The following is a 56,929-nucleotide window of genomic DNA, read 5'->3' on the forward strand; positions in this document are numbered from 1 at the left end:
CACTTGTTCATCCAGGGTCAGGCTCGGCTGCCCCATGGAGATCTGTGGCCAGAAGGCGAAAGTCTTGATCAACCCGTGCATTTGCTGGGCAGCGAATTGCGGCTCCACGGGCTTCAGCCGGCCATCGACCTGGGCTTGGCGAATCCAGGTGGTGAGGCCTTCTTCACGTTGGCCCATACGTGAAACCATGTCCTGGGCCCGTTCGGGAGAATGTATGGTCGCGGCGATGGCGATACGCGCCAGATCGAGGAAGTTCTCGTCCGACATCATCCGCAGCTTGGCTTGCAGCAACCGACCCAACTGCTCACGCAAAGGCTCCAACGGGTTGTAGGCCATTTCTTGTTCAGCAGTGATGCTGTTCCATAGCCGATTCAGGATTTCAGCGAACAACTCCTCCTTGCTGGGAAAGTGGTTGTACACCGTACGCTTCGACACACCGGCGGTCGCTGCGATCTTGTCCATGCTGGTGATCTCGAAACCGCTGCTGCGGAACTCGGCAATCGCGGCCTGGAGAATGGCTTCGCGTTTCCGTTCGGTGAGGCGCTGCGGTACGGTCATGGGCATCCGTCGGTTGAGGAAAGGGGAGTTACACTTGGTAGTTTACTTGCTCCCGGGATTCATGCAATCTAGAAACTACACCGAGTGGTGTAGATTTAGCGTGAGGGCTGAGCGTAAACGTCGCAGCCACAAATGTCCCGCAACGGCGAAGCACAATGCCGGCGACGCCCTTGGAGTTATCGCATATGAGTAATTCTGCTTCCTCGACCGACAGCGCAGCTGCCAATGCTGCCTCCCGACACGAACAAGGGAAGTATCGCAATCACGCCCATACCCCGCGAGAAGGGTTCGGCCAGATACTGCGTATCATCTGGAACATGCTGCTCCACAAACCGCGCACCACCCGTCCGGCGGGCGCCATCACCGTCCAACCGCTGACACGCGCCGAGCTGCTGGCAGCACCGAACCACAGTGTGTTCCGTCTCGGCCATTCTACGGTTCTACTCAAGCTGCGCGACAAATTCTGGATCACCGACCCGGTTTTCTCCGACCGTGCGTCGCCGGTGCAATGGGCCGGTCCCAAGCGTTTCCATCAGCCACCCATCAGTCTGGAAGACCTGCCGCCGATCGAAGCGGTGATTCTTTCCCATGACCATTACGATCACCTTGATTACCAGGCCATCCTCAAGCTTGCCGCCAAGACCCGGCACTTCCTGACACCCCTTGGCGTGGGCGACACCCTGGTCAAATGGGGCATCGAAGCCAGCAAGGTACGTCAGCTGGATTGGTGGCAGGGTACCGAAGTGGATGGTATCGAGTTCATTGCCACCCCATCGCAGCATTTTTCCGGTCGCGGTGTGTTCGATGGCAACAGCACGCTATGGGCGTCATGGGTAATGATCAATGGCGGCACGCGGATCTTCTTCAGCGGTGACACCGGTTATTTCGACGGTTTCAAGCGCATCGGCGAGCGATACGGCCCCTTTGATCTCACGCTGATGGAAACCGGCGCCTATAACGTCGATTGGCCCCACGTCCACATGCAGCCGGAGCAGACTCTCCAGGCGCATATCGACCTCAGGGGCCGTTGGCTGCTGCCGATTCACAATGGCACGTTCGACCTGGCGATGCATGCCTGGTTTGAACCCTTCGACCGCATCCTGGACTTGGCCTGGGAGCGCAATGTGTCCATCACCACGCCGCAAATGGGCGAAGCCTTCACCCTGACCCATCCGAATCGCGGCTATGCCTGGTGGTTGGATGTAGAGACCTCTATCTATCAGAACCAGACTGGCGCGGCCTGATACCTGATGCAACGATCCGGTTATTCGATCATCGCGTAGTCGGGCCGTCCCGCCGGATCCGGCGTGGCGCCCTTGATGTTCATGCCACGCCCCGGTGCAAAGCCGGGGAAGAACACCAGGCCTTCGGCTTCAAGGCAGAACGCGAGCGCCAGGCGTGTCACATCGAGCAACTCGCCTCCCGCTTCGAAGCGCCGGATAGCCTTGACCGAAACCCCGGACTGCCGGGACAGTTCCTCGACGCTCCAGCCGAGCATGGCTCGGGCCTGTGCGCTGTGGGCAGGAGTGAATTGATAGACAGCGATGCGTTCCAGGGTGGTTTTGATTGCGAGAGAGGCCATGGGATACTCCAAAGCAGTGGATTCAAAAATACTGTGTTTTTGTACAGTTGTTTTGAGGCCGGATCAATCTCATTTTTTTGATGGGTGACCAGTGGCCTGCTCCAGCCAAGCGCTCGGTGTACCCTGGTGTCTAGCGAAGGAGGGTGGTATGTCGATTCCCGACAGTGACTGGAAAAATTACAATGAGCTTTACAAGCTGGCACTGGACCGCTTCTGCCAAGGGGTTCTTGCTGATGCCCAGACGATCGCTCAGAACGAAACTCTATCGGCCCACGCTCGATACGCAACGCTGTATGGCCTCATACGCAATCGAGACAAGGACCTGGCGATGGCCTTCAACGGACGTCGACGCAAAGAAGTTTCGCTATCTTTGAGGCTGATGGTCGCCTATGACCTGCTGAGCGATCAGGAGCTGATGGTTCTGAGCGACGAGTTACGAGAACGGATTTCCGACGCTGTTCGTCAGCCCTATGAAATCGAATGGGTCACAGACGCTTAGTCCTTTTCAAGCAGAGAACAGCATGTTGATCTTCAATTGCACCGAAGCGGCTTGTAACTTCTTTAGCCGCGTGCACAAAGGCAAGAAAATCACTCCCATGGAGAAGCCACCGTCACCCGTTATCGAGGACGATGAGGTGGTTGAATTCGCCGAACAGTGGCTGGTCCATGCCATCACTGTGCAACGCAAGCACGTATTGTTCGTCATCCACGTGCATACACGTTATTGCATGATCTTCGCTGACGCCAAAAAAGCTGACGTGGAAGGTTTTATTCATCGGTTTTCCGAGCGTTGGATCAATGGCTTGATGCGCCACGCCGGGCAATATGACCTTTTGCACTGGATCGATGACGAGCCAATGATGGCCCGCTTCCAGGAAAGTTGTCATGAGTACGTTTTTTACAAGCGCGGCCATCGCGGTGCGCAAAAGCACATCAACGAAATCTCCTGGGTTTTCGAGGACTGCGCCGCAGAGTGGGGAACGTTGCCTTCTGATGAATTCTCCGCAGGCCGCTTTGATGGTGATATGAACAACACGCCGAGAAGCAGCAAGGGGCACAAGGACTATTACTTCCCCGATGAGGAAATGATCATTCACTGGTTGCGGCGTTATGGTGGCCTGGATGAGCCCAGCCTCCAGAAAGCCCGTGAACGACGTATGGAAGTGAAACGGGAAATGTGGGCATTCGAGCGGCAACTTGCCCAAGGTGCACTATGAACAGAAATACCGACGCGTGCAGGGTTGCTGTCAGCCCAAGGCGAGATCAACTATCGGCCAACCCCGGCGCTTCACGAATGATGAAGTGATCCAGGTTCTCGATCTGGGCACTGAACACCCCGAACGTCTGTTCGGGGTTTTTCTTGCTCGGTACCTGCTTCAGCTCCGGCGTCACGCCATAGAAGAAGCAGTACAGATCCCGCTCGCTCTCGGCGGCATGCTTGATCTCTTCCAGAAACGCTTTGCGCTTACGGTACTGATCGATCAGCTTCTTGCTCAGGTAAACGTTGACCGAATAGGGCCGTTTCTTCGCCTCGCCCGGTAACTTGACCCAGACCTTTTGCTCGAAGTCGACGCGAAAGCTGGCGCTGTGATAATCCTCGATCTTCTTGATCTTGCCCCAGTAGATCAGCCCCTTGTTGTCCAGCAGGTATTCGATCTTCTTGAAGAACGACGCATAGGGCGCCGTGTGCTCGCCAATCTTCAGCGGCATGCGCTTGAGCAGGTCCTTGTCCGCGTAATTCGACACAAAGCATTCCACCGGATGAGCGAAGACACTGGTCTTGTCCGGTGCCGAGTCGCGGCTCGTATGCTCGACATGACGGGCAGTTGAAGGCGCTCGCTCTTCGCCCATCACGTCCGCCGCCACCGCCGGGCTGGAAGGCTTGCGCACATACTCACGCCGGGTCAGTAACAGCTCTGAAGGAAAGTTTTCCTCCCGGCCGTCATCCGCTTCCGCAGCGTCCACCTCCAGGCCGGTTATCGGAGTTTTCAGGCTGGCATAAGGACAACCCTCGACATGCCGCGTGCTGGGAATGTTCTTGAAATGCGGCGTGCGCACGTAATTCACATTCTTGGCGTTGAACGTGCCCAGCACATTCGTCGTATCGAACGCCGCCCGACAGGCATCGTTGGGGCATTGGAATTGTTCCTTCGCCGAATCGAAATCCACCGTCTCGTCGAAGTTCAAATCGCGCACGTCATAGATCGACAGCTTGTCGTCGAGGCTGCGGCAGTAGGCGAGGTCGAATTTCATGGCGGGCTCGGGTCCTTGAGTGGGGGAGGGTATTAATAGCGGGAGACGGGGCGGGTTGCACTGAATGTTTTCAATGCATTACAAAATCGCAGCTATGGATCAGTCAATGCAGGGCATGTTTGATAGACAGTCTGCTTAACGCAGGCCCTGTGGCGAGGGGATTCATCCCCGCTGGGCTGCGAAGCAGCCCCAACACAGACAATTACAATCTGTCTGATACACCGAAATGCCTGGGTTTGGGGCCGCTTCGCAGCCCAGCGGGGATGAATCCCCTCGCCACAGAGTTCGATGGTGTGCTGACTGTTACGTTGGGCTTGAGACATCCCTTGGGCCCGATGCTCAGCTCTGAGCAGGCGGGATTTCAGCAGGCTCCTCGCCAATGCAGACCTCGTCGAACTCGCCCATGGTGGCCTCGTCGATAGCGCCGATTTTCAGCAGTGCTTCAGCCGAGCTGTGGATCGACTCGAAGGCCTCACTTTTAAACTCGTTAGCCATTAAATATCTCCAGTAGAAGTGGGACTGAAGCCCTGTCCTATCCCCGCTTTAACTAAATGTCGTCACTCAATGATCAGCCGCCCAACCCTCTCATACAACGACAGAGTAAACGCCTCTCGATCACTGGCAAGATGACACCGCCGATGGCAGTTCGGACACAACGCAACGGCGTTAGTAATACTGTCCGACCCTTGCTGCGCCAAATGCTTCACATGATGTACTTCAAGAAACGGTAACCCATCCACCTCGAACGGTGCCTTCTGGCCGCAACCTTCGCAGACACCTTTCGCCAACCCAGCAACCCACGCCCGAACCTTCGGATCCCGAACATAGGCCGTCGTAGTCGTGCTGACCTGCGGCGGATTGGGGTTCCCTGATGGCTCGACCTTGAGTCCTTTTTTTTGAAGCTTCGAGGCTCGGCTGATCAAAGTTCGTTGATCAAATGTCGGAGCAACTTCATCGGCGCCAGGTACTACCTTATTGGCGAGCACCTTGCGGATCCGTTGAGCCACACCCGCCCCGATGTTCTTGGCAGGCATGTAGCCGCTGATGCGCCGCAACCCCATCTGTTCCAACACCGCCGAGATATTTTGCATGCGGTATTCCACCGATGAGGCACTGCGCTTACTCAGCGGTCCATCACGTAAAAGCTGGTTCTCAACCGACTTCTTGAATGTCTGACCGCTTAACTCGCGGGCGAGCATCATCAGGTACGCATCGACCGACGCCTCAAGCTCGTCATCGCTCCAGCCACTTTTTTCAGTTGGTGTGTCCATGCAGCCGCCGAGGGTTGAAAACCCTCGGACGATACTGACTGGCCATTACCCTTGTCTATGAAAAATCCTACAGAAAAGGCGGAGACATTCCTTCGGAATGTTCCTAGGAAACTGAATGCCCAGACACATGAAATACCTCAAGCAATCTACGCCACCACGGCTTGATCGACCTCGCCCGGCCACGCGTTCGGTTGAGCAACAGACATGGCATGTCCCTAAGCCGAATCCAGCCGTCGTTTTGCCAATGGAGCAGACTCATGGACATTTCCGGCCAGTCCAAAACACTCAGCATTGGTCGGTTCGTATCGCTTGGCGCCTGCGCGTCTCGCAGTGCCGGCACCACCTGATGCGTCAGCCACTCCCGCAACAAGCGATTCCCCGGTGCGTAGTGGTAAACCAGCAGGGCATAGACACCAGATTCGCTTAGCATCAGTCGTTTTTCAGGCTGGCCGTGGTAGCGGATTAACAGAACGTGTCGTTGGTCTTCGTCCAGTTTGCTGACCATGCGGTCGTTCAGATGCACACCCATCAATCGCCCAAGGTCGCGAGCGCAGAACCAAGGTTGGTTTTCCAGGAGGAGGGCGTGAAGGTGGCGGTTGTGGCGGGTGAAAACCGACGGGATGTAGGCTTCATGCATAATCGATCTCCGAGGCATGTGGAGAACGAGATGGTTTCTTTTTGAGCATAACGACCTCTACGTATGGAGTTAGCGGCGTGAGCCCGACGTAGAGGATGTAAGAAGAAAAATCCCAACAAGCTTTTGCTTTGCAAAGAATGCATAGGTCCTTAGACCATACGCGGTTCTCTGTTCGGCGGTCAGCTACTACGTTGGGCGTTTCTTAGGCACCTGCGACTACGATAGGTAACGAGGTGACAAGGTGTCAATGCGGAACGATTCTGAGTTTTTCGTAGGGTAAAGGCAGTGTGTCTGTTCTAGCGTTAAACACGGTTGAATCTGCAAATGCAAAAAACCCCGTTTTCACGGGGTTTTTAGTTAAGCGTCAGCTGATAGGCCAGCTTGGGATTTTTCTCTCGACATCAATCCCAGCTAAGCGCACCACCGGTCTGATACTCAATCACCCGCGTCTCAAAGAAATTCTTCTCTTTCTTCAAGTCCATGATCTCGCTCATCCAAGGGAACGGGTTGGTGGTCCCTGGGTACTCTTCCTTCAACCCAATCTGCGACAGACGACGGTTCGCGATGAACTTCAGATAGTCCTCCATCATCGCCGCGTTCATGCCCAATACGCCGCGAGGCATGGTGTCACGGGCGTATTCGATCTCCAACTGAGTCCCTTGCAGGATCATCTGGGTCGCTTCTTCCTTCATCTCGGCATCCCACAGGTGCGGGTTTTCGATTTTGATCTGGTTGATCACGTCGATGCCGAAGTTCAGGTGCATGGATTCGTCGCGCAGGATGTACTGGAACTGCTCGGCGACGCCGGTCATCTTGTTGCGGCGGCCCATGGAGAGGATCTGGGTGAAGCCGCAATAGAAGAAGATGCCTTCCAGGACGCAGTAGTAGGCGATCAGGTTGCGCAGCAACTCTTTGTCGGTTTCCGGGGTGCCGGTTTCGAATTTCGGATCGGAGATCGAACGGGTGTACTTCAGGCCCCAGGCGGCTTTCTTCGCGACCGATGGGATCTCGTGGTACATGTTGAAGATTTCGCCTTCATCCATGGCCAGCGATTCGATGCAGTACTGGTAGGCGTGGGTATGGATCGCCTCTTCGAAGGCCTGGCGCAGGATGTACTGGCGGCATTCCGGGTTGGTGATCAGGCGGTATACGGCCAGGACCAGGTTGTTGGCGACCAGGGAGTCGGCGGTGGAGAAGAAGCCCAGGTTGCGCATTACGATGCGGCGCTCGTCGTCGGTCAGGCCTTCCGGGTTTTTCCAGAGGGCGATGTCGGCGGTCATGTTGACTTCTTGCGGCATCCAGTGGTTTGCGCAACCGTCCAGGTACTTCTGCCAGGCCCAGTCGTATTTGAATGGCACGAGCTGGTTGAGGTCGGCGCGGCAGTTGATCATGCGCTTTTCATCGACGGCGACACGGGCAGAGGCGCCTTCGAGTTCGGCGAGGCCTTCGGCGACGTCGAGTTTGTCGAGGGCGGCCTTGGCGCGAATGATCGCGGCCGAGTCGCTGGCCGTCACGGCGCGGGCTTCGAGCGCGGCGGCGCCGCCAGCGCTGTCGAGGCGGTCCATGTTGGCTTCAGAAGCGTGGCCGGCATTGGCGCCTTTTACAGCGACTTCGCCGTCTTCTTTGTCGAATTCGTCCCAGCTCAGCATGACGTGTCGTCTCCTGCGTGAGGGCCAGAAGCCTGGTGAAGGCCTGCTGGCGGCGGTGGATCTTGGAAAATCGTTTCTTGCAGCTGACGCAGGCAATAAACAGAAAAATGTACGGGTCATGCTGAAGCGGCTGTGAACGCGAAGAGGCGATGGGCCTTTGCGTGGGCTTCAGGCTGGCTTGATCCCCTGTAAGGGAATATTGCAGGCCCGTTTAAGGCGGCATTATAAGGACTTTTTTGCCTACGTGGTGCGGCGAAATCGCCCACGGAGGGCGCGGTGGGGGGCGTATCCGCGCTGGAGCGAGAGTTTACAAGGCTTTGGCGGTTACAGATTTTTTTTGCATGAATCGGATGAGGTGATTTTTTGATCAAAAAACAACCGGTTTTTGCGAATTTACACTACATGTTGTGTTTGTGGAGGGTTTTCATTGGTTCCAGACACAACCAGGCCCGACCGGAGTCGGGCCATGGAAACTGCCAATAATGATCAATCGGTATGGGCCGAGCCGGAGCGGTCGCTGCCATCGGCGGCGACGGTCCTCGGATCGGTAGGGGCGTGGTGGTCGGTATCGACCGTGGCGGCGTTGGTGAGGTCGTGACGGTTCATTGCGGCGGCGGAACCGGTGCGATCGAAGCCGTCGGCGGCGAAGCTATTGGCGGCCAGTACGGACAGGGCCAAGGCGCAGAAGAGTTTGTATTTCAAAGTGGATGACTCCTGGTTCGTTCAAGTTGGTTAGCCGTTGGAGCAACCATTGCCCATGACGCTGTAGCGCAGGATGTGCCGTTGGCCTTTGGAGTCTTCGTATTCCATCTTTGCCGGGACCACTTCGCAGACGTTCGGGACGGTGCTCATGAAAATGACTTTGGCGATGTCCAGATGGGTGGAATAGGTGTACTCCTCAATGGCAGGTTTTTGCTGAGCGACATCGGTCGGGGCCTCGTCTGCCATCGCCGTTGCGCAGAGGCTGCCGAGGACCAGAACCCATAAAGCTTTCATCTGATTTCACCTTTTTTGAGGTCGAGTGGGGTCACGCAACCTTTTTGGGGTTGCGTGTGGAGCAGGTTTGGGAAGTTTGATTAACGGCCTTCGTGGGGGCTGTGTTGCGTCAATCGTATTTGCCGGTTGGCGAGGTGGATTCTAGGGAGTGGGGGTGGATGCAAACAGACCGGGTTTTGATAAAGACTTTTGGTTGATTTGGTAATAATCGCCAGGAGTCGAAGACTTCCTGTTGGATCTGTTTTGGATTGGCTGGCGTCATCGCGAGCAGGCTCGCTCCCACGGGGGATCTATGTTGGTGACAAAAACAGGTATTCACTGAAATTCAGGTGTGGATGGGTCTTGCACGTTTGTACCGACATTTTGTAGGGACTTGTTACTACCATCGTCGAATGGTTCTATAGGCCCGCCCCGGGCTACAACGGGACCATACAAAAACAACTATGTCACCGAGGTAAGAAACATGAGTGCGGCTTCTCTGTATCCCGTTCGTCCCGAGGTAGCAGCCAATACGCTGACTGACGAGGCGACCTACAAGGCCATGTACCAGCAGTCGGTGGTCAACCCGGATGGTTTCTGGCGCGAACAGGCCAAGCGCCTCGACTGGATCAAGCCGTTCACCACGGTGAAGCAGACCTCCTTCGACGATCACCATGTCGATATCAAGTGGTTTGCCGACGGCACCTTGAACGTTTCCTACAATTGCCTCGACCGTCACCTGGTCGAGCGTGGCGATCAGGTTGCGATTATCTGGGAGGGCGATGACCCTGCCGAGAGTCGCAAGATCACTTACCGTGAACTGCACGAAGAAGTCTGCAAGTTCGCCAACGCTCTGCGCGGCCAGGACGTGCATCGCGGCGACGTGGTGACCATCTACATGCCGATGATCCCAGAGGCTGTGGTCGCCATGCTGGCCTGTGCCCGGATCGGCGCGATTCACTCGGTGGTGTTCGGTGGTTTCTCCCCTGAAGCACTGGCCGGTCGCATCATCGACTGCAAATCCAAAGTGGTGATCACCGCCGACGAAGGCGTTCGCGCCGGCAAGAAGATCCCGCTCAAGGCCAACGTCGACGACGCGCTGACCAACCCGGAAACCAGCAGCATCCAGAAAGTCATCGTGTGCAAGCGCACCGCGGGCAACATCAAGTGGAACCAGCACCGCGACATCTGGTACGAAGACCTGATGAAAGTCGCCGGTACCGTTTGCGCGCCAAAGGAAATGGGCGCTGAAGAAGCGCTGTTCATCCTCTACACCTCCGGTTCCACCGGCAAGCCCAAGGGCGTGCAGCACACCACGGCGGGCTACCTGCTGTATGCGGCCCTGACCCATGAGCGCGTATTCGACTACAAGCCGGGCGAGGTCTACTGGTGCACCGCCGACGTCGGCTGGGTCACCGGCCACAGCTACATCGTCTACGGCCCGCTGGCGAACGGCGCGACCACGCTGCTGTTCGAAGGCGTGCCGAACTATCCGGACATCACCCGGGTGGCCCAGGTCATCGACAAGCACAAGGTCAATATCCTTTACACCGCGCCTACCGCCATCCGCGCGATGATGGCCTCGGGCACCGCCGCCGTCGAAGGCGCCGATGGCAGCAGTCTGCGCCTGCTGGGGTCGGTGGGTGAGCCGATCAACCCGGAAGCCTGGGACTGGTACTACAAGAACGTCGGCAAGGAACGTTGCCCGATCGTCGACACCTGGTGGCAGACCGAAACCGGTGGCGTGCTGATCAGCCCGCTGCCAGGTGCCACGGCGTTGAAGCCGGGTTCGGCCACGCGTCCGTTCTTCGGCGTGGTGCCGGCACTGGTGGATAACCTCGGCAACCTGATCGAAGGTGCAGCCGAAGGTAACCTGGTGATCCTCGATTCGTGGCCAGGCCAGGCGCGGACGCTGTACGGCGACCATGACCGTTTCGTCGACACCTACTTCAAGACCTTCAGCGGCATGTATTTCACCGGTGACGGTGCGCGTCGCGATGCCGATGGTTACTACTGGATCACCGGCCGCGTGGATGACGTGCTCAACGTGTCCGGCCACCGCATGGGTACCGCCGAGATCGAAAGTGCCATGGTCGCCCACCCGAAAGTCGCCGAAGCGGCGGTGGTCGGTGTGCCGCACGACATCAAGGGGCAGGGCATCTATGTCTATGTCACCCTCAATGCCGGCGAAGAAACCAGCGAAGCCCTGCGCCTGGAACTGAAGAACTGGGTGCGCAAGGAGATCGGTCCGATTGCATCGCCGGATGTCATCCAGTGGGCACCCGGTTTGCCGAAGACCCGCTCCGGCAAGATCATGCGCCGCATCCTGCGCAAGATCGCCACGGCGGAATATGACGGGTTGGGTGATATCTCCACGTTGGCCGATCCGGGTGTGGTGGCGCATTTGATCGAGACGCACAAGACCATGAACGTCGCCTGACGACGGTTTGTGATCCCTGAAAGCCCCGCCCGGTAATTGCCCGGCGGGGCTTTTTCTTGGGAGCTGACTGATCGTTCCCACGCTCCGCGTGGGAATGCAGCCATGGACGCTCTGCGTCCCTGGGAGCCGAACGCGGAGCGTCCGTAGAGGCATTCCCACGCGGAGCGTGGGAACGATCAGTGTGGAAAGGTCTGCGAATAAATATCGACGTTCCGCGTCAGCTCTTTCGAAGCGTTACCGATGTTTCTAAATGTGTAACCAAAGGCACCCTACCGAGGCGATGGGAAACGCCAGGCCCCGTTTCAGAGCGTCCGCAGCTTCTCGTTAAAATAAGCCGACACGCTGTGCTTGCCGGATTAGAAGGGTTTGCGAATAATGGGCCCGCAATTTGCAATGTGTATTGGTTTCCTTTCTTTTGTCCTTGCATGAATTTGCCAGGCTGTCAATGTGCTCGAACTGCTTTCTCGGTGCTTCTGTAATTTGTTGTCGCATTGAAGAAATATCGGCTTCGGGCCTGTCGTTAGAATGCCGATCACTCGCTCGTCGTGGCCTGCGTTGAAAAAAACGCCCGATTCCTAGGACGCAGCACCTACGTTTGTTTCACCCATTCGCATATTGGGCTGTTGCTCACTCTGCCGTTTTGCCCTTTACCGATGGAGTCCCAAGATGAAGAAACTTGTGCTGCTTGGCGCCCTGGCACTGTCCGTGCTGTCCCTGCCGACATTCGCCGATCAAAAGCCCCTGAAGATCGGTATCGAAGCGGCTTACCCTCCGTTTGCCTCCAAAGCCCCGGATGGCAGCATCGTCGGTTTCGACTACGACATCGGCAACGCGTTGTGCGAAGAGATGAAGGTCAAGTGCGTGTGGGTCGAGCAGGAGTTCGACGGTCTGATCCCGGCACTCAAGGTGCGCAAGATCGATGCGATCCTGTCCTCCATGTCGATCACTGAAGATCGCAAGAAGTCCGTGGACTTCACCAACAAGTACTACAACACCCCGGCCCGTCTGGTAATGAAGGCCGGCACCCAGGTCAGCGATGGCCTGACCGAGCTCAAGGGCAAGAACATCGGCGTGCAGCGCGGTTCGATCCACGAGCGTTTTGCCCGTGAAGTCCTCGCCCCGCTGGGTGCCGAGATCAAGCCATACGGTTCGCAGAACGAAATCTACCTGGACGTTTCCGCTGGTCGTCTCGACGGCACCCTGGCAGACGCTACCTTGCTGGATGACGGTTTCCTGAAGACCGATGCCGGCAAAGGCTTCGCATTCGTGGGGCCGGCCTTCACCGACGTCAAATACTTCGGCGACGGCGTAGGGATCGCAGTTCGTAAGGGCGATGCCCTGAAAGACAAGATCAATGGCGCCATCGCTGCTATTCGCGAGAACGGCAAGTACAAGCAAATCCAGGATAAATACTTCGCCTTCGACATCTACGGCAAGTAACACCGTCCCGCTACTCGTGCGAAATGGCGCAAGCAACAGGCTCCCTGCGGTTTGCGCCATTTTTTCATCCCACTTTCGAGGACCTGAATCATGTTGAAAGGCTACGGGGCTGTCATCCTCGATGGCGCATGGTTGACGCTTCAGCTCGCCTTGTCGTCCATGGCCCTGGCCATTGTCCTGGGACTGATCGGTGTCGCGTTGCGCCTCTCGCCGGTGCGCTGGCTGGCGTGGCTGGGTGACCTGTATTCCACGGTCATTCGCGGTATTCCTGACCTGGTGCTGATCCTGCTGATTTTCTACGGCGGCCAGGACCTGCTCAATCGCGTGGCACCGATACTCGGTTATGACGACTACATCGACCTCAATCCGCTGGCGGCGGGTATTGGCACCCTGGGCTTTATCTTTGGTGCCTACCTGTCGGAAACCTTTCGCGGCGCGTTCATGGCGATCCCCAAGGGGCAGGCCGAGGCGGGCATGGCGTATGGCATGAGCGGGTTCCAGGTGTTCTTCCGGGTGCTGGTGCCACAGATGATTCGCCTGGCGATTCCGGGCTTCACCAACAACTGGCTGGTGTTGACCAAGGCGACCGCGCTGATTTCGGTGGTGGGCCTGCAAGACATGATGTTCAAGGCCAAGCAGGCGGCAGATGCCACCCGTGAGCCGTTCACCTTCTTCCTGGCAGTGGCGGCGATGTACCTGGTGATCACCAGCGTCTCGTTGCTGGCATTGCGTCACCTTGAGAAGCGCTACTCGGTAGGCGTAAGGGCGGCTGATCTATGATCTTCGACTACAACGTCATCTATGAAGCCTTGCCGCTGTACTTCGGCGGTCTGCTGACCACCTTGAAGTTGCTGGCACTGTCGCTGTTCTTCGGTCTGCTGGCGGCGCTGCCCCTGGGGCTGATGCGGGTGTCCAAGCAGCCGGTCGTGAACATGACGGCCTGGCTCTACACATACGTGATTCGCGGCACGCCGATGCTGGTGCAATTGTTCCTGATCTACTACGGGTTGGCGCAATTCGAGGCCGTGCGCGAGAGCTTTCTCTGGCCGTGGCTGTCCAGCGCGACGTTCTGTGCGTGTCTCGCCTTCGCCATCAATACCAGTGCCTACACCGCTGAAATCATCGCCGGTAGCCTGCGGGCCACGCCCAATGGCGAAATCGAGGCGGCCAAGGCCATGGGCATGTCGCGCTTTACGCTGTATCGCCGGATCCTGCTGCCGTCGGCCCTGCGCCGGGCGCTGCCGCAATACAGCAACGAAGTGATCATGATGCTGCAGACCACCAGCCTGGCCTCCATCGTGACCCTGATTGACATCACCGGTGCCGCGCGCACGGTGAACGCCCAGTATTACCTGCCGTTCGAGGCTTACATCACGGCCGGCGTGTTCTATTTGTGCCTGACCTTCATCCTGGTGCGCCTGTTCAAGCTGGCCGAGCGTCGCTGGCTGAGTTACCTGGCCCCGCGCAAGCACTGATAACGCATCGACCCGATCGACTGCCCAACGACTGACGTTTTGTGAGAACCGACCGCATGTACAAGCTCGAAGTCCAAGACCTGCATAAACGCTATGGCAGTCACGAAGTGCTCAAGGGTGTGTCCCTGAAGGCCGCCGCCGGTGATGTGATCAGCATCATCGGCTCCAGTGGCTCTGGCAAAAGTACCTTCCTGCGTTGCATCAACCTGCTTGAGCAACCCCATGCCGGCAAGATTCTGCTCAACAACGAAGAGCTGAAACTGGTGGCCAACAAGGATGGTGCGTTGAAGGCGGCGGACCCCAAGCAACTGCAGCGCATGCGTTCGCGGCTGGCAATGGTGTTCCAGCACTTCAACCTGTGGTCCCACATGACCGCGCTGGAAAACATCATGGAAGCGCCGGTGCATGTCCTGGGCGTCTCCAAGGCCGAGGCTCGCGAAAAGGCCGAGCATTATCTGAACAAAGTGGGCGTGGCCCATCGCAAGGACGCTTATCCGGGCCACATGTCGGGCGGCGAACAGCAGCGCGTGGCGATTGCCCGGGCGCTGGCGATGGAGCCGGAAGTCATGTTGTTCGACGAACCGACGTCAGCCCTCGACCCGGAGCTGGTGGGCGATGTGCTCAAGGTGATGCAAGCCCTGGCCCTGGAAGGCCGGACCATGGTGGTGGTGACCCACGAGATGGGCTTTGCCCGCGAGGTGTCGAACCAATTGGTGTTCCTGCACAAAGGCATTGTCGAAGAAAGCGGCAATCCGCGTGAAGTGCTGGTCAATCCGCAATCGGAGCGCCTGCAACAATTTCTTTCGGGCAGCCTCAAGTAATTGCTCCCGTTACGCACCTGATTTGGGTCATGCTGCGCATCACGTGCCAGATGGTCTAATTTGGTTGCAGCCGCTTTTGGCTTTAACACTGTTTTCGTTTCGGATCGCCCGCCATGACTGCCCATCGAATTGGTTTCCTGATTTGGCCCAGCACTAAAGCCTTGACGCTGGCGCTGGCTGAGGAGGCCTTGCGTGTCGCTCAGCGGGTGCATCCAGAAGTGGTCTACGAGCTGTCGTTCTTGCAGGCCGAGCCTGCGGGTGAGAGCGCCTGGCAACTACCTGGCGAACCCTGGGCGGGCAAGCTCGAAGGCCTCCAGAAGCTTTTCCTGCTGGCCGATGAGCCGCCGGCTGCGCTGGCCTCCAACCTGAGTAGCGCACTCAAGCAACTGGTGCGTGCCGGTTGTGTGATCGGTGGCTTGTCGGCCGGGGTCTATCCCCTGGCTCAATTGGGCTTGCTCGACGGTTATCGTGCCGCCGTGCACTGGCGCTGGCAGGACGATTTCTCCGAGCGTTTTCCCAAGGTCATCGCTACCAGCCACTTGTTCGACTGGGATCGCGACCGCCTGACGGCCTGCGGTGGTATGTCGGTGCTCGATCTGCTGCTGGCGGTGCTGTCGCGCGATCACGGCGCGGAACTGGCCGGGGCGGTGTCGGAAGAGCTGGTGGTCGAGCGCATCCGTGAAGGTGGCGAGCGCCAGCGCATCCCATTGCAGAATCGCCTTGGCTCCAGCCATCCGAAGCTCACCCAGGCGGTGCTGCTGATGGAGGCCAACATCGAAGAGCCGCTGACCACCGACGAAATTGCCCAGCACGTGTGTGTGTCCCGCCGGCAACTGGAGCGGATCTTCAAGCAATACCTCAATCGTGTGCCGAGCCAGTATTACCTGGAACTGCGCCTGAACAAGGCCCGGCAGATGCTGATGCAGACCAGCAAATCCATCATCCAGATCGGCTTGTCCTGTGGTTTCTCCTCAGGGCCGCACTTCTCCAGCGCCTACCGCAACTTCTTCGGCGCCACGCCGCGGGAAGATCGCAACCAGCGACGCAGCAGCAGTCCGTTCGAGTTGTCGTCGGTGCCGGCCGAGCGCGGTTAGGCAGCTCCCGCCGGAGGGCAGGGGGGCGCAAAAATAGGGCAGTCTACGCAAAACACCTGTGGGAGCGAGCCTGCTCGCGATGGCGTCGGTTCAGTTGGCATCGATGTCGACTGACATTGCGCTATCGCGAGCAGGCTCGCTCCCACAGGTGATCTGTGTCTGGCAATGGAAATGTGGACGTCGACGCCTAAAGTCCCCCGACAACGTTTAAACTGCGCCTTTGCGACGCTATTTGTCGCATTGCCATAAACCCAATGAAAACGGGGGTTGGCGCTATAAGAAGTTGTCGCTTGGCGGCAAGGCCGGGCTGAAAACTGTCCTTACAATCCTCACCAAGCTCGCCATTTCCAGGCGAGTGTTTCTCTTCAGGAGACTCCGATGTCCGTTGAGCAAGCCGCGGTACAACGCGCCGATTTCGACCAGGTAATGGTCCCCAACTATGCGCCTGCTGCCTTCATTCCCGTGCGTGGCGCCGGTTCCCGCGTGTGGGACCAGTCCGGCCGCGAGTTGATCGATTTCGCCGGTGGTATTGCAGTCAACGTATTGGGCCACGCTCACCCGGCGCTGGTTGCCGCGCTCACTGAACAGGCCCACAAGCTGTGGCATGTCTCCAACGTATTCACCAACGAACCGGCCCTGCGCCTGGCCCATAAACTGGTCAACGCGACATTCGCCGAGCGTGCGTTCTTCTGCAACTCCGGCGCCGAAGCCAACGAGGCCGCCTTCAAGCTGGCCCGTCGTGTTGCGTTCGATCGTTTCGGCACTGAAAAGTACGAAATCATCGCCGCCCTCAACAGCTTCCACGGCCGTACGCTGTTTACCGTCAACGTCGGCGGGCAGTCGAAATATTCCGATGGCTTCGGTCCCAAGATCACCGGCATCACCCACGTGCCCTATAACGACCTGGCAGCCTTGAAAGCGGCCATTTCGGACAAGACCTGCGCCGTGGTGCTGGAGCCGATCCAGGGTGAAGGCGGCGTGCTGCCGGCCGAGCAAGCCTACCTGCAAGGCGCCCGCGACCTGTGCGATGCGCACAATGCGCTGCTGGTGTTCGACGAAGTGCAGACCGGCATGGGCCGCAGCGGCCATCTGTTCGCCTACATGCATTACGGCGTAGTCCCGGACATCCTCACCAGCGCCAAGAGCCTGGGCGGTGGTTTCCCGATCGCGGCGATGCTCACCACCGAAGCGCTGGCCAAGCATCTGGTCGTCGGTACCCACGGCACCACTTACGGCGGCAACCCGCTGGCGTGCGCGGTGGCTGAAGCGGTGATCGATATAGTCAATACCCCTGAGGTGCTCAACGGCGTCAAGGCCAAGCATCACAAGTTCAAGGCCCGCCTGGAGCAGATCGGCGAGAAGTACGGCCTGTTCACCCAGGTACGCGGTCTGGGCCTGTTGATCGGCTGCGTGCTGAACGACGCCTGGAAAGGCAAGGCCAAGGACATCTTCAATGCCGCCGAACAGGAAGGCCTGATGATCCTGCAAGCCGGCCCCGACGTGATTCGTTTCGCCCCGAGCCTGGTGGTGGAAGATGCCGACATCGATGCCGGCCTGGATCGTTTCGAGAAGGCTGTGGCGAAGCTGATCCAAGCCTGATCCCGAAAACCGGCTCCATGGGGAGCCAGGTTCCAGTGGGAGCTGAGCTTGCTCGCGATGGGATCGCCTCGTTGTGACAGGTGAAGCCCAGTGTCTGCATCGCGAGCAAGCTTTGCTCCCACATGAAGCCGTTTTTTTCTTTGTGTCGGCCTTTTGGTCGAACCCTTTATTTCAAGTTAAGGAGTGACACCATGCTGGTGATGCGCCCCGCGCAAATGGCGGATCTGGGCGAAGTACAGCGTCTGGCTGCGGACAGTCCGATCGGTGTCACTTCCTTGCCGGATGACGTGGAACGCTTGAGCGACAAGATCGCCGCGAGCGAAGCCTCGTTTGCCGCCGAAGTCAGTTTCAACGGTGAAGAAAGCTATTTCTTCGTCCTTGAAGACACGGCCACCGGCAAGCTGGTGGGCTGTTCGGCCATCGTTGCGTCGGCCGGTTATTCCGAGCCGTTCTACAGCTTTCGCAACGAGACGTTCGTCCATGCCTCCCGTGAGCTGAAGATCCACAACAAGATCCATGTGCTCTCCCAGTGCCACGACCTGACCGGCAATAGCCTGCTGACCAGTTTCTATGTGGTCCGGGACCTGGTGGGGACGCCTTGGGCGGAACTCAATTCCCGCGGGCGCCTGCTGTTCGTCGCCAGTCATCCGGAGCGGTTCGCCGATTCGGTGGTGACCGAGATCGTCGGCTACAGCGATGAAAACGGCGATTCGCCGTTCTGGGACGCCATCGGTCGCAACTTCTTCGACCTCAACTACGCCGCCGCCGAGCGCCTGTGCGGGCTGAAAAGCCGTACCTTCCTCGCCGAGCTGATGCCGCATTACCCGATCTACGTGCCACTGCTGCCGGACTCCGCCCAGGAAGCCATGGGGCAGGTCCATCCGCGTGCGCAGATTACCTTCGACATCCTGATGCGCGAAGGCTTCGAGACTGATCATTACATCGACATCTTCGACGGCGGCCCGACCCTGCATGCCCGCGTCTCGGGGATTCGCTCGATTGCCCAGAGCCGTGTGGTGCCGGTCAAGCTCGGTGAGCCGGTCAAGGGCGCCGGCCGGCAATACCTGGTGGCCAATGCCCAGTTGCAGGATTACCGCGCCGTGTTGCTCGAGCTCGATTACGCGCCGGGTAAACCGGTGACCCTGGACATGGAAGCAGCCGAGGCCCTGGGCGTCGGCGAAGGCTCCAGCGTGCGCCTGGTGGCGGTTTAAGTCTGAGTTTCGCGGGTGGCATGAGCGGCCCGTCTGAGGAGATAGCATGATCGTTCGTCCCGTACGCAGCAGCGATTTACCCGCTCTGATCGCCCTGGCCCGCAGCACTGGCACCGGCCTGACCACTTTGCCGGCCAACGAGGAGCGCCTGGCCCATAGGGTCGGTTGGGCCGAGAAGACCTTTCGCGGCGAAGCCGGGCGTGGTGATGCGGACTACCTGTTCGTGCTCGAAAACGATGACGGCCAAGTGGTGGGCATCTCCGCCATCGCTGGCGCTGTGGGCCTGCGTGAGCCCTGGTACAACTTCCGTGTCGGCCTGACGGTGAGTGCTTCTCAGGAGCTGAACATCTACCGGGAAATCCCGACGCTGTTCCTGGCCAACGACCTGACCGGCAATTCCGAGCTGTGCTCGCTGTTCCTCCATGCCGATTACCGCAACGGCCTCAACGGCCGCATGCTGGCCAAGGCGCGGTTGCTGTTCATTGCCGAGTACCCGCAGCTGTTCGGCAACAAGATCATCGCCGAGATGCGCGGCATGTCCGATGACACCGGCCGTTCGCCTTTCTGGGAAAGCCTTGGCCGGCATTTCTTCAAGATGGAATTCAGCCAGGCCGACTACTTGACCGGGGTCGGCAACAAGGCGTTCATCGCTGAACTGATGCCCAAGTTTCCGCTGTATACCTGTTTCCTGTCCGAGGATGCCCGCGCCGTGATTGGCCAGGTGCATCCAGACACCGAACCGGCCTTGTCGATGCTCAAGAGCGAAGGGTTCAACTATCAAGGCTACGTCGACATTTTCGATGCCGGCCCGGCCGTGGAATGCGAAACCGCCAAGATTCGTGCTGTCCGTGACAGCCAGGCCCTGGTGCTGGCCATCGGTACGCCGGGCGACGACGCCACGCCATTCCTCATCCATAACCGCAAATGCCTGGATTGTCGCATCACGGCGGCACCGGCGCGCTTCGCCTCGGGCACCCTGGTGGTCGATCCGCTGACCGCCAAACGTCTTCAACTCAATGCCGGCGATCAAGTGCGCGCCGTTGCGTTGTCTGCTGCTCGGGAGTCGAAATAATGAACTCGCTGTATATCGCGGGAAGCTGGCTGGAAGGCCAGGGCGACATGTTTGAGTCCCTGAACCCGGTGACCCAGCAAGTGCTGTGGTCGGGCAAGGGTGCCACGGCTGCGCAAGTCGAGTCGGCGGTGCAGGCTGCGCGCCAGGCGTTCCCGGACTGGGCCCGGCGTTCCCTGGATGAACGCATTCAGGTGCTGGAAGCTTTTGCCTCGACGCTGAAAAGCCATGCTGAAGAGCTGGCCCACTGCATCGGTGAGGAAACCGGCAAGCCACTGTGGGAAGCGGCCACCGAAGTCACCAGCATGATCAACAAGGTCGCCATCTCGGTGCAGAGCTACCGTGAGCGGACCGGCGAGAAGAGCGGCCCCCTGGGCGACGCCACTGCTGTGCTGCGGCATAAGCCCCACGGTGTGGTGGCGGTATTCGGCCCTTACAACTTCCCTGGCCACTTGCCCAACGGCCACATCGTGCCGGCGCTGCTGGCGGGTAACAGCGTGCTGTTCAAACCGAGCGAGCTGACCCCGAAAGTCGCCGAATTGACGGTCAAGTGCTGGGTCGAAGCCGGATTGCCGGCGGGTGTGCTGAACCTGTTGCAAGGCGCCCGGGAAACCGGCATCGCCCTGGCGGCGAATCCGGGCATCGACGGGCTGTTCTTCACCGGCTCCAGCCGCACTGGCAATCTGCTGCACCAACAATTCTCCGGTCGCCCGGACAAGATCCTGGCGCTGGAAATGGGCGGTAACAATCCGCTGGTGGTGGACGAGGTGGCGGACGTCGATGCGGCGGTCTACACCATCATTCAGTCAGCATTCATTTCCGCTGGCCAGCGTTGCACCTGCGCGCGCCGATTGCTGGTGCCGGAAGGGGCGTGGGGTGATGCCCTGCTGGCGCGCCTGGTGGCCGTCAGTTCGACTATCGAAGTCGGAGCGTTCGATCAGCAACCGGCGCCGTTCATGGGCTCGGTGGTTTCCCTGGGCGCGGCGAAAGTCTTGATGGACGCACAGAATCATCTGCTGGGCCTCGGCGCCGTGGCGCTGCTGGCGATGACTCAGCCCCAGCCCCAGGCCGCGTTGCTGACGCCAGGGATTCTCGATGTGACGGCGGTGGCCGAACGTCCTGACGAAGAACTGTTCGGGCCGCTGCTGCAAGTGATCCGCTACGCGGATTTCCCGGCGGCCATCGCCGAGGCCAACAACACCCAATACGGCCTGGCTGCCGGCTTGTTGTCCGACTCCCAGGAGCGCTACCAGCAGTTCTGGCTGCAAAGCCGTGCCGGTATCGTCAACTGGAACAAACAATTGACCGGTGCCGCCAGCAGCGCGCCGTTCGGCGGTGTCGGCGCCTCGGGCAACCATCGCGCCAGTGCCTATTACGCGGCCGACTATTGTGCGTACCCGGTAGCGTCCCTGGAGACACCTGACCTGGTGATGCCAGCCAGTCTCACGCCGGGTGTGCGAATGGTGTAAACCCATCGCGGGCAAGCCTTGCTCCCACAGGTTCCATGCGGTCCCTGGGGGAACTGACCTTGCCCCCACAGGTTTTATGCAACCTCCTGTGGGAGCAAGGCTTGCCCGCGATGGCCGCGCCGCAGTTGCTACTTGATGCCTATAAAAAACAGATCCTCGTGGAGCCTCGCTGATGAAATCCTTTGAAGTCAACTTTGACGGTCTAGTGGGGCCGACCCATAACTACGGCGGGCTCTCGTACGGCAACGTCGCGTCCCAAAGCAACAGCCAGGCATGCTCCAATCCCAAGGAAGCGGCATTGCAGGGCCTGGCGAAAATGAAAGCGCTGATGGACATGGGCTTCCAGCAAGGTGTGCTGGCACCACAGGAGCGCCCTGACGTGGCAGCCCTGCGCCGGTTGGGTTTTGCCGGCAGCGACGCCGAGGTCATCCAGCAGGCCGCGAAAGAAGCGATGCCGCTGCTGGTCGCCAGTTGCTCGGCCTCCAGCATGTGGGTGGCGAACGCCGCCACCGTCAGCCCGAGCGCCGACACCGCTGATGGCCGTGTGCATTTCACTGCTGCCAACCTGAACTGCAAATACCATCGCAGCATCGAGCACCCGACCACCAGTCGCGTACTGGGAGCGATGTTTGCCGATCAACAGCACTTTGCCCATCACGCCGCGTTGCCCGCAGTGGCGCAGTTCGGCGACGAAGGGGCGGCCAACCACACCCGTTTCTGCCGGACCTACGGTGAGGCGGGCGTTGAGTTCTTTGTGTTCGGTCGCAGTGCATTCGACACCCGTTACCCGGCACCGCAGAAATATCCGGCACGCCAGACCCTCGAAGCGTCCCGCGCGGTGGCCCGCTTGCATGGCCTGCGGGAAGAGGGCGTGGTGTACGCCCAACAGAATCCGTCGGTGATCGACCAAGGGGTGTTTCATAACGACGTGATCGCGGTCGGCAACGGCGAGGTGTTGTTCTATCACGAGGACGCGTTTCTCGAGACCGACAAGATGCTGGCCGAACTGAGCGGCAAACTCGCCAGGGTCGGTGGGACATTTCAGTCTGTGTGTGTGCCGCGTTCCGCGGTCAGCGTCGATGACGCGGTACGTTCCTACTTGTTCAATAGCCAACTGCTGTCGCGTCCCGACGGCTCGATGCTCTTGATCGTGCCGGAAGAATGCCGCAGCAACCCACGCGTCTGGCAATACCTGCAAGGCCTGACGGGCTCTGGCGGGGTGATTCGCGAAGTGAAGGTCTTCGACCTCAAGCAGAGCATGCAGAACGGTGGTGGCCCGGCTTGCCTGAGGCTGCGCGTGGCGCTCAATGAAACCGAACTGGCGGCCGTCAACCCAGGGGTTATCATGACGGCGCCGCTGTACGATTCGCTGACCCAGTGGGTCGAGCGGCATTACCGCGACCGTATGACCGAAAGCGACCTGGCGGACCCGCAATTGCTGCTCGAATGCCGGTCGGCACTGGATGAACTGACACAAATCCTTAAACTTGGCGCGGTTTATCCTTTCCAGATCAATTGAAAGCGCGCGCGACCTGACTACAGTCAAAGCAGGGCGCGTGGCCTTATCTCCAGACGAGAACGTAAAAACATGAGCGATGCACTGCAGCTGATTCTTGAAGACACCGACGGCACCCAACTGGAAACCTCCTGCACCCGCGTGGCGGTGATGTGGCAGGGCAAGGAGCTGTGGATCCAGCAGGACGGCCGCGGTCAGTTGCTGATCGGCGTGGACGTCGAGGAAGGGGATGAGGAATACGCCAACCTGTTGTTGCGTCCGTTGGCAACCAACCTGGTCAGCCTGCAACTGGAAATGGAACCGGCCGACCTCGGCGACGACGACCATGTCCATGGCCCGGATTGCGGCCACGACCATTAAGGAAACCGCGCTATGCTCGCCCTCGGCAAACTGCTTGAACTGACCCTCGCCGGCCGTGAACCGGCGGAGAAGACTCAACTGACTGTCGAAGGCGTACGGATGCGCTGGTTGAGCGAGGGCGCGCTGGAGGTCAAGCCGCCCGAAGCCCGGGATAATGGCCTGGACCTGCTGTTGTCGGCGGGGATCCACGGTAACGAAACCGCGCCAATCGAGTTGCTCGACCGCCTGCTGCATGACATCGCCCGTGGGGACGTGAAACCTCGGGCACGCATTCTGTTCCTGTTCGGCAATCCCGAGGCCATCCGTCGCGGTGAGCGTTTCGTCGAACAGGACGTCAACCGGCTGTTCAATGGCCGTCATGAACTGAGCGGTGGCCCGGAGGCGCTGCGGGCGTGCGAGCTGGAGCGGCTGGCCGCCAGCTTCTTCAGTCGGCCTGAACGCAGTCGCTTGCATTACGACCTGCACACGGCCATCCGCGGCTCGAAGATCGAACAGTTCGCCCTGTACCCCTGGAAAGAAGGTCGCCAGCATTCACGTCGTGAACTGGCCCGCCTGCGTGCGGCGGGCATGGAGGCGGTGCTGCTGCAGAACAAGCCGTCCATCGTGTTCAGTGCCTACACCTACGACCAGCTCGACGCCGAATCCTTTACCTTGGAACTGGGCAAGGCCCGGCCGTTCGGGGAGAACGAAGGCGTCAATGTCAGCCTGCTGGAAACCCGCCTGAAGCAGATCATCGAAGGCAACGAGCCTGAGCTGGACGAAGGGCTGGATGGTCTCCAGCTGTTCAGCGTGGCCCGGGAAGTCATCAAGCACAGCGACAGCTTCCGCCTGAACTTGCCGGCGGACATCGAGAACTTCTCGGAGCTGGGAAAAGGCTATGTGCTGGCCGAAGACATCGCCCAGACCCGTTGGGTGGTCGAAGAAGAGGGCGCGCGGATCATCTTCCCGAATCCCAAGGTGAAGAATGGCTTGCGGGCGGGCATCCTGATTGTGCCGGCGACAGATGAAAACCTGGCCTGAATCCAACGCTGAACCCTTGTGGGAGCGAGCCTGCTCGCGATAGCGGTGTATCAGTCGGCATTGATAGCGGCTGACACTCCGTCATCGCGAGCAGGCTCGCCCCACATCGGGGCGGTGCTTAGACGGCTAAGGCGCGCTGTTCGCTACGACGCAACGCCCGGGTCTTGTGCAAGGTGTCAGCGCAGGTCTTCGCCGCTTCCTGGCCCTTGTGCACGAAATGCTCGAAGAAGAACTTCTGGTGCTCTTCCCCAGCATGGAAGTGATGCGGTGTGAGCACCACCGAGAACACCGGCACCTCGGTTTCCAGCTGCACTTGCATCAGGCCGCTGATCACCGATTGGGCAACGAACTCATGCCGGTAAATGCCGCCATCCACCACCAGGCCGGCGGCGACGATGCCGGCGTAGCGGCCGGATTTGGCCAGCAGCTTGGCGTGCAGCGGGATCTCGAAGGCGCCACCGACTTCGAAGAAGTCGATATCACTTTCCTGATAACCCTGGTTGATCATTTCCGCGACGAAGCCGTTACGGCTCTGGTCGACAATTTCCTTGTGCCAGCAGGCCTGGATGAACGCAACGCGTTCGCCCGGATGTTTGATCTTGCTGTCGATAGCAGTGGGTTGCATGTTCTGGTTCCTGTTTGTGTGAAAAACAGGGCGTCATGAATCGAAGGGGAGTCGAGGGTACGCCGCGCAGATAGCCGCAAGCGGTCCTTGGGTGCCGATCCCGTTCTCTCTTCATCCGGACTATGACCGTCGGCCCCGGGATCACACCGGGTCTGCTGACCTTGCCGTCGCACTGCAAAAAAAGCCGTGCATCGCCAAGCGCTCGCGGGCTATGCACTTAGTGCAATTACCGCCGGTGGGGAATTACACCCCGCCCTGAGAACGTTTTTGCCGCTACGCTGTGTGGCGGCGCAGGATTTTTAACACATAACCCCCTGTGGGAGCGAGCGGTGGGAGCAAAGCTTGCTCCCACCGCACACAAGGGTTTTGTTGTCCTTTCCTTCGATCAGTCTTGATTATTCATCGCCGTGACCGCAGTAATTGCCATTCGAAAGGGAATTCCCCTACACCCACACCCGAGGCCAGATTCATGAGCGTTATAGACCTTCGCAGCGATACGGTCACTCAACCTTCCGCCACCATGCTGGATGCCATGGCCGGCGCGCCGACAGGCGACGATGTGTATGGCGAGGACCCGACTGTCAATCGCCTCGAAGCTGAACTCGCCGGGCGCCTGGGGTTCGCGGCGGGGCTGTTCGTGCCCAGTGGCACCATGAGCAACCTGCTGGGATTGATGGCTCACTGCGAGCGTGGCGATGAGTACATCGTCGGGCAGCAGGCCCACACCTACAAATACGAAGGTGGCGGCGCGGCGGTGCTCGGTTCGATCCAGCCCCAGCCGCTTGAGGTGCAGCCTGACGGCTCCCTGGACATGGCGCATGTCGCAGCGGCGATCAAGCCGGACGATTTCCATTTTGCCCGCACCCGTTTGCTGGCGCTGGAAAACACCATGCAGGGCAAGGTGCTGCCGCTGGAGTATCTGGCCCAGGCCCGGCGTTTCACCCGGGAACACGGTCTGGCACTGCACCTGGATGGCGCGCGGTTGTATAACGCAGCGGTCAAGCTCAACGTCGACGCGCGGGAGATCACGCAGCATTTCGATTCGGTGTCGGTGTGCCTGTCCAAAGGCTTGGGCGCGCCGGTCGGTTCGGTCCTGTGCGGCAGCGTCGGGTTGATCGACAAAGCGCGCCGGCTGCGCAAGATGGTCGGTGGCGGCATGCGCCAGGCCGGAATCCTGGCGGCAGCGGGGCTGTATGCCCTCGAACATCAGGTCCAGCGCCTGGCCGATGACCACGCCAATGCCCGGCGACTTGCCGAAGGTCTGCAGGCGGCGGGTTATGAGGTCGAGCCGGTGCAGACCAACATGGTCTATGTGCAGATGGGTGAACGGGCCGAGGCAATCAAGGCGTTTGCCGCTGAGCGTGGCATCAAGCTGGTTGCTGCACCGCGCCTGCGGATGGTGACCCACCTGGACGTCAGTGCCGCGCAAATCGACCGGGTGATCGCCACTTTCGTCGAATTTTCCGGCAACTGATCGCCCAAGCAGCCCAATTGACAGTTTCTATCGCATAACACGCTGTACCCCAAGCGCAGGGCCGATATAATGCGGCCCTTTGCCGTTGCTTCGTCTGTTGACGTTTTGCACAGGCCTTTGGCCGCAGCCTCCGTGGAAGAACCTAATGAAAAGCGCAGAAATCCGTGAAGCCTTCCTTCGCTTCTTCGAAGAGCAAGGTCACACCCGAGTAGCCTCCAGCTCTTTGATCCCGGGCAATGATCCGACCCTGCTGTTCACCAACGCGGGGATGAACCAGTTCAAGGACTGCTTCCTCGGCCAGGAGAAACGTGCCTACACCCGTGCGGTGAGCAGCCAGAAATGCGTGCGTGCCGGCGGCAAGCACAACGACCTGGAAAATGTCGGTTATACAGCTCGTCACCACACGTTCTTCGAAATGCTGGGTAACTTCAGCTTCGGCGACTATTTCAAGCGCGACGCCATCACCTTCGCCTGGACCTTCCTGACCTCCGACAAGTGGCTGAATCTGCCCAAGGAGAAACTCTGGGTAACGGTCTACGCCACCGATGACGAAGCCTATGACATCTGGACCAAAGAGGTCGGTGTCCCGGCCGAGCGCATGGTGCGCATCGGCGACAACAAAGGCGCGCCTTACGCCTCCGACAACTTCTGGACCATGGGCGACACTGGCCCGTGCGGCCCTTGCACCGAGATCTTCTACGATCACGGCGCCGACATCTGGGGCGGCCCACCCGGCTCGCCGGAAGAGGACGGCGACCGTTACATCGAGATCTGGAACAACGTTTTCATGCAATTCAACCGCACCGCCGACGGCGTGTTGCATCCGCTGCCGGCGCCGTCGGTCGATACCGGCATGGGCCTGGAGCGGATCAGTGCGGTGCTGCAGCACGTTCACTCCAACTACGAAATCGACCTGTTCCAGAGTCTGCTGGACGCCTCGGCCAAGGCCATCGGTTGCACCAATGACAACCAGGCTTCGCTGAAAGTGGTGGCCGACCATATCCGTTCCTGCGGCTTCCTGATTGCCGACGGTGTGCTGCCGTCCAATGAAGGCCGTGGCTACGTGCTACGCCGGATCATTCGTCGTGCCTGCCGTCACGGCAACAAGCTGGGCGCCAAGGGCAGCTTCTTCTATCAGATCGTCGCGGCCCTGGCGGCCGAGATGGGCGACGCCTTCCCGGAACTGAAAGCCCAGCAGGCGCATATCGAGCGCGTGCTCAAGGCCGAAGAAGAGCAATTCGCCAAGACCCTGGAACAGGGTCTGAAGATCCTCGAGCAGGACCTGGCCGAACTCAAGGGCAACGTGGTACCGGGTGACGTGGTGTTCAAGCTGTACGACACCTACGGTTTTCCGATGGACCTGACCGGCGACATCGCCCGCGAACGCAACCTGACCCTCGACGAAGAAGGGTTCGAGCGTGAGATGGAAGCCCAGCGGGTGCGTGCGCGCTCCGCCAGCGCCTTCGGCATGGACTACAACAGCCTGGTCAAGGTTGACGTGGCCACCGAGTTCACCGGTTATGCCGGCACCACCGGCTCGGCAAAGATCGTGGCTATCTATAAGGACGGTCAATCGGTCGACATCCTGAGCGAAGGCCAGGAAGGCGTGATTGTGCTCGACACGACCCCTTTCTACGCCGAGTCCGGCGGTCAGATCGGCGACAGCGGTTACCTGCAGGCTGGCAGCTCGCGCTTCGACGTGCGCGACACCACCAAGACCGGCGGTGCGTTCCTGCACCACGGCGTGCTGGCTTCGGGCAGCCTGATGATTGCCGCCCCGGTGTCCGCCCATGTCGACGCCGAAGTGCGTCACGCCACTTCGCTGAACCATTCCGCCACGCACTTGCTGCATGCGGCGTTACGCCAGGTGTTGGGCGAGCATGTCCAGCAGAAGGGGTCGTTGGTGGATAGCCAGCGCCTGCGCTTTGACTTCAGCCACTTCGAAGCCATCAAGCCGGAGCAGCTCAAGGCACTGGAAGACATCGTCAACGCCGAGATCCGCAAGAACTCCCCGGTGGAGACCGAAGAAACCGACATCGACACCGCCAAGAAGAAAGGCGCGATGGCGTTGTTCGGTGAGAAGTACGGCGACAGTGTGCGCGTGCTGAGCATGGGGGACTTCTCTGTGGAACTGTGCGGTGGCATCCACGCCAACCGGACCGGTGACATCGGCCTGCTGAAGATCATCAGTGAAGGTGGTGTGGCCTCCGGCGTGCGCCGTATCGAAGCGGTCACCGGTGCCGCGGCACTGGCGTACCTCAATGCTGCCGAAGAACAACTCAAGGAAGCGGCGAGCCTGATCAAGGGCAGCCGTGACAACCTGATCGACAAGCTGTCGGCAGTGCTGGAGCGCAACCGTCTGCTGGAGAAGCAGCTCGAGCAGTTGCAGGCCAAGGCTGCCAGTGCCGCAGGCGACGATCTGTCGGCCCAGGCCGTGGACGTCAAGGGTGTGAAAGTGCTGGCCGTGCGTCTGGACGGTCAGGACGGCAAGGCCCTGCTGGGGCTGGTCGATCAACTGAAAAACAAACTCGGCCGCGCAGTGATCCTGCTCGGCAGTGTCCATGAGGAAAAGGTCGTTCTCGTCGCAGGCGTGACCAAGGACCTGACCGGCCAACTCAAAGCCGGTGATTTGATGAAGCAGGCCGCTGCGGCAGTGGGCGGCAAGGGCGGTGGTCGTCCGGACATGGCGCAAGGCGGCGGTACCGACGCTGGCGCACTGGATGCGGCACTGGCCCAGACCGTTGCATTTGTAGAGCAGGGTATTTAAGGCGGTGCTTCGGGCTCGCGGTCCAGTCGCGGGCCCGACCGCCGTAGTAACTATTGGGCGCCCTTCATGGGCAGAGGCGGCTTTGAAATGGCTTTGATCGTACAGAAATTTGGAGGCACCTCGGTCGGCACTGTCGAGAGAATCGAACAAGTCGCCGACAAGGTTAAGAAATTCCGTGATGCGGGCGATGACCTGGTGGTTGTGCTGTCGGCAATGAGCGGCGAAACCAACCGTCTGATCGATCTGGCCAAGCAAATCAGCGGCGAGCAGCAGCCGGTTCCTCGTGAACTGGACGTGATCGTTTCCACCGGCGAGCAGGTGACTATCGCCTTGCTGGCCATGGCGCTGATGAAGCGTGGCGTGCCGGCGGTGTCCTACACCGGCAACCAGGTGCGTATCCTGACGGACAGCGCGCACAACAAGGCGCGTATCCTGCAGATCGACGATCAGAAGATTCGCGCTGACCTGAAGGCCGGCCGCGTCGTGGTGGTCGCCGGTTTCCAGGGGGTGGACGAGCACGGCAACATCACCACCCTCGGTCGTGGCGGCTCCGACACCACTGGTGTTGCGCTGGCGGCAGCTCTCAAGGCTGACGAATGCCAGATCTACACCGATGTGGATGGTGTCTACACCACCGATCCGCGAGTGGTTCCCATGGCTCAGCGCCTGGACAAGATCACTTTCGAAGAGATGCTGGAAATGGCCAGTCTCGGCTCGAAGGTGTTGCAGATCCGGGCGGTCGAATTTGCTGGCAAGTACAACGTTCCGCTGCGCGTCCTGCACAGCTTCAAAGAGGGTCCGGGCACCCTCATTACTATTGATGAAGAGGAATCCATGGAACAGCCGATCATTTCCGGCATCGCTTTCAACCGCGATGAAGCCAAGCTGACCATCCGTGGCGTGCCAGACACCCCCGGCGTGGCCTTCAAGATTCTCGGCCCGATCAGTGCCGCGAACATCGAAGTCGACATGATCGTGCAGAACGTCGCGCACGATAACACCACCGACTTCACTTTCACCGTGCATCGCAACGACTACCAGGCCGCCGAAGCCGTGCTGAACAAGACCGCAGCCGAAATCGGTGCCCGGGAGGTGGTGGGGGACACCAAGATCGCCAAGGTTTCGATCGTCGGCGTCGGCATGCGCTCCCACGCAGGCGTGGCCAGCCGTATGTTCGAGTCCCTGGCCAAGGAAAGCATCAACATCCAGATGATCTCGACATCGGAAATCAAGGTTTCCGTGGTGATCGAAGAGAAATACCTGGAACTGGCCGTGCGTGCCCTGCACACGGCTTTCGAACTCGACGCAGCCGCCCGGCAGGGCGAGTAAGGCGTTGTCCCGAGGGCGCGGTGTTACCGCGCCCTTTGTTTTTTTGAATGGCGCGTCTCAAAACTGTTCTTTTGCTCGCGCTGGTCAATACTGAGGCCTGTAGGCTGCGACCGTTGCGGTTGCAGGTCCGACGTCCTTGTTTTGCAGACTTGTAGTCCCTGAACTGAATTGCGTGAGGAGAAAGGTATGCTGATTCTGACTCGTCGGTGCGCAGAGAGCCTGATTATTGGCGATGGCGAAATCACCGTGACCGTGCTCGGCGTCAAAGGAAACCAAGTGCGTATTGGCGTCAACGCCCCGAAAGAGGTCGCGGTGCACCGGGAGGAAATTTACCTGCGTATCAAGAAAGAGAAGGACGACGAACCAAGCCATTAATTTTTATCGATTTTTATGTTTGCAAACGGGGATGAAGGTGGTTAATATACGCCCCGTGTTGCGGAGAGCTGGCCGAGTGGCCGAAGGCGCTCCCCTGCTAAGGGAGTACACCTCAAAAGGGTGTCGGGGGTTCGAATCCCCCGTTCTCCGCCATTATTCATGTAGTGCGTTGTAATCTGGCTTGTTCTGTAAGTTGTTGAAATTACTAGAAAAAAGCGCTTTACAAAAAGATTCGACGACCTATAATGCGCGGCAACACATGCACTCGTAGCTCAGCTGGATAGAGTACTCGGCTACGAACCGAGCGGTCACAGGTTCGAATCCTGTCGAGTGCACCATTTAAGAGTCATTTGCAGCAATGCAAATAACTTGGCTTCAACCAGTTGTGATCTGGTATAAAACCACAACCTGCACTCGTAGCTCAGCTGGATAGAGTACTCGGCTACGAACCGAGCGGTCACAGGTTCGAATCCTGTCGAGTGCACCATATATCAAAAAGCCCGCGTTTAACGCGGGCTTTTTGTTGTCTGCGATTTGCCTTTCACACAGCCTTTCTCATCGAACACGACCTCTGCGCTGCGACCGTTCTTCGCTTTGTAGGTGTAGCGGGTGCTCGCATTCCGAATCCTGATGGAGTCGGGTTTGCCGAGAGCGCTTTCCACGTCTTGCTGGTTCATGCCGGTGACGATGCGCCTGTCCATGACTGCACTACGACGCTCCCCGGGGCTCAGCAGGTTCCCGCAGCGCTCTTCGAGCTGGCCAACGACCGTCGGTTCCCTGCGCTTGGTTTTGTTGCTGGATGTTTGCCGGTGCTCAGCTTCGGGCAGCATCGATTCGCGGGTTGGCTCGGTTGAGCCTGGGCTGTACGGATGGATTCGTTGCAATGACAGGTCCTCCCCCGGCCCGCAGCTCAAGGTGGTAAAGGTGACATGCCCTGCGCTGTTTTCGCAGCGATGAACGGTGTGTTCGGCGGCCAGCGAAGGCAGGCAGCACAGGGTGACGAGCAGAAAAATATAGCGATTGAGCGGCATTCGAGCGCCTTCCTTGCGGATGAAAAGGTGGGGGTTGATGCATTCATTACCTGTGGGAGCAAAGCTTGCTCGCGACAGCGGCAGCTCAACCGATTCGCTGTCTGTTGACTGGCTGCAATCGCGAGCAAGCTTTGCTCCCACGGCTCGTGATCGGCTGACTGACCTCAGGGTAGCCGCTCCATTTTTGCCGGGTGGTGTGTTTTCTTTTCAGGATAAAACGTCGTAAATCCACAGGTTCAGCCTGTGTTCAGGTTTGTCTCGCAAGCGCTTGTTCTTGCCATGATTTTTTAACGTTTTAAAACGCCAAGCGGTGTATGATTGCGCCCGTCAGCCCCGCCGGGGCTTTGGAATACTTCCATGGACTTACCCAGTAGTTACTCAAAGCAACGTTTCACCAATCATGAACTGACTGATTGATCCTTCCGGCGTGCCCCACTGCTGGGAGTGGAGTTCGCCTATGACCGAAATAGAAGTAAAGAAAACGCAGGAAAGCCTTCAGGACCGTCTCGCGCAAGTCGTCGAGTTGCTGCATCGCCAGCGGGTCGTGGAGGACCTGACGCATCGCCAGGAAGGCCCGCATCATGACCGGGTCGAGAACCTGGTCCACCGGCAGAACCTCGTTGAGCTGCAGCGCAAGCTCGATGACCTGCACTCCGCCGACGTTGCCTACATCCTTGAAGCCTTGCCACTGGAAGAGCGTCTGACGGTCTGGCAGTTGGTCAAGGCTGATCGCGACGGTGACATCCTGCTCGAAGTGTCCGACTCGGTTCGTGAAACCCTGATCGCTGACATGGATGATCACGAGTTGTTGGCGGCAGCCAAGGAAATGGACGCCGACGAACTCGCCGACCTTGCGCCCGAACTGCCACGGGACGTTGTTCACGAACTGATGGAAACCCTCGATGGCCAGCAGCGTGAGCGCGTGCGCTCGGCGTTGTCCTATGACGAGGAGCAGGTCGGTGCGCTGATGGACTTCGAGATGGTGACGATCCGTGAGGATGTCAGCCTTGAAGTGGTATTGCGCTACCTGCGTCGTCTCAAGGAGCTTCCAGGGCATACCGACAAGCTTTTTGTGGTCGATTACGACGGTGTGCTCAAGGGTGTGTTGCCGATCAAGCGATTGCTGGTCAACGATCCGGAAAAGCAGGTTGCCGAGGTCATGGCCAGCGATCCGGTGAGTTTTCATCCGGACGAAGACGCCTATGATGCGGCCCAAGCGTTCGAGCGTTATGACTTGATTTCCGCCCCGGTGGTCGACAAGAACGGCAAGCTGATCGGCCGTCTGACCATCGATGAAATGGTCGACCTGATTCGTGAGGAAAGTGAAAGCGAAGTCCTCAACATGGCCGGTCTGCGCGAAGAGGAAGATATCTTCGCCTCGGTCTGGAAATCCCTGCGTAACCGTTGGGCCTGGCTGGCGATCAATCTGATCACGGCGTTTGTCGCCTCCCGGGTCATCGGTTTGTTCGAAGGTTCCATTGAGCGGTTGGTGGCGCTTGCGGCGCTGATGCCTATCGTTGCCGGTATTGGCGGCAACTCCGGCAACCAGACCATCACCATGATCGTTCGTGCCATGGCGCTCGACCAGGTCAGCACTGGCAATACCTCGCGATTGATGCGCAAGGAGTTGGCGGTGGCCCTGATCAACGGCGTGCTGTGGGGCGGTGTGATCGGTGTGGTGGCGTACCTGCTCTATGGCAGTTGGTCATTGGGAGTGGTCATGACGGCCGCGATGACCCTCAACTTGCTGTTGGCGGCATTGATGGGCGTCTTGATCCCTATGACCCTCGCCCGGTTGGGGCGTGACCCGGCCATGGGTGCGAGTGTGATGATTACCGCCATGACCGACAGCGGCGGGTTCTTTATCTTCCTGGGGCTGGCGACCATCTTCCTGCTCTGAGTCGCTGGTCAAAAAAACCGCTTATCTGGTGTAACGCTGTCCACTTAAGGCTTGCCCAGCTCATTGTGGCGAGGGGATTTATCCCCGTTGGGGCGCGCAGCGGCCCTAAAATCAGACTACTCGGTGCATCAGGCAGAGCGAGTCGACTGCTTTGGGGCTACTGCGCAGCCCAGCGGGGATAAATCCCCTCGCCACAACGGCATTACGCTTGTCTGGCGGTTTTTTACGGGGCTCGAAAATACAAGTCGAGCTCAAATCCCAGGCAAAAAAAAGCCAGCGCAAGGCTGGCTTTGGGTATTGCAGTGCGATCAGGACGCGTCTGCGGCCATTTCTGCATCGTGGGCAATCAGCGAAACGAGGGCGTTCTGCTGGCGGTGGGAGAGTTGTCGGAAGCGTTGAAGCAGTTCGCGCTCATGCAGTGACAGCTCAGGGCTGTCCAGGCGCATGCTCAATTCTTCACCCAGCGCGCCTTCCTGGATCAGGCTTTGCTCAAGGCGCGCGATGATTTCAGAGTTCATGCTGCGATGATGATTGCGAGCCACCTCGGCAATGCGTTCCCGCATTCCGTCTGGCAGACGTACGACGAATTTGTCAGCCGTACGGCTGGAATAAATTGCCTGTTTCAATGGGCGCATATATTTAACCGGTTAGTTCAGGGGAGCGGTTCTCGGGATTGGCCGCAGGATGTCGAATAGGACAAGCGTCGTGGCCAAATGTTCAACCTGAATTGTTAAGAGGCCCGCATCATGCCTCAAAATTGCCAGATCATTGGCGCCAATTCTGTGACAAATATTGATCCGCGTAAAGGCGTTCTGCCATTACCCTTCATCAAAAAATGCGGACTGGTTTGAAAAATTACCAGGTCTGCACGTTGTGACCACTGCATCGTGTCTATGTGCCATACCGTCTGGCGGATAACCGAAACGGCCGCAAAGACCGGTGCCGTCCTTGTATTGTATAGGATAGTGGCAATTTGCCGATTTACTAGCAGGGGCAATTGAGGGCGGATGAGTGGCGTCCCGTTTATCTGTGTCATCGTACTGAGGGGCTGTGAGCTCTAGCATTTGCCTACACTTAAAAAGCCTACGGACGACATGACAAACGCCAGGCTGGCCGTTAACATGCACGCCGTCCATCGCACCGCGTTTCTCGTGGTCGACCTGTGTCTCAGTAGCTCAATTGGATAGAGCATCCCCCTCCTAAGGGGAAGGTTGGCAGTTCGAACCTGCCCTGGGACACCATATGATCAAAGGTTGGCGCATTTCTCGAACCGTTCGTCCATAGCGGTACAGTGCCAATCCGACTCCCCAAGAAAGAAATCAGCCCTGTGCGCCATATGAGATGCGTGCAGGGTTTTTCGGTGGAAGTGAGGCAGAAGCCCGCATCGACCGGCTTCTACCGTCCATGATTAAACCGGTAGCGTGGCCTCTTCTGCGGCAATCGCGGCCTGCACGCTTGGACGCGCTTCGACGCGATTCATGAATGACGCCAGTTCCATCCAGTTCCTGATATCGATATCGAAGAAAGGGAGCCACTTGAGCACGGTGAACAGGTACGCATCGGCCACGCCGAAGTCGCCCAGCAGGTAGTGTTTGTTCGCCAGGCTTTTATTCAGGTAGTCCAGGCGCTTGAATAGCTTCTGCCGGAAAATCTCCTGGGTGGGTTCAGGAATGTCGGCATTGAACAAAGGTGCGCTGCCACCATGGATTTCCGAGGTGATGAAGTTCAGCAGCTCCTGCAGGCGAGTCCGTTCCCAAGTGCCGTTGGCCGGCGCCAGGGAATTGCCCGGAACCTGATCTGCCAAGTACTGGACGATGGCCGGACCTTCGGTCAGCACCTGGCCGTTGTCCAGCACCAGTGCCGCGACGTAACCCTTTGGATTGATATCGCGGAAGTCACGACCGTCGGCGGTGGCTTTGGTCTTGTTGTCGACTCGGATCAATTCGAAAGGCAGGCCCAGTTCACGCAGCACGATGTGCGGCGAAAGTGAGCAGGTCATGGGGGCAAAATACAGTTTCATGGGTAGCTCCTGTTCAGCGGATAACGTAAGCGCGGATAGGGCCAGAATCCGTGACTGCTGAAACATTTCGCAAAGGACTTCTTCGAAGCTACCCTATGACAAAATCTCATGAGCACTATGCAACCTTATGGTCGCCAGAATTCCTTCTCTCAATGGATTGAAAGCGTTTGAATCTGCTGCCCGCCATATGAGTTTTACCAAGGCCGCCGAAGAGCTCAATGTCACGCAGACGGCCATCAGTCATCAGATCCGCCGACTTGAAGATGAGCTCGGCGTTCGCCTGTTTCTGCGGCTCAAGGATGGTCTGGCGCTGACCACCGAAGGCCATGCCTATCTGCCGGGCATTCGCTCGGCATTTCATGAGCTGCGCTATTCCACCGAAATGTTGCTCGAGTCCACCAACAACAGCGTATTGACCATCAGCACGCTGGTTTCCCTGGCGTCCAAATGGCTGCTGCCGCGGCTGGCATCCTTCCAGGAAGCATTTCCCGATATTGACGTGCGGGTCACCGCGTCAACCGAATTGGTCGACTTCCGCAAGGGCGGCATCGACGCCGCGATCCGCTACGGTTTCGGCGACTGGAAAGGCTTGCGGGCAGACTGGCTCATGTCCGACGAGATCTTTCCTGTGTGCAGCCCCAAGCTGCTGACGGGGCCCAAGGCCTTGAAAAGCCCGGTCGATCTGGTCAATCACACGCTGCTGCAGGTCAGTGGCATGACCCGTAACGACTGGAACATGTGGTTAAGCGCGGCAGGGCAACCGAAGGAGCTTGCCGAAGGCGCACGGTTGACGTTCGATCTGGCGATGATGGCGGTGCAGGCTGCCATCGACGGATTGGGGGTGTGCATCGGTCGTTCTACCTACGTCGATGACGATCTGAAAGCCGCAAGGCTGGTGGCGCCGTTCAACCTCAAGTTGAAGTCCGATCTGGGCTTTTATCTGGTGACGCCGCTGGAAACAGCCAACTCGAAAAAAGTCGTGGCATTGCGAACCTGGTTGATCGATCTGGTGCGGAGCGCTGGGTCGACCTCGGCTTCCGACATATTCAAATGAGTTTCCTGTCCAGGACACTTGCCTCTGGGCAACAACTTTCCTATCTCTTCCCTACGATCCGCTTAACGGAAAGCCAACTTCAGCCGATAGCCTGATGAGCCCGGTTTTCTCCTGCACTTGTGTGTGCCGGAACGGTTTGCAATGTGCGTTGCGGCACAGCCAGGACAAGAGGTTCGGAAATCTCTTGCCCGTTAGTGGCTGGTGGCTATCATCTGCGCGCCCCGGGTTGCAGGACGGCATTTTCGTTGTTTGCCATTGGGTGCACCTTTTTACTTGCCTGGACATCCTCGATGCTGGCGTACCACCAAAAAAGTTTTCTGATCGTCGATGATTTCTCGGATTTCCGCAGCTCGATCCGTTCCATGTTGCGTGAGCTGGGCGTCAAGGACGTGGACACCGCCGATACCGGCGAAGTGGCGCTGCGCATGTGTTCGCAGAAGCGCTATGACTTCATCCTGCAGGACTATCACCTGGGCGACGGCCGCAAGAACGGTCAGCAGGTGCTGGAAGACCTGATGATCGAGAAACTCATCAGTCATGAAAGCGTGTTTCTCATGGTGACCGCCGAGACCAGCCAGGCCATGGTGCTCAGTGCCCTGGAGCACGAGCCCGATGCGTACCTGACCAAGCCTTTCAACCGCTCCGGCCTGGCCCAGCGGTTGGAGCGGCTGGAACAGCGCAAGACTCTGCTCAAGCCGATTCTCCAGGCGCTGGATCGTGGCAAGCCGCTGGAAGTGCTCAATGCCTGCATCGCCCTGTGCAAGCAAGATCCGCGCTACGGGCCGTTGTGCCTGCGTTATCGGGCCGATGCGCTGCGGGACCTCAATCAGAACGAAGCCCTGGAGCGCCTGTACAACACCATCCTGGCCGATCGTCCATTGCCTTGGGCCTATGCGGGCCTGGGCAAATTGATGTTCAAGCGCGGTCAGGTGGCGCAGGCCAAGGCCGTTTATGAAAAGGCCCTCAAGACATTTCCGATGATGCCTGCCTTGTATGACGGCCTGGCCGATGTCCTGGTGGCCGAAGGTGACACGAAACAGGCGCAGGAGGTGCTGGAAGAAGCGGTTCGCCTGTCGCCCCTGGCGGTACGTCGACAATCGCTGCTGGGCAAGTTGGCAATGACCAACGAAGACTACGACACTGCCTCCAGGGCCTACCGCCAGGCGGTCGGGCAGGGCGCGCAGTCGCGTTTCAAGGATCCGGAAAGCAACCTCGGCCTGGCCCATGCATTGATCAGCAAGGGCAGCGAGAAAGGCCTCGACACCCGGACCCGGCTGGAGATCAACACGACCCTCAGCGCGGTGGCGAAGGAAAATCTCAATGACCCGGGATTGCAGGTCCGGGCGCGACTGATGAAAGCCACGAGCTTGTTGCTGAACGATGCAGAAACCGCGGAAAAACTCACCGAGCAGGCTTTGCAGCGTCTCGACGGCATGGAGCAATTCATGAGCGCCGAGGCCGCGCTGTTGGTGGCCAAGCAATTGCAGATGCTCGGCCAGACCAGTGCCGGCGAGTCGATGCTCAAGAACTGCGCGGAAATCTACGGTGATGACCCGACAGTAATGCAAGGCATTGCCAAGCTCACCGACGATCCGAACATCCTCAATCAAGGCAATGCCGCCGCCGAGCTGAACCGCGAAGGTGTGCGGGTCTACAAGACCGGCGCGTTGCCCGAGGCTCGGGAGCTGTTCCGTCGTGCGCTGAAGATGCAACCGAAGAACATCAGTATTGCCCTGAACATGGCGCAATCCCTGCTGCATGGCACCGATACCCGGGTGGAGTCGGAGCTGCTGGAGGAGTGTCGCGCCTGCCTGAAACTGGTGGGCATGATGCCCGACACCGATGCGCGTTTTGCGCGCTATCAAAAACTGCGAAGCAAGGCATTTGGCGATGAATGACAGCGAACAGGCACTCGATTTTTCCACGGTGATCGCGTCGACCGTGCACGACATGAAAAACTCCCTGACCTTGCTCATGCAGGCTCATGCGCAGTGGCTCGAGCGCTTGCCCGAAGCGGCGCAGCAGGCCCCCGAGCAGGGGGTGATGGAGTTTGAGTTCGCCCACCTCAATGGCTTGATGGTGCAACTGTTGGGGCTGTACAAGCTGGGGGTCAACCAGTTGCCGCTGCACCCGGCCTACCATGAGTTGGACGATTTCATCGAGGCGCAGTTGGCCGGCCATCAGGAGGTGTTCCGCAGCCGTGGGATCATGGTCACCTATGAGGTCGACCCGTTGAGCCCCCTGGGCTTTTTCGACCGTGAGCTGATTGCTTCGGTGCTCGACAACTGCATCAACAATGCCATTCGCCACGCCCGGCAGGCGCTGTTGATCAGTGCGAGCGATGAAGCCGGGCAGTTGGTGCTCACCATCAGCGACGACGGCCCAGGCTACCCACCCGAAATGCTCGAGCGTCAGGCCGATTATGTGCAGGGCATCAACCACAGCAGCGGCAGCACCGGGCTGGGCCTGTACTTCGCCGCGCGGATCGCCGGGCTGCACCAACGTGGCGGCGTATGCGGGCGGACCGAATTTGCCAATGGCGGTGTGCTGGGGGGAGGCGTGTTCAGGATTTATCTGCCCTGAGCCTGTCCCACGCAGGAGGCCCTGGCAGCCTGCATCCTTGTGGGAGCGAGCCTGCTCGCGATAGCGGTGTATCGTCAATCCGGTATGAGCTGACCCGCCGCCATCGCGAGCAGGCTCGCTCCCGCAGGGGGGGCCAGGCTCGATGTTTATTCTCCCCGAGTGCTTGATATTCCGAACAGCTGAAGCCTATTTTGTACGGGTTGCCGTTCGCGGCTCGCACATAACAAGGAATGCGTCATGACGACCGATGGCCTGGCCTCACTCGCGCAGCGACTGACGGGCATTGATGAGATTGAGTGTGTCACGCCGGACCTCAATGGCGTACCGCGGGGCAAGGTGATGACCGCTGCGGGTTTCCTGGAGGGACGGCGATTGCAGATGGCCCGGGGGGTGCTGCTGCAATGCATCATGGGCGGTTATCCGCCATCGCGTTTCTATGGCAGTGACGACGGCGACCTGGCATTGGTGGCCGACCCGAAGCAGATCCACCGCCTGCCCTGGTGCTCGCCCCCCCGCGCACTGGCAATCTGCGATGCCGATGAACTGACCGGTGAAAGCTCACGGCTCTCGACGCGTGGCCAGCTCAAGACGGTGATCGCCCGGTACGCTGCCCGGGGCCTGGCGCCGGTGGTTGCAACCGAGCTGGAGTTCTTCGTTTTTGCACCCAACCCGGATCCGACCCAGCCATTTCAGCCGCCGATGGGGCTGGATGGACGTCGTGAGGACGGTCACTCGGCGTTCAGTGTCAGCTCCAACAACGGCCTGCGCCCGTTCTTCAACGAGGTCTATGAATGCATGGCGGCCCTGGGGTTGCCGCGCGATACCTTTATGCATGAAATGGGCGTGAGCCAGTTCGAGATCAATCTGCTGCATGGCGATCCTTTGTTGCTGGCCGACCAGACTTTCCTGTTCAAGCACCTGCTCAAAGAAGTCGCTCTCAAGCACGGCCTGACCGTGGTATGCATGGCCAAGCCGCTGGCCCACACGCCGGGCAGTTCGATGCACATTCACCAGAGTATCGTCGAGCTGGACAGCGGTCGTAATGTGTTCAGCGACGAGGCCGGCGAGCCGACGGCAGCGTTCAGGCATTTCATCGGCGGGCAACAGGCCGGAATGGCTGATTTCACGGCGCTGTTCGCGCCGAACGTCAACTCCTACCAGCGCCTGTGTCATCCGTTCGCGTCGCCGAACAATGCCTGTTGGTCCCACGACAATCGCTCGGCAGGCTTACGTATTCCTGCCAGTTCGCCAGTGGCCCGACGGGTCGAGAATCGCTTGCCGGGGGCCGATGCCAACCCCTATCTGGCGATTGCTGCCAGCCTGGCGGCCGGTCTTCATGGGATTGAAAATCGTCTGGAACCGAGCGCTGCAATACAGGGTGAGTTCCAGGTGCCGGATAATCTGTCTTTGCCATGTACCTTGCACGCTGCTCTGGAGCGTCTGAAGCGTAGTCTTCTGGCGAAGGAACTGTTCGGTACGGAGTTCATCGAAGGCTACATCGCGTCGAAAACCCTGGAACTGACCAGCTACTTTGATGAAATCACGCCTTGGGAACGGCGAGTGCTGGCAGCCCAGGCATAATGAAACGTCGCATTCGGGCTGCCTTCACAGGCAGTCCCTACTTATCTCAAGGAGCCGCTCGGAACGCCGATGCGCCAAGTCTGGAAACCTTTTCGAGCGCTTTATTTCGCTTCGCTGATGATGCTCATCGGCTCGGGGCTTTTGAGTACCTACCTGGCCCTGCGCCTGGCGGCCGAGCATGTGGACAGCCTGTGGGTTGGTGCGCTGATGGCCGCCAACTATTTCGGCCTGGTGCTGGGCGGCAAGATCGGCCATCGGCTGATTGCCCGAGTAGGGCATATTCGCGCCTATTCGGCCTGTGCCGGGATCGTCGGAGCGGCGGTGCTGGGCCACGGCCTGGTGAGCTGGCTGCCGGCCTGGGTGGTGCTGCGGGTTATCGTCGGTCTCGGCATGATGTGTCAGTACATGGTCATCGAGAGCTGGCTCAATGAGCAGGCCGATGCCAAGCAACGCGGGGTGGTGTTCAGCGGCTACATGATCGCCTCTTACCTGGGGATGGTGCTGGGTCAACTGATCCTGGTGATCCACCCGGCCCTGGGGCTGGAATTGCTGATGCTGGTGGCGCTGTGTTTTGCCCTGTGTCTGGTGCCGGTGGCATTGACCCGCCGGATCCACCCGGCGCCGTTACGTCCGGCACCGATGGAGCCGCGGTTCTTCATCAAGCGCGTACCTCAGTCGTTGAGCACGGTACTGGGCTCCGGCCTGATCGTTGGCTCGTTCTATGGCCTGGCGCCGCTGTATGCCTCTCAGCAAGGGCTGTCGACCGAACAGGTCGGCCTGTTCATGGGTAGCTGCATCTTTGCCGGCCTGCTGGTGCAGTGGCCGCTGGGCTGGCTGTCCGACCGCTACGACCGGGCACTGCTGATCCGTTGCTTTGCGCTGTGCCTGGCGGTCTTCGCGGCGCCCTTGGCGATCTTGTCGACGGTGCCTCTGGAGGTGCTGTTCGTCGCGGGGTTCTTCTGTTCGCTGATGCAATTCTGCTTGTATCCGCTGGCGGTGGCGTTTTCCAACGACCACGTCGAAGCCGACCGCCGGGTGTCGCTGACGGCCATGCTGCTGGTGACCTACGGTGTGGGGGCGAGTATTGGCCCGTTGGTGGCCGGGGTGCTGATGAAGTCGTTCGGCAGCCATATGCTGTATGCCTTCTTCACCTTCTTTGCATTGGTACTGGTGTGGCGCATACGGCCGAAAGCGGTGACCAATCTGCATCAGGTCGATGACGCACCGCTGCATCACGTGGCGATGCCCGACAGCATGTCCAGTTCGCCGTTGGTGGCGTGCCTCGACCCGAGGGTCGATGAGCAGGTGGTGCAGGAGCAGATGCAGGTGACGCCGAATCCGGAGGTTGAGCCGGCGGCGGAGCCGGTCACCGAGGCGGCTGAGGCTGAGGAGCCTCAAGCCAGGTAAGTGAAGTGCGGCGCGCCCATCGCGAGCAGGCTCGCTCCCACAGGGGCTTGCGGTGTGCAAGCACCGGGTAACCTATGTGGGAGCGAGCCTGCTCGCGATGAGGTCAATCCAGAAGCAGCGATACTGTAGGGCTGAAGATCAGAGATCGTCTTTATCGAAGCGGCGTGCTTCGCGCTGCAACTGATAAACGAAACGCTCGACCTGCCGTTGCACCAGGCCACTGATATTGTGGAAGCGCACGCCGGCGAAGGTGGTGTTGATACGTTCTTCGAAATGCAGGTAGCGCAGTTCGACCGGCGCTGTCATGTTGCCAAAGGGCAGGGCAGCGATGAAACGCTCATAGACCTGGCCCAGTTGCAGGCGCTCGGTGATGTCGCCATCGAAACGCAGCTTGCAGCCGGTAGCGGAGATATCAAGCAGTTTGCCGTTTACCGGTGACTTGAGCTTGTCGCCGCCCAGTTCGATGTTCACCAGTTGCGCCAGTTTCAGGGCGGCGCGGAAGGCATTGCGACGTTGGTGGTAAACCACTTCTTCGGGCAAGGCACCGCGGTAGCAGCGACCATCGTGGGACTCATTGATTGTCAGCGGACCATTGCCTTCCCATGCGATGCGGACGCCATCATGGAAACCCTCGACTCGAAACGGCTCGCCAGCGAGCAGGAAGCGTTCCCCGTCGCGAGGGATCATTTCATCCAGGGCGATGGTGTTCTTTTCACGATCGACTTCGACCAGGTAGCTCTGGAACCGCTGGGTACGTTCGTGGAAGGTAATGATCAGTGGATCGTGGCTGTCTTGCAGCATCCGCAAGTTGCCGGAGATTTCCAGGGGCGTGGTAAGGACCTTGGGAGGTTGCGGAGCATCATCCGCGTTTGAGGCATTGAACACGGTGGGTCAATCTCCAAGCAAAATACGACTACGAATAGCCAGCATTTTGCCAGCATCTATCGCGGGTTGATAGAGCGCAGGCATCGTTCGTTTCATGCCTGGCTGAGCGGGCGGTGCTTGACCATCTTGGCGGTCGAACCGCGAGCATCGTAAAGCGTCGGAATTTCACCGCCATTGAGGATGCGCAACTGGTTGGCGGTAGCGGCCTGCTGGATTTGGATCGACTGGCCGTTACGGGCGTTGGCCGCCTGACACTGGGCGAGCAGGTCATTGAGCACTGCGCTTTGGGACAACAACTGATCGCCGATCGTCGACTGGCTCGCCAGTTGCTCGAGGCCATCGTTGCTGGCGGGCAGGTTGAGGCTGGCGAGAATCTCGCTGCGTTTGCGGCCATGCTGATCGAGCAAAATGATCAATGCCTGTTTCTGTGCCAGGATATTTTCCAGCAAGGGCATGTCGCGACCGTGCAGCGCCAGGGATTCGGTCTGCAGCAGTTCCAGCAGTTGTTGCGCTGGAACAAAGTCGTCGATGATCAGTTGCAATAAGTTAGTGTCGTGCATGGCTGGCCTTGGGTCTTAGCGTCCAAAAGCCTGCGCAGGCTGCGGCCTAGCGCTGGGCTTCGAAGTTGAGCAGTTTGCTGGCTACACGGTTGCTGTCGACTTTATAGCTGCCGTCGGCGATGGCTGCTTTCAACTCGGCCACGCGGGCGTTGTCGACGACAGGTTGATCGCGCAGCTTGTCAGTGACCTTCTGCAACTGCTGAGCCTCATCACTGAGGTGTACCGACTCCCCGTTCTTGACAGTAGTGGCTTGCTCGGCCGGCGAGGATTTTTCGGTTTCCTTGCTGGCGCTGGTGCGCGTAGTGCCTGTCAATGGTGAAGAGCTGTTTAAACGGTTGAAATCGATGACCATGGTAAAAAACCTCTGGGTATTTGGACGCTTGCCATGTTTTCGGCCATCCCCAAAAAAACTTTAGGCTCATTTATTCAATGAGCGTGCGCACGTCTGCGCTTGCCTTGCGTAAGGCACAGTCTAGGGAACAGCGAGGTCAAGCGCCAGCTTTCTACCCATCTCTACCGGGTCGCTACATAGCCACTTCCACCTGGCCAGGGGCTATTACCTGCGCCTTGATGACGCGTTGGGAATTAAGGTTTTTTACCCGAATCTGTTCATGCATGCCGCCATTTGAAAGGGCTTCGCCGGGCATCCGCACGGCCAGGGTGCCGCTACGGGCGGTGATGACCACCTGATCACCTTTGCGAACGACTTCGGCCTGTTCCAGATGCAGGAGGGTCACGATCTGGTCGGCTACCATTGGTCGGACAAGTTTCTGTCCGATGGCCTGATCGACCGAGGTCAGGAACCCCTGGGTGACCTGGCTGACATCCCGCTCACGCAACGTTACGTCCTGGGGCTCGACGATTCCGGCACGTTTCAAGGGGCGGGTGGTGGTGACGATTTCGCGAAACAGGCGCACTTGGGCCGGCACAAATACCGTCCAGGGCGCGGCGCTGTCGCAACGGACCTTCACGGTGACCCGTCCCAGGGGCCTGGCAGGACTTTCCAGGGACGCAGTCAATTCCTTGTCGCACATTGGCATGCGCAGGCGCGGGTCTATCTGATTGACTTCGATTTCATAGCGACCTTCGGTTTGACTGGAGGCCAGATAGTCTTCTACGGTGAATTCAAGAAAGCCCTGAGTGACGCCGATAAGGAGATCAGGCAAGGTAACCGGAGCATCGGCAAGGGCACGTCCCCCCGAGGCGAACAGGCAGGCAGCCAGCAGCACACCGAGCCAGAGGCGGCAATGAGTGATCAGGCGTCGAGAAAATGTCGTTTGTGCGTTCATGCCGGTTGAATAGCAAGCCCCGTGCCGTTTAGTGATGAATGCGCGTCGGACACATTAGCGTTAGGTAGGAGTCAGGGCATGGCGGGAGTGATGGATTCGGTAAACCAGCGTACGCAGCTGGTCGGTCAGAATCGCCTGGAGCTGTTGTTGTTCCGTCTCGATGGCCAGCAGTTATATGGGATCAACGTATTCAAGGTCCGCGAGGTGCTGCAATGCCCCAAGCTGACCTTGATGCCCAAGTCCAGCCCCGTCGTGTGCGGTGTGGCAAACATCCGGGGAGCGACCATCCCGATTCTCGATCTGGCGATGGCCACCGGTTCCGGTCGGCTGCTGGATCAGAGCAATCCGTTTGTGATCATCACCGAATACAACACCAAGACCCAGGGTTTCCTGGTCCGCTCGGTGGAGCGCATCGTCAACATGAACTGGGAAGAGATTCATCCACCACCCAAGGGCACCGGCCGCGATCACTACCTGACGGCGGTGACCCGGGTCGACGGCCAGTTGGTGGAAATCATCGACGTGGAGAAAATACTCGCCGAAGTGGCGCCGACCACGGAAACCATTTCCCATGGCGTGGTGGATGCCGAAACCCAGCACAAGGCGATTTCGCTGCGGGTGCTGACGGTGGATGACTCTTCGGTGGCGCGTAAGCAGGTGACCCGTTGCCTGCAGACGATCGGCGTCGAAGTGATTGCGTTGAATGATGGACGGCAGGCGCTGGATTACCTGCGCAACATGGTCGACGAGGGCAAGAAGCCGGAAGAGGAGTTCCTGATGATGATCTCCGACATCGAGATGCCGGAGATGGACGGGTATACCCTGACGTCGGAAATCCGCAGCGACCCGCGTATGCAAAAGCTGCATATCATCTTGCATACGTCCCTGTCGGGCGTCTTCAACCAGGCGATGGTCAAGAAGGTCGGTGCCGACGATTTTCTCGCCAAGTTCCGTCCCGATGACCTGGCTTCCCGGGTAGTCGAGCGGATCAAGACTGCGGAATAAAGGTCGGGCGCGTTGTGCGCCCGGCAAATCAACACAATGAAAGAGGCGGTAACTTGTCTACGGGTAATTTGGATTTCGAACAGTTCCGGGTCTTCCTGGAAAAAGCCTGTGGCATATTGCTTGGTGAAAACAAGCAATATCTGGTGTCGAGCCGTCTCAACAAATTGATGGAGCAGCAGGGCCTCAAATCGTTGGGCGAGCTGGTGCAGCGTATCCAGACCCAGCCGCGCAGCGGTTTGCGCGAAATGGTGGTGGACGCCATGACCACCAACGAAACCCTGTGGTTCCGCGATACCTATCCGTTCGAAGTCTTGAAGAACAAGGTGCTGCCAGCAGCCATCAAGGCCAGCCCGGGCCAGCGCCTGCGGATCTGGTCGGCTGCCTGTTCGTCGGGCCAGGAACCTTATTCGCTGTCGATGTCCATCGACGAGTTCGAGCGGACCAATATCGGTCAGTTGAAGGGTGGCGTGCAGATCGTCGCCACCGACCTGTCCGGGACCATGCTCAATAACTGCAAGACCGGTGAGTACGACAGCCTGGCTATCGGCCGCGGCCTGTCGCCTGATCGGCTGCAACGCTATTTCGATCCGAAAGGGCCGGGTCGCTGGGTAGTCAAGGCGCCGATCAAGAGCCGGGTGGAATTCCGCTCCTTCAACCTGCTGGACAGTTATGCCAGTCTGGGCAAATTCGACATCGTGTTCTGCCGCAATGTGCTGATCTACTTCTCCGCCGAAGTGAAGAAGGACATCCTGCTGCGTATCCACGGGACCCTGAAGCCGGGCGGCTACCTGTTCCTCGGTGCCTCCGAGGCGCTGAATGGCTTGCCCGATCATTACCAGATGATCCAGTGCAGCCCGGGGATTATCTACCAGGCAAAGTGACGCGTCCGGGTCGTCAAAAAACGGGAGCCCCCTACAGGCTCCCGTTTTTTTGCCTGCTGATTAGTGCTTGCTCACTCTGTGGAGCGAGCTTCTGTGGGAGCCGAGCTTGCTCGCGATGCAGGCAACACGGTTTCAACTCCCCCCACCGCGTCATCGTTCATCGCGAGCAAGCTCGGCTCCCACAAAAGCTCGGTCCCACTGTAATTGCCAGTGTCGCTCAAAAAGCGGCAGAAAAGCGGCAGCCGGCGGAAATCGGTTGCCGCTTTTCTGGCATTGCCGCCTTGCCGATGCCCGCAAAGCCCCGGTTTATGGGCTTTTTAAAAGTGGCACGACGCTTGCTATGTCCATGTACGTACATTCTGGTCACCCAAAGGTTTCCGACATGAGCATCAGCTTCGATAAAGCGCTCGGTATCCATGAACAGGCCCTGAGCTTCCGTGCCCAGCGCGCCGAAGTCCTGGCCAACAACATCGCCAATGCCGACACCCCGAACTACAAGGCTCGGGATCTGGACTTCTCCAAAGTGCTCGCCGAGCAGAACGAGAAAACCAAGAACGGCTCCTTCGCCCTGAACATGACCAACAGTCGTCATATCGAGGCAGAAGGCTTGGGTAACGGCGACGAGTCGCTGATGTATCGCACGCCGATGCAACCTTCGATCGACCAGAACACTGTGGACGCTCAACTGGAACAGTCCAACTACGCGGAGAACTCCGTGAACTTCCAGGCCAGCTTCACCCTGCTCAACAGCAAATTCAAAGGGCTGATTTCGGCCCTGCGCGGAGAGTAAGTCATGTCGATTGCGAGCGTATTCAACATCGCCGGCAGTGCCATGAGTGCCCAGACCACTCGCCTGAACACTGTCGCCAGTAACATCGCCAACGCCGAGACCGTTTCGTCGAGCATCGACCAGACCTACCGCGCCCGTCATCCGGTGTTCGCCACCATGTTCCAGGGCGGCCAGTCGAATGGCAGCGGCTCGCTTTTCCAGGAGCAGGACGCGGCCGGGCAGGGCGTGCAGGTGCTTGGGGTCGTCGAGGACCAGAGCAACCTCGAAGCGCGCTATGAACCGAACCATCCGGCTGCCGACGCCAAGGGCTATGTCTATTACCCGAACGTCAACGTCGTCGAAGAAATGGCCGACATGATTTCCGCCAGTCGCTCATTCCAGACCAACGCCGAAATGATGAACACCGCCAAAACCATGATGCAGAAGGTCCTGACCCTGGGTCAGTGATAAGGGGCGAGTCACATGAGCGTTACCAATACCACCGGCGGTTTGAGCCTCAACGACATTCTGGCCAACTCCTCGGTCAAGACCAACAACACCTCCGACAGCCTGGCTTCGGTAACGGGTGCTGCGACCGGTAAAAAGGAGCTGGGCAAGGACGCGTTCCTGCAACTGCTCGTAACCCAGCTGAAAAACCAGGACCCGCTGTCGCCACAGGACAACGGTGAGTTCGTTGCCCAACTGGCACAGTTCAGCAGCCTGGAAGGCATCACCACCCTCAACGATACCGTGAGCGGGCTGGCCAGCAACTACAACTCGTCCCAGGCCTTGCAGGCCTCGTCGCTGGTGGGACGTTCAGTCATTGCCCCTGGCGACAAGGCGGTGGTCGACACCTCCAAAAGCCTCAACGGCACGGTGGTGGTGCCGTCAGCGGTATCGTCCGTGGCGGTCAAGATCGTCGACAAGGACGGCAAGACGGTTCGCACCATCGACCTGGGCAGCCAGAAGGCCGGTAATTCCGCCTTTATCTGGGATGGCAAGAACGATGCGGGTACCACGGTCGAGTCGGGCACTTACACCTTCACGGCTTCGACCACCATCGACGGCCAGGCCACGTCGCTGATCACCAACCTGCCGGCGACCGTCAGCAGCGTGACGATCAGCCAGACAGGAGGAGAGCTGATGCTCAACCTCGCCGGGCTGGGCAGCATCGCCCTGTCCAAAGTACAAACTATTGGTATGTAGAGCCGACTAACCCGGCAAAGGAGTGGAATATGTCTTTCAACATCGGCCTTAGCGGTCTCTATGCTGCCAACAAACAGCTGGACGTCACCGGTAACAACATCGCCAACGTGGCAACCACCGGCTTCAAATCGTCCCGCGCGGAATTCGAAGACGTCTACTCGGCCACCAAGCTGGGTTCGGGCAGCAAGACCGTCGGTAACGGCGTGCGCTTGGCCAACGTCTCCCAGCAGTTCGGCCAGGGTGACGTCAATAACACCGGCAACGTGCTGGACATGGGTATCCAGGGCCAGGGCTTCTTCGTTCTGGATAACAACGGGTCCTTGAGCTACACCCGTGCCGGTACGTTCAAGACCGACAAGGAAGGCTATGTCACCAACAGTGATGGCACTGCGAACCTGCAGGGCTATGGTGTGGACTCCAATGGCAACATCCTCAATGGTATCTTGACCGATCTGCGTATCGACACCTCGAACTTGCCACCGCAAGCAACCAGCCTGGTTTCGTCGACAATCAACCTGAACTCGACGGCCACGGCTATCAGCCAGGCAGCGCCTTACTTGTTCGACCCGGCTGATACAGCCACTTTCACCAAGCAGTTCACCACCCCGGTCTACGATACCCAGGGCAACCAGCACTCCATGGACCAATACATGGTCAAGACTGGCTCTAACACATGGGACGTCTACACGCTGATTGATGGTCGAAACCTGGACGGCAGCTCGCCGACCGCCGCCGCTACTGCTGCGGTTCCCTCAACCATGACCTTTGACTCCAGCGGTAAGCTGGTCCAGGTCAGTACCCCGCCCGCTACCATCAGCAGCGATCTGGTACTGACTGGCTGGGTGCCGGGCACGGTGACCAACGGCGTGTGGGCTGCCAACGGCGCGGGTTCGTCGACCATTACCGTCTCCATGGCCAATACCACGCAGTTCAATGCCGACACTGCGCGCTCGATTCCTACCCAGAACGGTTATGCCACCGGCCAGATCACCAACCTGACCATCGACGGCAGTGGTGTATTGTTGGCCAACTTCAGCAACAACCAGACCAAGCCGATCGGTCAGGTCGCGCTCGCCAGTTTTACCAACGAACAAGGTCTGCAGCCCGTGGGAGGCACTAGCTGGAAGGAAACCTTCGCGTCGGGCATCCCGGGCTACGATGCCCCGGAAACCGGCACCCTGGGTTCGATCGTCTCCAACTCCCTGGAGGAGTCCAACGTCAACCTGACCAACGAACTGGTCGAGCTGATCAAGGCGCAGAGCAACTACCAGGCGAACGCCAAGACCATCTCCACCCAGAGCACCATCATGCAGACCATCATTCAAATGACTTGATTCTCGATGGTTGCTTGAGAAGTTGCACAAGGAGCCCCTCGCAAGAGGGGCTTCTTTTTGGGCGAGTGTTTTGCGTTGCCTGGGTTTGCTTCATCGCGAACAGGCTCTCCCACAGGGGGGGGCACATTCCAATGTGGGAGCGAGCCTGCTCGCGATGAGGTCAGCCCGGCCATCACTTTCCTCCAGGCAAAAGAAAAGCCCCCGATAAACCAGCGGTCTATCGGGGGCTTTGCTTTAAAGGTAGGCGCCTTGCAGCGCCCACCCGCTCAGCTTATTGGCAAGCTTCGCAATCCGGCTCGTCGATCGCGCAGGCCTTTGGCACTGGCGCAGGCCCTGCTGGAGCAGCCAGGACCGAGTCGTCACCGTGGTTGCCGCCGCTGGAAACAGCGTTCAGCTTGCCGGTGTTGATGGTCGACTTCTCGGTGCTGGTGGCGGCCAGGGCACGGAGGTAGTAAGTGGTTTTCAGACCACGGTACCAGGCCATGCGGTAGGTCACGTCGAGCTTCTTGCCCGAGGCGCCGGCGATGTACAGGTTCAGCGACTGAGCCTGGTCGATCCACTTCTGGCGACGGCTGGCTGCGTCGACGATCCAACGGGTGTCCACTTCGAACGCGGTGGCGTAGAGCTCCTTGAGCTCCTGCGGAATGCGCTCGATCTGCTGTACCGAACCGTCGTAGTACTTCAGGTCGTTGATCATGACCGAATCCCACAGGCCGCGGGCCTTGAGGTCGCGGACCAGGTACGGGTTGATCACGGTGAACTCGCCCGACAGGTTCGATTTCACGTACAGGTTCTGGTAGGTCGGTTCGATCGACTGCGACACGCCGGTGATGTTGGCGATGGTGGCGGTCGGTGCGATGGCCATGATGTTGGAGTTACGGATGCCTTTCTGTACACGGGCGCGAACCGGTGCCCAGTCCAGGGACTCGGTCAGGTCGACGTCGATGTACTTCTCGCCACGGGAGGCGATCAGGATTTGTTGCGAGTCCAGCGGCAGGATGCCCTTGGACCACAGCGAACCCTGGAACGTCTCATAGGCACCGCGCTCGTCGGCCAGGTCGCAGGAAGCCTGGATCGCGTAGTAACTGACTGCTTCCATGGACTTGTCGGCGAACTCGATGGCAGCGTCCGAACCGTACGGGATGTGCTGCAGGTACAGCGCGTCCTGGAAGCCCATGATGCCGAGGCCGACCGGACGGTGCTTGAAGTTGGAGTTCTTCGCCTGTGGCACCGAGTAGTAGTTGATGTCGATCACGTTGTCGAGCATGCGCACGGCGGTGTTCACGGTGCGTTGCAGCTTGGCGGTGTCCAGCTTGCCGTCGACGATGTGGTTCGGCAGGTTGATCGAGCCCAGGTTGCAGACGGCGATCTCGTCCTTGTTGGTGTTCAGGGTGATCTCGGTGCACAGGTTCGAGCTGTGGACCACGCCCACGTGCTGCTGCGGGCTGCGCAGGTTGCACGGGTCCTTGAAGGTCAGCCATGGGTGGCCGGTCTCGAACAGCATCGACAGCATCTTGCGCCACAGGTCCTTGGCCTGGACGACCTTGAACAGCTTGATCTTGTTGTACTCGGTCAGGGCTTCGTAGTACTCGTAGCGCTCTTCGAAGGCCTTGCCGGTCAGGTCATGCAGGTCCGGTACTTCGGACGGCGAGAACAGGGTCCACTTGCCGTCGTCGAAGACGCGCTTCATGAACAGGTCGGGGATCCAGTTGGCGGTGTTCATGTCGTGGGTACGACGACGGTCATCGCCGGTGTTCTTGCGCAGCTCGATGAACTCTTCAATGTCCATGTGCCAGGTTTCCAGGTAGGCACAGACCGCGCCCTTGCGCTTGCCACCCTGGTTGACCGCGACAGCGGTGTCGTTGACCACTTTGAGGAACGGTACGACGCCCTGGGATTTACCGTTGGTGCCCTTGATGTACGAGCCCAGCGCACGAACCGGCGTCCAGTCGTTGCCCAGGCCACCGGCGAATTTCGACAGCATGGCGTTGTCGTGGATTGCGCCGTAGATGCCCGACAGATCGTCCGGCACGGTGGTCAGGTAGCAGCTCGACAACTGTGGACGCAGGGTGCCGGCATTGAACAGGGTCGGGGTCGACGCCATGTAGTCGAAGGACGACAGCAGGTTGTAGAACTCGATGGCACGTTCTTCTTTCTGCTTCTCTTCGATGGCCAGGCCCATGGCCACGCGCATGAAGAAGATCTGCGGCAATTCGAAGCGGACGCCGTCCTTGTGGATGAAGTAACGGTCGTACAGGGTTTGCAGGCCCAGGTAGGTGAATTGCTGGTCGCGCTCGTGGTTGATCGCCTTGCCGAGTTTCTCCAGGTCGAAAGAAGCCAGGACCGGGTTCAGCAATTCGAATTCGATACCCTTGGCTACATAGGCCGGCAGGGCCTTGGCGTACAGGTCGGCCATTTCGTGGTGGGTCGCGCTCTCGGCGACTTCCAGGAAGCCCAGGCCTTCTGCGCGCAGGGTGTCCATCAGCAGGCGGGCGGTCACGAAGGAGTAGTTCGGCTCGCGTTCCACCAGGGTCCGCGCGGTCATCACCAGCGCAGTGTTGACGTCCTTGAGCGCGACGCCGTCATAGAGGTTTTTCAGGGTTTCGCGCTGGATCAGGTCGCCATCGACTTCTTCCAGGCCTTCGCAGGCCTCGGTGACGATGGTGTTCAGGCGGCCCATGTCCAGCGGCGCCAGGCTGCCATCAGCGCGAGCGATGCGGATCGACGGGTGGGCCTGGACCGGTGCGTCGGCCGGGTTGCGGGTGGCGCGTTCCTTGGCACGGGAGTCGCGATAGATCACGTAGTCACGCGCTACCTTCTGCTCACCGGCACGCATCAGGGCCAGTTCGACCTGGTCCTGGATTTCTTCAATGTGGATGGTGCCGCCCGACGGCATGCGACGCTTGAAGGTCGCGGTGACCTGTTCGGTCAGGCGGGCCACGGTGTCGTGGATGCGCGACGAAGCGGCTGCGGTGCCACCTTCAACTGCAAGGAACGCTTTGGTGATGGCGACGGTGATCTTGTCATCGGTGTAAGGAACGACAGTGCCGTTACGCTTGATCACACGCAGTTGACCAGGCGCGGTGGCGGCCAGATCCGGGGTCGAATCGGCGGCCATCGGCGCGGTGCCCTGCGGGTTCTCGCGAGTTGTGTCGGTGTGCATGGGTGTCTCCACGTTCTTTATGTTTGTTTGGGCACCATCACGGTGCCCACCGTTCCGTCCTGAAGCACTACAACCGACTGGCGCCGGGTATAACAACTTCGGGACAGTAGGAAGCAGGCCTGTGGGGCTGCTTCCATCCGAAGTTCATGGGTTGCGAGCCTGGGCTCGAAACCGGGTTGCGGGGGTGGCAGCAATGGACTGCAACACCCGTACCGTTTCGGTCGTTTTCGACCTTTGAAACGGTGGCCATCCGCAGGGGCGGTCTGGTCTTGGGAAAACACGATGTTTCAAGTGGAAAGAGGCACGAAAAGCGCTTGAATTCTTTGTCCGACTTGTGTTTGGTTTTTGGCTTCAACCCCTACATGTAGGGTTTTTTTTGCAGCGGGCTACAAGATAATGCGTTTTCGGGGATGAATCAACGTACTGCCTGTGGATAAACCTGTGCGTAATTTGTGTGCGAAACATGGAACTGCGCTGTAGGCCGCGACCTTGCTGGAGCGGGCCTTTTTTCGTCGTTTTCGGGGTGCCGAAAACAGCCTGCCGATTTTTTCGGGCGCGGACGTTACCACACAAATCCCGCTCGACCGAACGCATTTGTCCGCTTGTTTTCTCCCGGGGCGCCGTTTATACAATCGGCCGGTGCGTTGGACAGGGTTATCCTCTTTTGACATGACAAAAGAGCGAGGGGACGAGCGCGCATATCCTTGTGGCGAGGGGATTTATCCCCGTTGGGCTGCAAAGCAGCCCCAAATCAGTCGCTTAGCTGTGTCAGGCAGAACACAGGGGTCGCTTCGCGACCCAACGGGGATAAATCCCCTCGCCACAAGGGATGAGCATTTGTCCTTTTATATTCACAGCAGACGAGGTCCCCCGTGGAACAAGAAGCCTGGCATATATTGATCGTCGAGGATGACCAGCGTCTGGCCGAGCTGACCCGTGACTACCTGGAAAGCAACGGGCTGCGTGTCGCCATCGAAGGTGACGGTGCGGCAGCGGCGCAGCGGATCATTGCCGAACAACCGGACTTGGTGATCCTCGACCTGATGCTGCCCGGCGAAGACGGCCTGGATATCTGCCGCAAGGTCCGTGTGCAGTACGATGGGCCGATCCTCATGCTCACCGCCCGCACCGACGACGCCGACCAGATCCAGGGCCTGGATCTGGGGGCCGACGACTACGTCTGCAAGCCTGTGCGCCCGCGCGTGTTGCTGGCACGCATCCAGGCCTTGTTGCGGCGCAGCGAGCCTGTGGAGACGAACCCCCAGAAGCCGCGGCGCCTGCAATTCGGCCCGCTGGTGGTGGACGACGCCTTGCGCGAGGCCTGGTTGCAGGGCAACGGGATCGAGCTGACCAGCGCCGAGTTCGACCTGTTGTGGCTGCTGGTGTCCAATGCCGGGCGTATCCTGTCCCGGGAGGAAATCTTCACCGCCTTGCGTGGCATCGGTTATGACGGCCAGGACCGTTCCATCGACGTACGCATCTCGCGCATCCGGCCCAAGATCGGCGATGACCCCGAGCATCCACGGCTGATCAAGACCATTCGCAGTAAAGGCTACCTGTTCGTGCCTGAAGCCTGTGTAGATCCGGCACCGTGAACTCGATCTTCCTGCGCATTTATGGCGGCATGTGCGCGGCGCTGGTGCTGGTGGCGGTGCTCGGGGTGCTGGCTCTGCACCTGCTCAACCAGACCCGCAGCGAGCAGTACCGCGAGCGCCTGGCCCACGGCACGTTTTCCTTGATGGCCGAGAACCTGCAGCCGATGAACGACACCGAGCGCCACCGGGCGCTGCTGTTGTGGGAGAGGTTGCTGGGCATCCCCCTGGCATTGCAGACCTTCGCCCAGACCGACCTGGACCTGGGGCAGCGCACCCGTGTGCTGCGTGGGCAGGCCCTGGTTGAACAGACCGGGCCCCATGCGGCGAAGGTCTATCGGCTGGTCAGCGATGACGAGCAACTGATGTTGGTGGGGGAAGTCCAGCAGATCAGCGAGCAGTTGGCCCGCGCAACCATTTACCTGCTGGCCGACGAACTGGTGCGCTACCCGGTGGGCGAGCAACCCCGACGGCTCGCGCAGCTCATGGAAGAAAAGGGTTTCGGTTTCGATCTGCGGTTGATGACCGCCGAGCAGGCGGACATGGACGAAGACCAGCGCCGTCGCGTGTCCGAGGGCGATACGGTGATGGCCTTGGGCAAGGGTGGCGATTCGATCCGGGTGTTCGCCGGGATGGTGGGCACGCCATGGGTATTGGAAATCGGCCCGCTGTACCAGATGAACCCTTACCCGCCCGAATGGCTGGTCCTGATCGCGGCGTTGGGCTTGAGCCTGATCGGGTTGATCGTCTACCTGTTGGTGCGTCAACTGGAGCGACGCCTGAGCGGCCTGGAGGCCGCCGCCACCCAGATCGCCCAGGGCAGCCTGGAAACCCGCGTGCCGGCACGGGGCGCCGACTCGGTCGGGCGGTTGGCCGCCGCATTCAACGGCATGGCCGAGCACCTGCAACAACTGTTGGCGATCCAGCGTGAATTGGTAAGGGCGGTTTCCCACGAATTGCGAACCCCGGTGGCGCGCCTGCGCTTCGGCCTGGAAATGATCGGCAGCGCTGCCACGCCCCAGGCTCGGGAAAAGTACCTGGCGGGCATGGACCATGACATCGAAGACCTGGATCGGCTGGTGGACGAGATGCTCACCTATGCGCGACTGGAGCAAGGCTCACCGGCGCTGAACTTCCAGCGGGTGGATCTGGATGCGCTGGTCAGCCAGGTGATCGAGGAGCTGGGCCCGCTGCGGGCCGGGGTCACGGTCGAGCGTGGGCTGTGCCTGTCTGCCGTCGATTGTGACGGCGCCTGGGTCGAGGCCGAGCCACGCTTCTTGCATCGCGCCTTGCAGAACCTGGTGGGCAACGCCATGCGCCATGCCAAGTCCCGGGTGACCGTCAGCTATCAGGTGGGACAACTGCGTTGCCGGGTGGACGTCGAGGATGACGGGCCCGGTGTGCCGGAGGCGGCCTGGGAGCGGGTGTTCAAGCCTTTCCTGCGGCTGGACGACAGCCGTGCCCGGGCTTCGGGCGGTCATGGGTTGGGGCTGTCGATCGTGCGGCGGATCATTTACTGGCATGGCGGCCGGGCGTTGATCGCCAAGAGCAAGAGCCTGGGTGGGGCATGTTTCAGCTTGAGCTGGCCGAGGCATCAGGACAGGGGTTGAAGGATATAGCGACTGGATTGTCCTCATCGCGAGCAGGCTCGCTCCCACAT

At 59.3% G+C, this 56,929-nt stretch carries 52 protein-coding genes, 4 tRNA genes and 1 riboswitch (1 of these 57 running past the window's edge); of the genes, 38 read left to right on the forward strand and 18 right to left on the reverse strand.

Going from position 1 to position 56,929, the window contains the following annotated elements; translation table 11 throughout:
• Positions 1–558: the 5' portion of a TetR/AcrR family transcriptional regulator gene (locus AD665_RS13265; protein ID WP_024779564.1), read on the reverse strand. 51 nt of this gene lie to the left of the window's left edge; 558 of the gene's 609 nt are visible here — the first part of the coding sequence; the start codon lies at positions 556–558; the stop codon falls past the left edge of the window.
• 185 nt (positions 559–743) lie between these two features.
• On the opposite strand from AD665_RS13265, the gene AD665_RS13270 reads away from it, so the two are divergent.
• Positions 744–1,802 (forward strand): MBL fold metallo-hydrolase, encoded by a 1,059-nt coding sequence (locus AD665_RS13270; protein ID WP_053192383.1) that lies wholly within the window; start codon positions 744–746, stop codon positions 1,800–1,802.
• Between the two features lie 20 nt (positions 1,803–1,822).
• Here AD665_RS13270 and AD665_RS13275 read toward each other — a convergent pair whose 3' ends face one another.
• A complete protein-coding gene (locus tag AD665_RS13275) occupies positions 1,823–2,140 on the reverse strand; it encodes a helix-turn-helix domain-containing protein (protein WP_024779566.1) in 318 nt (105 codons plus the stop codon).
• 148 nt (positions 2,141–2,288) lie between these two features.
• Here AD665_RS13275 and AD665_RS13280 point away from each other — a divergent pair, with 148 nt between their 5' ends.
• Together AD665_RS13280 and AD665_RS13285 are read left to right on the forward strand one after the other, a co-directional pair.
• Positions 2,289–2,639, forward strand: a complete 351-nt coding sequence (locus AD665_RS13280; protein ID WP_053192385.1) for a hypothetical protein — start codon at positions 2,289–2,291, stop codon at positions 2,637–2,639.
• A gap of 22 nt (positions 2,640–2,661) precedes the next feature.
• A complete protein-coding gene (locus AD665_RS13285; RefSeq protein WP_053192387.1) occupies positions 2,662–3,357 on the forward strand; it encodes a DUF6933 domain-containing protein in 696 nt (231 codons plus the stop codon).
• 46 nt (positions 3,358–3,403) lie between these two features.
• Here AD665_RS13285 and AD665_RS13290 read toward each other — a convergent pair whose 3' ends face one another.
• The 7 genes from AD665_RS13290 to AD665_RS13320 form a co-directional block, all read right to left on the reverse strand.
• Positions 3,404–4,393 carry a hypothetical protein gene (locus tag AD665_RS13290; RefSeq protein ID WP_053192389.1) on the reverse strand — a complete coding sequence of 330 codons (990 nt, stop codon included), beginning with the start codon at positions 4,391–4,393 and terminating at the stop codon, positions 3,404–3,406.
• Between the two features lie 339 nt (positions 4,394–4,732).
• Entirely contained in the window at positions 4,733–4,888 is a 156-nt protein-coding gene (locus tag AD665_RS13295) for a hypothetical protein (protein WP_024779570.1), read from the reverse strand.
• A 62-nt stretch (positions 4,889–4,950) separates the two neighbouring features.
• Positions 4,951–5,664 (reverse strand): HNH endonuclease, encoded by a 714-nt coding sequence (locus AD665_RS13300; protein WP_024779571.1) that lies wholly within the window; start codon positions 5,662–5,664, stop codon positions 4,951–4,953.
• 103 nt (positions 5,665–5,767) lie between these two features.
• On the reverse strand, positions 5,768–6,301 hold the full coding sequence (locus tag AD665_RS13305) for a BRO-N domain-containing protein (RefSeq protein WP_024779572.1): 534 nt from the start codon (positions 6,299–6,301) through the stop codon (positions 5,768–5,770).
• A 401-nt stretch (positions 6,302–6,702) separates the two neighbouring features.
• Complete coding sequence (locus AD665_RS13310; RefSeq protein WP_024776511.1) at positions 6,703–7,950, reverse strand: ribonucleotide-diphosphate reductase subunit beta; 1,248 nt, start codon at positions 7,948–7,950, stop codon at positions 6,703–6,705.
• A 486-nt stretch (positions 7,951–8,436) separates the two neighbouring features.
• Complete coding sequence (locus AD665_RS13315) at positions 8,437–8,652, reverse strand: hypothetical protein (RefSeq protein ID WP_053192391.1); 216 nt, start codon at positions 8,650–8,652, stop codon at positions 8,437–8,439.
• 30 nt (positions 8,653–8,682) lie between these two features.
• A complete protein-coding gene (locus tag AD665_RS13320) occupies positions 8,683–8,946 on the reverse strand; it encodes a DUF2790 domain-containing protein (protein WP_053192393.1) in 264 nt (87 codons plus the stop codon).
• A gap of 463 nt (positions 8,947–9,409) precedes the next feature.
• Between AD665_RS13320 and acs the strand changes: the two genes are divergently transcribed.
• From acs to astE, 13 genes are all read left to right on the forward strand, one after another.
• Entirely contained in the window at positions 9,410–11,365 is a 1,956-nt protein-coding gene (gene acs / locus AD665_RS13325) for an acetate--CoA ligase (protein ID WP_053192395.1), read from the forward strand.
• Positions 11,366–12,031: 666 nt separating this feature from the next.
• Positions 12,032–12,805 (forward strand): ABC transporter substrate-binding protein, encoded by a 774-nt coding sequence (locus AD665_RS13330; protein ID WP_024776515.1) that lies wholly within the window; start codon positions 12,032–12,034, stop codon positions 12,803–12,805.
• A 90-nt stretch (positions 12,806–12,895) separates the two neighbouring features.
• Entirely contained in the window at positions 12,896–13,585 is a 690-nt protein-coding gene (locus tag AD665_RS13335; RefSeq protein WP_024776516.1) for an ABC transporter permease, read from the forward strand.
• The gene (locus AD665_RS13340) at positions 13,582–14,280 is read left to right on the forward strand and encodes an ABC transporter permease (protein ID WP_053192397.1); all 699 of its coding nucleotides are present in this window, start codon (positions 13,582–13,584) and stop codon (positions 14,278–14,280) included. Before AD665_RS13335 ends, AD665_RS13340 begins: the two co-directional genes overlap by 4 nt.
• A 56-nt stretch (positions 14,281–14,336) precedes the next feature.
• Complete coding sequence (locus AD665_RS13345) at positions 14,337–15,101, forward strand: ABC transporter ATP-binding protein (protein WP_024776518.1); 765 nt, start codon at positions 14,337–14,339, stop codon at positions 15,099–15,101.
• 113 nt (positions 15,102–15,214) lie between these two features.
• Positions 15,215–16,195: a transcriptional regulator ArgR gene (gene argR, locus AD665_RS13350; protein WP_024776519.1), complete on the forward strand. Its 981-nt coding sequence runs from the start codon at positions 15,215–15,217 to the stop codon at positions 16,193–16,195.
• Between the two features lie 378 nt (positions 16,196–16,573).
• Entirely contained in the window at positions 16,574–17,794 is a 1,221-nt protein-coding gene (locus AD665_RS13355; protein ID WP_053192399.1) for an aspartate aminotransferase family protein, read from the forward strand.
• Positions 17,795–17,985: 191 nt separating this feature from the next.
• The gene (gene aruF, locus AD665_RS13360) at positions 17,986–19,005 is read left to right on the forward strand and encodes an arginine/ornithine succinyltransferase subunit alpha (RefSeq protein WP_024776521.1); all 1,020 of its coding nucleotides are present in this window, start codon (positions 17,986–17,988) and stop codon (positions 19,003–19,005) included.
• Between the two features lie 46 nt (positions 19,006–19,051).
• Positions 19,052–20,077, forward strand: a complete 1,026-nt coding sequence (gene astA, locus AD665_RS13365) for an arginine N-succinyltransferase (protein ID WP_024776522.1) — start codon at positions 19,052–19,054, stop codon at positions 20,075–20,077.
• Complete coding sequence (gene astD, locus AD665_RS13370; protein WP_167355740.1) at positions 20,074–21,543, forward strand: succinylglutamate-semialdehyde dehydrogenase; 1,470 nt, start codon at positions 20,074–20,076, stop codon at positions 21,541–21,543. Before astA ends, astD begins: the two co-directional genes overlap by 4 nt.
• Before the next feature lie 172 nt (positions 21,544–21,715).
• Positions 21,716–23,062 carry an N-succinylarginine dihydrolase gene (astB, locus tag AD665_RS13375; protein WP_024776524.1) on the forward strand — a complete coding sequence of 449 codons (1,347 nt, stop codon included), beginning with the start codon at positions 21,716–21,718 and terminating at the stop codon, positions 23,060–23,062.
• Positions 23,063–23,131: 69 nt separating this feature from the next.
• Positions 23,132–23,419 carry a hypothetical protein gene (locus AD665_RS13380; protein ID WP_024776525.1) on the forward strand — a complete coding sequence of 96 codons (288 nt, stop codon included), beginning with the start codon at positions 23,132–23,134 and terminating at the stop codon, positions 23,417–23,419.
• Positions 23,420–23,431: 12 nt separating this feature from the next.
• Positions 23,432–24,439 carry a succinylglutamate desuccinylase gene (astE, locus tag AD665_RS13385; RefSeq protein WP_053192401.1) on the forward strand — a complete coding sequence of 336 codons (1,008 nt, stop codon included), beginning with the start codon at positions 23,432–23,434 and terminating at the stop codon, positions 24,437–24,439.
• Between the two features lie 118 nt (positions 24,440–24,557).
• On the opposite strand, the gene AD665_RS13390 is transcribed toward astE, so the two are convergent.
• Positions 24,558–25,064 carry a 6,7-dimethyl-8-ribityllumazine synthase gene (locus tag AD665_RS13390; RefSeq protein ID WP_024776527.1) on the reverse strand — a complete coding sequence of 169 codons (507 nt, stop codon included), beginning with the start codon at positions 25,062–25,064 and terminating at the stop codon, positions 24,558–24,560.
• Positions 25,065–25,162: 98 nt separating this feature from the next.
• A riboswitch (FMN riboswitch) is annotated at positions 25,163–25,331 on the reverse strand.
• A gap of 202 nt (positions 25,332–25,533) precedes the next feature.
• On the opposite strand from AD665_RS13390, the gene ltaE reads away from it, so the two are divergent.
• The 7 genes from ltaE (at position 25,534) to AD665_RS13425 (ending at position 31,496) form a co-directional block, all read left to right on the forward strand.
• Positions 25,534–26,538, forward strand: coding sequence for a low-specificity L-threonine aldolase (gene ltaE, locus AD665_RS13395; protein WP_053192403.1), 1,005 nt, complete (start codon positions 25,534–25,536; stop codon positions 26,536–26,538).
• Positions 26,539–26,683: 145 nt separating this feature from the next.
• Entirely contained in the window at positions 26,684–29,305 is a 2,622-nt protein-coding gene (gene alaS, locus AD665_RS13400) for an alanine--tRNA ligase (RefSeq protein WP_053192405.1), read from the forward strand.
• Between the two features lie 87 nt (positions 29,306–29,392).
• Positions 29,393–30,634 carry an aspartate kinase gene (locus AD665_RS13405; protein WP_024776530.1) on the forward strand — a complete coding sequence of 414 codons (1,242 nt, stop codon included), beginning with the start codon at positions 29,393–29,395 and terminating at the stop codon, positions 30,632–30,634.
• Positions 30,635–30,820: 186 nt separating this feature from the next.
• Positions 30,821–31,009, forward strand: coding sequence for a carbon storage regulator CsrA (gene csrA, locus AD665_RS13410; RefSeq protein ID WP_003178872.1), 189 nt, complete (start codon positions 30,821–30,823; stop codon positions 31,007–31,009).
• A 62-nt stretch (positions 31,010–31,071) separates the two neighbouring features.
• Positions 31,072–31,162 (forward strand) — tRNA-Ser (locus tag AD665_RS13415).
• Between the two features lie 108 nt (positions 31,163–31,270).
• Positions 31,271–31,347: transfer RNA gene (locus AD665_RS13420), tRNA-Arg, on the forward strand.
• A 72-nt stretch (positions 31,348–31,419) separates the two neighbouring features.
• A tRNA-Arg gene (locus AD665_RS13425) sits at positions 31,420–31,496 on the forward strand.
• A 19-nt stretch (positions 31,497–31,515) separates the two neighbouring features.
• Here AD665_RS13425 and AD665_RS13430 read toward each other — a convergent pair.
• Entirely contained in the window at positions 31,516–32,040 is a 525-nt protein-coding gene (locus AD665_RS13430; RefSeq protein WP_053192406.1) for a hypothetical protein, read from the reverse strand.
• A gap of 457 nt (positions 32,041–32,497) precedes the next feature.
• Here AD665_RS13430 and mgtE point away from each other — a divergent pair, with 457 nt between their 5' ends.
• Positions 32,498–33,940, forward strand: coding sequence for a magnesium transporter (gene mgtE, locus AD665_RS13435; protein WP_024779783.1), 1,443 nt, complete (start codon positions 32,498–32,500; stop codon positions 33,938–33,940).
• Between the two features lie 308 nt (positions 33,941–34,248).
• Here mgtE and AD665_RS13440 read toward each other — a convergent pair whose 3' ends face one another.
• Positions 34,249–34,575 (reverse strand): Arc family DNA-binding protein, encoded by a 327-nt coding sequence (locus AD665_RS13440; protein ID WP_003178899.1) that lies wholly within the window; start codon positions 34,573–34,575, stop codon positions 34,249–34,251.
• A gap of 529 nt (positions 34,576–35,104) precedes the next feature.
• Here AD665_RS13440 and AD665_RS13445 point away from each other — a divergent pair.
• Positions 35,105–35,181: transfer RNA gene (locus tag AD665_RS13445), tRNA-Arg, on the forward strand.
• Between the two features lie 167 nt (positions 35,182–35,348).
• Here the strand turns inward: AD665_RS13445 and gstA are convergent.
• On the reverse strand, positions 35,349–35,960 hold the full coding sequence (gstA, locus tag AD665_RS13450; RefSeq protein WP_024779782.1) for a glutathione transferase GstA: 612 nt from the start codon (positions 35,958–35,960) through the stop codon (positions 35,349–35,351).
• Positions 35,961–36,087: 127 nt separating this feature from the next.
• Here gstA and AD665_RS13455 point away from each other — a divergent pair, with 127 nt between their 5' ends.
• From AD665_RS13455 to AD665_RS13475, 5 genes are all read left to right on the forward strand, one after another.
• A complete protein-coding gene (locus AD665_RS13455) occupies positions 36,088–37,014 on the forward strand; it encodes a transcriptional regulator GcvA (protein ID WP_024779781.1) in 927 nt (308 codons plus the stop codon).
• Positions 37,015–37,304: 290 nt separating this feature from the next.
• The gene (locus AD665_RS13460; RefSeq protein ID WP_053192408.1) at positions 37,305–38,912 is read left to right on the forward strand and encodes a tetratricopeptide repeat-containing response regulator; all 1,608 of its coding nucleotides are present in this window, start codon (positions 37,305–37,307) and stop codon (positions 38,910–38,912) included.
• Positions 38,905–39,597 carry a sensor histidine kinase gene (locus tag AD665_RS13465; RefSeq protein WP_053192410.1) on the forward strand — a complete coding sequence of 231 codons (693 nt, stop codon included), beginning with the start codon at positions 38,905–38,907 and terminating at the stop codon, positions 39,595–39,597. The genes AD665_RS13460 and AD665_RS13465 overlap by 8 nt, the downstream gene beginning before the upstream one ends.
• A 339-nt stretch (positions 39,598–39,936) precedes the next feature.
• Positions 39,937–41,178 (forward strand): glutamine synthetase family protein, encoded by a 1,242-nt coding sequence (locus AD665_RS13470; RefSeq protein WP_173668660.1) that lies wholly within the window; start codon positions 39,937–39,939, stop codon positions 41,176–41,178.
• A 69-nt stretch (positions 41,179–41,247) separates the two neighbouring features.
• Positions 41,248–42,585 (forward strand): MFS transporter, encoded by a 1,338-nt coding sequence (locus tag AD665_RS13475; RefSeq protein WP_024779777.1) that lies wholly within the window; start codon positions 41,248–41,250, stop codon positions 42,583–42,585.
• Between the two features lie 138 nt (positions 42,586–42,723).
• Here AD665_RS13475 and AD665_RS13480 read toward each other — a convergent pair whose 3' ends face one another.
• The 4 genes from AD665_RS13480 to flgA form a co-directional block, all read right to left on the reverse strand.
• Positions 42,724–43,470 (reverse strand): flagellar brake protein, encoded by a 747-nt coding sequence (locus AD665_RS13480; RefSeq protein ID WP_024779776.1) that lies wholly within the window; start codon positions 43,468–43,470, stop codon positions 42,724–42,726.
• 92 nt (positions 43,471–43,562) lie between these two features.
• Positions 43,563–44,030 (reverse strand): flagella synthesis protein FlgN, encoded by a 468-nt coding sequence (locus AD665_RS13485; protein WP_024779775.1) that lies wholly within the window; start codon positions 44,028–44,030, stop codon positions 43,563–43,565.
• Positions 44,031–44,076: 46 nt separating this feature from the next.
• A complete protein-coding gene (gene flgM / locus AD665_RS13490) occupies positions 44,077–44,382 on the reverse strand; it encodes a flagellar biosynthesis anti-sigma factor FlgM (protein ID WP_024779774.1) in 306 nt (101 codons plus the stop codon).
• Between the two features lie 172 nt (positions 44,383–44,554).
• Positions 44,555–45,319 (reverse strand): flagellar basal body P-ring formation chaperone FlgA, encoded by a 765-nt coding sequence (flgA, locus tag AD665_RS13495; RefSeq protein ID WP_053192412.1) that lies wholly within the window; start codon positions 45,317–45,319, stop codon positions 44,555–44,557.
• A 78-nt stretch (positions 45,320–45,397) separates the two neighbouring features.
• On the opposite strand from flgA, the gene AD665_RS13500 reads away from it, so the two are divergent.
• The 6 genes from AD665_RS13500 (at position 45,398) to flgE (ending at position 50,514) form a co-directional block, all read left to right on the forward strand.
• Positions 45,398–46,324, forward strand: coding sequence for a chemotaxis protein CheV (locus tag AD665_RS13500; protein ID WP_024779772.1), 927 nt, complete (start codon positions 45,398–45,400; stop codon positions 46,322–46,324).
• Between the two features lie 53 nt (positions 46,325–46,377).
• Positions 46,378–47,205 (forward strand): protein-glutamate O-methyltransferase CheR, encoded by an 828-nt coding sequence (gene cheR / locus AD665_RS13505; protein WP_024779771.1) that lies wholly within the window; start codon positions 46,378–46,380, stop codon positions 47,203–47,205.
• 382 nt (positions 47,206–47,587) lie between these two features.
• Entirely contained in the window at positions 47,588–47,995 is a 408-nt protein-coding gene (gene flgB, locus AD665_RS13510; protein ID WP_024779770.1) for a flagellar basal body rod protein FlgB, read from the forward strand.
• 3 nt (positions 47,996–47,998) lie between these two features.
• Complete coding sequence (flgC, locus tag AD665_RS13515) at positions 47,999–48,442, forward strand: flagellar basal body rod protein FlgC (RefSeq protein ID WP_024779769.1); 444 nt, start codon at positions 47,999–48,001, stop codon at positions 48,440–48,442.
• A gap of 15 nt (positions 48,443–48,457) precedes the next feature.
• A complete protein-coding gene (gene flgD / locus AD665_RS13520) occupies positions 48,458–49,180 on the forward strand; it encodes a flagellar hook assembly protein FlgD (protein WP_024779768.1) in 723 nt (240 codons plus the stop codon).
• Between the two features lie 29 nt (positions 49,181–49,209).
• On the forward strand, positions 49,210–50,514 hold the full coding sequence (gene flgE / locus AD665_RS13525) for a flagellar hook protein FlgE (protein WP_024779767.1): 1,305 nt from the start codon (positions 49,210–49,212) through the stop codon (positions 50,512–50,514).
• A 271-nt stretch (positions 50,515–50,785) separates the two neighbouring features.
• Here flgE and AD665_RS13530 read toward each other — a convergent pair whose 3' ends face one another.
• Entirely contained in the window at positions 50,786–53,677 is a 2,892-nt protein-coding gene (locus AD665_RS13530) for a ribonucleoside-diphosphate reductase subunit alpha (RefSeq protein ID WP_024779766.1), read from the reverse strand.
• Positions 53,678–54,549: 872 nt separating this feature from the next.
• Here AD665_RS13530 and AD665_RS13535 point away from each other — a divergent pair.
• Together AD665_RS13535 and AD665_RS13540 are read left to right on the forward strand one after the other, a co-directional pair.
• A complete protein-coding gene (locus AD665_RS13535; protein WP_053192415.1) occupies positions 54,550–55,272 on the forward strand; it encodes a response regulator in 723 nt (240 codons plus the stop codon).
• On the forward strand, positions 55,269–56,879 hold the full coding sequence (locus AD665_RS13540; RefSeq protein ID WP_024779764.1) for an ATP-binding protein: 1,611 nt from the start codon (positions 55,269–55,271) through the stop codon (positions 56,877–56,879). Before AD665_RS13535 ends, AD665_RS13540 begins: the two co-directional genes overlap by 4 nt.
• Positions 56,880–56,929 lie beyond the last annotated feature (50 nt).

This window comes from Pseudomonas corrugata, assembly GCF_001269905.1.
Taxonomy (GTDB): Bacteria; Pseudomonadota; Gammaproteobacteria; order Pseudomonadales; family Pseudomonadaceae; genus Aquipseudomonas; species Aquipseudomonas corrugata.

What these genes read in the sequence shown, in the direction of transcription:
- AD665_RS13270 (WP_053192383.1), top strand. Translation starts at nt 744, where the DNA reads ATGAGTAATTCTGCTTCCTCGACCGACAGCGCAGCTGCCAATGCTGCC.
- AD665_RS13275 (WP_024779566.1), bottom strand. Translation starts at nt 2,140, where the DNA reads ATGGCCTCTCTCGCAATCAAAACCACCCTGGAACGCATCGCTGTCTAT.
- AD665_RS13280 (WP_053192385.1), top strand. Translation starts at nt 2,289, where the DNA reads ATGTCGATTCCCGACAGTGACTGGAAAAATTACAATGAGCTTTACAAG.
- AD665_RS13285 (WP_053192387.1), top strand. Translation starts at nt 2,662, where the DNA reads ATGTTGATCTTCAATTGCACCGAAGCGGCTTGTAACTTCTTTAGCCGC.
- AD665_RS13290 (WP_053192389.1), bottom strand. Translation starts at nt 4,393, where the DNA reads ATGAAATTCGACCTCGCCTACTGCCGCAGCCTCGACGACAAGCTGTCG.
- AD665_RS13295 (WP_024779570.1), bottom strand. Translation starts at nt 4,888, where the DNA reads ATGGCTAACGAGTTTAAAAGTGAGGCCTTCGAGTCGATCCACAGCTCG.
- AD665_RS13300 (WP_024779571.1), bottom strand. Translation starts at nt 5,664, where the DNA reads ATGGACACACCAACTGAAAAAAGTGGCTGGAGCGATGACGAGCTTGAG.
- AD665_RS13305 (WP_024779572.1), bottom strand. Translation starts at nt 6,301, where the DNA reads ATGCATGAAGCCTACATCCCGTCGGTTTTCACCCGCCACAACCGCCAC.
- AD665_RS13310 (WP_024776511.1), bottom strand. Translation starts at nt 7,950, where the DNA reads ATGCTGAGCTGGGACGAATTCGACAAAGAAGACGGCGAAGTCGCTGTA.
- AD665_RS13320 (WP_053192393.1), bottom strand. Translation starts at nt 8,946, where the DNA reads ATGAAAGCTTTATGGGTTCTGGTCCTCGGCAGCCTCTGCGCAACGGCG.
- acs (WP_053192395.1), top strand. Translation starts at nt 9,410, where the DNA reads ATGAGTGCGGCTTCTCTGTATCCCGTTCGTCCCGAGGTAGCAGCCAAT.
- AD665_RS13330 (WP_024776515.1), top strand. Translation starts at nt 12,032, where the DNA reads ATGAAGAAACTTGTGCTGCTTGGCGCCCTGGCACTGTCCGTGCTGTCC.
- AD665_RS13335 (WP_024776516.1), top strand. Translation starts at nt 12,896, where the DNA reads ATGTTGAAAGGCTACGGGGCTGTCATCCTCGATGGCGCATGGTTGACG.
- AD665_RS13340 (WP_053192397.1), top strand. Translation starts at nt 13,582, where the DNA reads ATGATCTTCGACTACAACGTCATCTATGAAGCCTTGCCGCTGTACTTC.
- AD665_RS13345 (WP_024776518.1), top strand. Translation starts at nt 14,337, where the DNA reads ATGTACAAGCTCGAAGTCCAAGACCTGCATAAACGCTATGGCAGTCAC.
- argR (WP_024776519.1), top strand. Translation starts at nt 15,215, where the DNA reads ATGACTGCCCATCGAATTGGTTTCCTGATTTGGCCCAGCACTAAAGCC.
- AD665_RS13355 (WP_053192399.1), top strand. Translation starts at nt 16,574, where the DNA reads ATGTCCGTTGAGCAAGCCGCGGTACAACGCGCCGATTTCGACCAGGTA.
- aruF (WP_024776521.1), top strand. Translation starts at nt 17,986, where the DNA reads ATGCTGGTGATGCGCCCCGCGCAAATGGCGGATCTGGGCGAAGTACAG.
- astA (WP_024776522.1), top strand. Translation starts at nt 19,052, where the DNA reads ATGATCGTTCGTCCCGTACGCAGCAGCGATTTACCCGCTCTGATCGCC.
- astB (WP_024776524.1), top strand. Translation starts at nt 21,716, where the DNA reads ATGAAATCCTTTGAAGTCAACTTTGACGGTCTAGTGGGGCCGACCCAT.
- AD665_RS13380 (WP_024776525.1), top strand. Translation starts at nt 23,132, where the DNA reads ATGAGCGATGCACTGCAGCTGATTCTTGAAGACACCGACGGCACCCAA.
- astE (WP_053192401.1), top strand. Translation starts at nt 23,432, where the DNA reads ATGCTCGCCCTCGGCAAACTGCTTGAACTGACCCTCGCCGGCCGTGAA.
- AD665_RS13390 (WP_024776527.1), bottom strand. Translation starts at nt 25,064, where the DNA reads ATGCAACCCACTGCTATCGACAGCAAGATCAAACATCCGGGCGAACGC.
- ltaE (WP_053192403.1), top strand. Translation starts at nt 25,534, where the DNA reads ATGAGCGTTATAGACCTTCGCAGCGATACGGTCACTCAACCTTCCGCC.
- alaS (WP_053192405.1), top strand. Translation starts at nt 26,684, where the DNA reads ATGAAAAGCGCAGAAATCCGTGAAGCCTTCCTTCGCTTCTTCGAAGAG.
- AD665_RS13405 (WP_024776530.1), top strand. Translation starts at nt 29,393, where the DNA reads ATGGCTTTGATCGTACAGAAATTTGGAGGCACCTCGGTCGGCACTGTC.
- csrA (WP_003178872.1), top strand. Translation starts at nt 30,821, where the DNA reads ATGCTGATTCTGACTCGTCGGTGCGCAGAGAGCCTGATTATTGGCGAT.
- AD665_RS13430 (WP_053192406.1), bottom strand. Translation starts at nt 32,040, where the DNA reads ATGCCGCTCAATCGCTATATTTTTCTGCTCGTCACCCTGTGCTGCCTG.
- mgtE (WP_024779783.1), top strand. Translation starts at nt 32,498, where the DNA reads ATGACCGAAATAGAAGTAAAGAAAACGCAGGAAAGCCTTCAGGACCGT.
- AD665_RS13440 (WP_003178899.1), bottom strand. Translation starts at nt 34,575, where the DNA reads ATGCGCCCATTGAAACAGGCAATTTATTCCAGCCGTACGGCTGACAAA.
- gstA (WP_024779782.1), bottom strand. Translation starts at nt 35,960, where the DNA reads ATGAAACTGTATTTTGCCCCCATGACCTGCTCACTTTCGCCGCACATC.
- AD665_RS13455 (WP_024779781.1), top strand. Translation starts at nt 36,088, where the DNA reads ATGGTCGCCAGAATTCCTTCTCTCAATGGATTGAAAGCGTTTGAATCT.
- AD665_RS13460 (WP_053192408.1), top strand. Translation starts at nt 37,305, where the DNA reads ATGCTGGCGTACCACCAAAAAAGTTTTCTGATCGTCGATGATTTCTCG.
- AD665_RS13465 (WP_053192410.1), top strand. Translation starts at nt 38,905, where the DNA reads ATGAATGACAGCGAACAGGCACTCGATTTTTCCACGGTGATCGCGTCG.
- AD665_RS13470 (WP_173668660.1), top strand. Translation starts at nt 39,937, where the DNA reads ATGACCGCTGCGGGTTTCCTGGAGGGACGGCGATTGCAGATGGCCCGG.
- AD665_RS13475 (WP_024779777.1), top strand. Translation starts at nt 41,248, where the DNA reads ATGCGCCAAGTCTGGAAACCTTTTCGAGCGCTTTATTTCGCTTCGCTG.
- AD665_RS13485 (WP_024779775.1), bottom strand. Translation starts at nt 44,030, where the DNA reads ATGCACGACACTAACTTATTGCAACTGATCATCGACGACTTTGTTCCA.
- flgM (WP_024779774.1), bottom strand. Translation starts at nt 44,382, where the DNA reads ATGGTCATCGATTTCAACCGTTTAAACAGCTCTTCACCATTGACAGGC.
- flgA (WP_053192412.1), bottom strand. Translation starts at nt 45,319, where the DNA reads ATGAACGCACAAACGACATTTTCTCGACGCCTGATCACTCATTGCCGC.
- AD665_RS13500 (WP_024779772.1), top strand. Translation starts at nt 45,398, where the DNA reads ATGGCGGGAGTGATGGATTCGGTAAACCAGCGTACGCAGCTGGTCGGT.
- flgB (WP_024779770.1), top strand. Translation starts at nt 47,588, where the DNA reads ATGAGCATCAGCTTCGATAAAGCGCTCGGTATCCATGAACAGGCCCTG.
- flgC (WP_024779769.1), top strand. Translation starts at nt 47,999, where the DNA reads ATGTCGATTGCGAGCGTATTCAACATCGCCGGCAGTGCCATGAGTGCC.
- flgD (WP_024779768.1), top strand. Translation starts at nt 48,458, where the DNA reads ATGAGCGTTACCAATACCACCGGCGGTTTGAGCCTCAACGACATTCTG.
- flgE (WP_024779767.1), top strand. Translation starts at nt 49,210, where the DNA reads ATGTCTTTCAACATCGGCCTTAGCGGTCTCTATGCTGCCAACAAACAG.
- AD665_RS13530 (WP_024779766.1), bottom strand. Translation starts at nt 53,677, where the DNA reads ATGCACACCGACACAACTCGCGAGAACCCGCAGGGCACCGCGCCGATG.